General features: G+C 43.9%; 59 protein-coding genes and 1 riboswitch. Of the genes, 43 read left to right on the top strand and 16 right to left on the bottom strand.

From position 1 onward, the window contains the following. Window positions 1-482: 482 nt before the first annotated feature. Window positions 483-1,298: a ZIP family metal transporter gene (locus ACGTN9_RS18355; RefSeq protein ID WP_499595601.1), complete on the bottom strand. Its 816-nt coding sequence runs from the start codon at window positions 1,296-1,298 to the stop codon at window positions 483-485. Between the two features lie 285 nt (window positions 1,299-1,583). Between ACGTN9_RS18355 and ACGTN9_RS18360 the strand changes: the two genes are divergently transcribed. Next, on the top strand, window positions 1,584-2,432 hold the full coding sequence (locus ACGTN9_RS18360) for a DUF1206 domain-containing protein (RefSeq protein WP_499595603.1): 849 nt from the start codon (window positions 1,584-1,586) through the stop codon (window positions 2,430-2,432). Between the two features lie 82 nt (window positions 2,433-2,514). On the opposite strand, the gene ACGTN9_RS18365 is transcribed toward ACGTN9_RS18360, so the two are convergent. Further along, entirely contained in the window at window positions 2,515-2,841 is a 327-nt protein-coding gene (locus tag ACGTN9_RS18365) for a hypothetical protein (protein WP_499595606.1), read from the bottom strand. A 212-nt stretch (window positions 2,842-3,053) separates the two neighbouring features. On the opposite strand from ACGTN9_RS18365, the gene ACGTN9_RS18370 reads away from it, so the two are divergent. The 15 genes from ACGTN9_RS18370 to serC all read left to right on the top strand — a co-directional run bounded on the left by ACGTN9_RS18370 (window position 3,054) and on the right by serC (window position 14,821). Continuing rightward, window positions 3,054-4,274 carry a hemolysin family protein gene (locus ACGTN9_RS18370; RefSeq protein ID WP_499595608.1) on the top strand — a complete coding sequence of 407 codons (1,221 nt, stop codon included), beginning with the start codon at window positions 3,054-3,056 and terminating at the stop codon, window positions 4,272-4,274. Window positions 4,275-4,296: 22 nt separating this feature from the next. Beyond that, the gene (locus ACGTN9_RS18375) at window positions 4,297-4,749 is read left to right on the top strand and encodes a GNAT family N-acetyltransferase (protein ID WP_499595611.1); all 453 of its coding nucleotides are present in this window, start codon (window positions 4,297-4,299) and stop codon (window positions 4,747-4,749) included. Window positions 4,750-5,106: 357 nt separating this feature from the next. After that, window positions 5,107-5,859 (top strand): helix-turn-helix transcriptional regulator, encoded by a 753-nt coding sequence (locus ACGTN9_RS18380; RefSeq protein WP_499595614.1) that lies wholly within the window; start codon window positions 5,107-5,109, stop codon window positions 5,857-5,859. A gap of 190 nt (window positions 5,860-6,049) precedes the next feature. Further along, window positions 6,050-6,463 carry a VOC family protein gene (locus tag ACGTN9_RS18385; protein WP_499595617.1) on the top strand — a complete coding sequence of 138 codons (414 nt, stop codon included), beginning with the start codon at window positions 6,050-6,052 and terminating at the stop codon, window positions 6,461-6,463. A 22-nt stretch (window positions 6,464-6,485) separates the two neighbouring features. Then, window positions 6,486-6,983 (top strand): VOC family protein, encoded by a 498-nt coding sequence (locus ACGTN9_RS18390; protein ID WP_499595620.1) that lies wholly within the window; start codon window positions 6,486-6,488, stop codon window positions 6,981-6,983. A gap of 19 nt (window positions 6,984-7,002) precedes the next feature. Then, entirely contained in the window at window positions 7,003-7,509 is a 507-nt protein-coding gene (locus ACGTN9_RS18395) for an SRPBCC domain-containing protein (protein ID WP_499595622.1), read from the top strand. 319 nt (window positions 7,510-7,828) lie between these two features. Next, window positions 7,829-8,278 carry a DUF4362 domain-containing protein gene (locus ACGTN9_RS18400; protein ID WP_499595624.1) on the top strand — a complete coding sequence of 150 codons (450 nt, stop codon included), beginning with the start codon at window positions 7,829-7,831 and terminating at the stop codon, window positions 8,276-8,278. 65 nt (window positions 8,279-8,343) lie between these two features. Beyond that, the gene (locus ACGTN9_RS18405) at window positions 8,344-8,649 is read left to right on the top strand and encodes a monooxygenase (protein WP_499595627.1); all 306 of its coding nucleotides are present in this window, start codon (window positions 8,344-8,346) and stop codon (window positions 8,647-8,649) included. Window positions 8,650-8,863: 214 nt separating this feature from the next. Continuing rightward, window positions 8,864-9,772, top strand: a complete 909-nt coding sequence (locus ACGTN9_RS18410; RefSeq protein ID WP_499595629.1) for an aminoglycoside phosphotransferase family protein — start codon at window positions 8,864-8,866, stop codon at window positions 9,770-9,772. Between the two features lie 18 nt (window positions 9,773-9,790). Beyond that, the gene (locus ACGTN9_RS18415; RefSeq protein ID WP_499595631.1) at window positions 9,791-10,174 is read left to right on the top strand and encodes a hypothetical protein; all 384 of its coding nucleotides are present in this window, start codon (window positions 9,791-9,793) and stop codon (window positions 10,172-10,174) included. 118 nt (window positions 10,175-10,292) lie between these two features. Continuing rightward, complete coding sequence (locus ACGTN9_RS18420; RefSeq protein WP_499595633.1) at window positions 10,293-10,757, top strand: hypothetical protein; 465 nt, start codon at window positions 10,293-10,295, stop codon at window positions 10,755-10,757. 23 nt (window positions 10,758-10,780) lie between these two features. Beyond that, entirely contained in the window at window positions 10,781-11,266 is a 486-nt protein-coding gene (locus ACGTN9_RS18425) for a GNAT family N-acetyltransferase (protein ID WP_499595635.1), read from the top strand. Further along, window positions 11,259-12,092: an aminoglycoside adenylyltransferase domain-containing protein gene (locus ACGTN9_RS18430; protein ID WP_499595637.1), complete on the top strand. Its 834-nt coding sequence runs from the start codon at window positions 11,259-11,261 to the stop codon at window positions 12,090-12,092. The genes ACGTN9_RS18425 and ACGTN9_RS18430 overlap by 8 nt, the downstream gene beginning before the upstream one ends. After that, window positions 12,076-13,137 carry a DUF2332 domain-containing protein gene (locus tag ACGTN9_RS18435; protein WP_499595772.1) on the top strand — a complete coding sequence of 354 codons (1,062 nt, stop codon included), beginning with the start codon at window positions 12,076-12,078 and terminating at the stop codon, window positions 13,135-13,137. Before ACGTN9_RS18430 ends, ACGTN9_RS18435 begins: the two co-directional genes overlap by 17 nt. A 342-nt stretch (window positions 13,138-13,479) precedes the next feature. Further along, a riboswitch (glycine riboswitch) is annotated at window positions 13,480-13,560 on the top strand. 178 nt (window positions 13,561-13,738) lie between these two features. Continuing rightward, on the top strand, window positions 13,739-14,821 hold the full coding sequence (serC, locus tag ACGTN9_RS18440; RefSeq protein ID WP_499595639.1) for a 3-phosphoserine/phosphohydroxythreonine transaminase: 1,083 nt from the start codon (window positions 13,739-13,741) through the stop codon (window positions 14,819-14,821). Window positions 14,822-14,862: 41 nt separating this feature from the next. Here the strand turns inward: serC and ymzB are convergent, their stop codons facing one another. Together ymzB and ACGTN9_RS18450 are read right to left on the bottom strand one after the other, a co-directional pair. Next, window positions 14,863-15,219, bottom strand: coding sequence for a protein YmzB (ymzB, locus tag ACGTN9_RS18445; RefSeq protein ID WP_499595642.1), 357 nt, complete (start codon window positions 15,217-15,219; stop codon window positions 14,863-14,865). A gap of 144 nt (window positions 15,220-15,363) precedes the next feature. After that, entirely contained in the window at window positions 15,364-15,582 is a 219-nt protein-coding gene (locus tag ACGTN9_RS18450; RefSeq protein ID WP_499595644.1) for a hypothetical protein, read from the bottom strand. Window positions 15,583-15,808: 226 nt separating this feature from the next. Here ACGTN9_RS18450 and ACGTN9_RS18455 point away from each other — a divergent pair, with 226 nt between their 5' ends. Beyond that, on the top strand, window positions 15,809-16,417 hold the full coding sequence (locus tag ACGTN9_RS18455) for a metallophosphoesterase family protein (protein ID WP_499595646.1): 609 nt from the start codon (window positions 15,809-15,811) through the stop codon (window positions 16,415-16,417). Window positions 16,418-16,463: 46 nt separating this feature from the next. Here the strand turns inward: ACGTN9_RS18455 and guaC are convergent, their stop codons facing one another. Further along, window positions 16,464-17,447, bottom strand: a complete 984-nt coding sequence (gene guaC, locus ACGTN9_RS18460; RefSeq protein WP_499595649.1) for a GMP reductase — start codon at window positions 17,445-17,447, stop codon at window positions 16,464-16,466. Window positions 17,448-17,633: 186 nt separating this feature from the next. Here guaC and ACGTN9_RS18465 point away from each other — a divergent pair, with 186 nt between their 5' ends. The 3 genes from ACGTN9_RS18465 to ACGTN9_RS18475 all read left to right on the top strand — a co-directional run bounded on the left by ACGTN9_RS18465 (window position 17,634) and on the right by ACGTN9_RS18475 (window position 19,873). Continuing rightward, window positions 17,634-18,287: a ribonuclease H family protein gene (locus ACGTN9_RS18465; protein WP_499595651.1), complete on the top strand. Its 654-nt coding sequence runs from the start codon at window positions 17,634-17,636 to the stop codon at window positions 18,285-18,287. Between the two features lie 161 nt (window positions 18,288-18,448). Next, entirely contained in the window at window positions 18,449-18,853 is a 405-nt protein-coding gene (locus ACGTN9_RS18470) for a hypothetical protein (RefSeq protein ID WP_499595654.1), read from the top strand. Between the two features lie 240 nt (window positions 18,854-19,093). Beyond that, entirely contained in the window at window positions 19,094-19,873 is a 780-nt protein-coding gene (locus ACGTN9_RS18475; protein ID WP_499595657.1) for a metal-dependent hydrolase, read from the top strand. Window positions 19,874-20,036: 163 nt separating this feature from the next. Here the strand turns inward: ACGTN9_RS18475 and ACGTN9_RS18480 are convergent, their stop codons facing one another. Further along, on the bottom strand, window positions 20,037-21,929 hold the full coding sequence (locus ACGTN9_RS18480) for an LTA synthase family protein (RefSeq protein WP_499595659.1): 1,893 nt from the start codon (window positions 21,927-21,929) through the stop codon (window positions 20,037-20,039). Between the two features lie 306 nt (window positions 21,930-22,235). Here ACGTN9_RS18480 and ACGTN9_RS18485 point away from each other — a divergent pair, with 306 nt between their 5' ends. From ACGTN9_RS18485 to ACGTN9_RS18530, 10 genes are all read left to right on the top strand, one after another. Next, window positions 22,236-22,814: a TetR/AcrR family transcriptional regulator gene (locus ACGTN9_RS18485; RefSeq protein WP_499595661.1), complete on the top strand. Its 579-nt coding sequence runs from the start codon at window positions 22,236-22,238 to the stop codon at window positions 22,812-22,814. Window positions 22,815-22,827: 13 nt separating this feature from the next. Beyond that, entirely contained in the window at window positions 22,828-23,721 is an 894-nt protein-coding gene (locus ACGTN9_RS18490; protein ID WP_499595664.1) for an ABC transporter ATP-binding protein, read from the top strand. Next, on the top strand, window positions 23,721-25,328 hold the full coding sequence (locus tag ACGTN9_RS18495) for an ABC transporter permease (protein WP_499595667.1): 1,608 nt from the start codon (window positions 23,721-23,723) through the stop codon (window positions 25,326-25,328). The genes ACGTN9_RS18490 and ACGTN9_RS18495 overlap by 1 nt, the downstream gene beginning before the upstream one ends. Before the next feature lie 436 nt (window positions 25,329-25,764). Continuing rightward, complete coding sequence (locus tag ACGTN9_RS18500) at window positions 25,765-27,120, top strand: aspartate aminotransferase family protein (protein ID WP_499595775.1); 1,356 nt, start codon at window positions 25,765-25,767, stop codon at window positions 27,118-27,120. A 96-nt stretch (window positions 27,121-27,216) separates the two neighbouring features. Then, on the top strand, window positions 27,217-28,077 hold the full coding sequence (locus ACGTN9_RS18505) for a MurR/RpiR family transcriptional regulator (RefSeq protein WP_499595669.1): 861 nt from the start codon (window positions 27,217-27,219) through the stop codon (window positions 28,075-28,077). A 22-nt stretch (window positions 28,078-28,099) separates the two neighbouring features. Continuing rightward, window positions 28,100-28,621, top strand: coding sequence for a GrpB family protein (locus ACGTN9_RS18510; RefSeq protein ID WP_499595671.1), 522 nt, complete (start codon window positions 28,100-28,102; stop codon window positions 28,619-28,621). Window positions 28,622-28,767: 146 nt separating this feature from the next. Continuing rightward, the gene (locus ACGTN9_RS18515) at window positions 28,768-29,058 is read left to right on the top strand and encodes a hypothetical protein (protein WP_499595674.1); all 291 of its coding nucleotides are present in this window, start codon (window positions 28,768-28,770) and stop codon (window positions 29,056-29,058) included. 27 nt (window positions 29,059-29,085) lie between these two features. After that, the gene (gene yidC / locus ACGTN9_RS18520) at window positions 29,086-29,853 is read left to right on the top strand and encodes a membrane protein insertase YidC (RefSeq protein WP_499595676.1); all 768 of its coding nucleotides are present in this window, start codon (window positions 29,086-29,088) and stop codon (window positions 29,851-29,853) included. Window positions 29,854-29,918: 65 nt separating this feature from the next. Then, window positions 29,919-30,134 carry a short-chain dehydrogenase gene (locus tag ACGTN9_RS18525; protein WP_499595679.1) on the top strand — a complete coding sequence of 72 codons (216 nt, stop codon included), beginning with the start codon at window positions 29,919-29,921 and terminating at the stop codon, window positions 30,132-30,134. A gap of 2 nt (window positions 30,135-30,136) precedes the next feature. Further along, on the top strand, window positions 30,137-30,358 hold the full coding sequence (locus ACGTN9_RS18530) for a hypothetical protein (protein ID WP_499595682.1): 222 nt from the start codon (window positions 30,137-30,139) through the stop codon (window positions 30,356-30,358). A gap of 38 nt (window positions 30,359-30,396) precedes the next feature. Here ACGTN9_RS18530 and ACGTN9_RS18535 read toward each other — a convergent pair whose 3' ends face one another. Next, window positions 30,397-31,461: a DmpA family aminopeptidase gene (locus ACGTN9_RS18535; protein WP_499595685.1), complete on the bottom strand. Its 1,065-nt coding sequence runs from the start codon at window positions 31,459-31,461 to the stop codon at window positions 30,397-30,399. A gap of 82 nt (window positions 31,462-31,543) precedes the next feature. Between ACGTN9_RS18535 and ACGTN9_RS18540 the strand changes: the two genes are divergently transcribed. From ACGTN9_RS18540 to ACGTN9_RS18550, 3 genes are all read left to right on the top strand, one after another. Next, window positions 31,544-31,768, top strand: coding sequence for a hypothetical protein (locus tag ACGTN9_RS18540; RefSeq protein ID WP_499595688.1), 225 nt, complete (start codon window positions 31,544-31,546; stop codon window positions 31,766-31,768). Between the two features lie 222 nt (window positions 31,769-31,990). Next, on the top strand, window positions 31,991-33,061 hold the full coding sequence (locus tag ACGTN9_RS18545; RefSeq protein WP_499595690.1) for a branched-chain amino acid aminotransferase: 1,071 nt from the start codon (window positions 31,991-31,993) through the stop codon (window positions 33,059-33,061). Window positions 33,062-33,399: 338 nt separating this feature from the next. Further along, complete coding sequence (locus tag ACGTN9_RS18550) at window positions 33,400-35,361, top strand: phospholipase D-like domain-containing protein (protein WP_499595693.1); 1,962 nt, start codon at window positions 33,400-33,402, stop codon at window positions 35,359-35,361. Between the two features lie 68 nt (window positions 35,362-35,429). On the opposite strand, the gene scpC is transcribed toward ACGTN9_RS18550, so the two are convergent. Both scpC and ACGTN9_RS18560 read right to left on the bottom strand, forming a co-directional pair. Then, window positions 35,430-36,947 carry a succinyl-CoA:acetate CoA-transferase ScpC gene (scpC, locus tag ACGTN9_RS18555; protein ID WP_499595696.1) on the bottom strand — a complete coding sequence of 506 codons (1,518 nt, stop codon included), beginning with the start codon at window positions 36,945-36,947 and terminating at the stop codon, window positions 35,430-35,432. 127 nt (window positions 36,948-37,074) lie between these two features. Further along, entirely contained in the window at window positions 37,075-37,725 is a 651-nt protein-coding gene (locus ACGTN9_RS18560; RefSeq protein ID WP_499595699.1) for a LytTR family DNA-binding domain-containing protein, read from the bottom strand. 230 nt (window positions 37,726-37,955) lie between these two features. On the opposite strand from ACGTN9_RS18560, the gene ACGTN9_RS18565 reads away from it, so the two are divergent. From ACGTN9_RS18565 to ACGTN9_RS18585, 5 genes are all read left to right on the top strand, one after another. Further along, entirely contained in the window at window positions 37,956-39,449 is a 1,494-nt protein-coding gene (locus ACGTN9_RS18565) for a potassium/proton antiporter (protein ID WP_499595703.1), read from the top strand. A gap of 265 nt (window positions 39,450-39,714) precedes the next feature. Then, a complete protein-coding gene (locus ACGTN9_RS18570) occupies window positions 39,715-40,557 on the top strand; it encodes a deoxyribonuclease IV (protein ID WP_499595705.1) in 843 nt (280 codons plus the stop codon). A 241-nt stretch (window positions 40,558-40,798) separates the two neighbouring features. After that, window positions 40,799-42,076: an MFS transporter gene (locus ACGTN9_RS18575; protein WP_499595708.1), complete on the top strand. Its 1,278-nt coding sequence runs from the start codon at window positions 40,799-40,801 to the stop codon at window positions 42,074-42,076. Next, window positions 42,030-42,647 carry a TetR/AcrR family transcriptional regulator gene (locus tag ACGTN9_RS18580; protein ID WP_499595711.1) on the top strand — a complete coding sequence of 206 codons (618 nt, stop codon included), beginning with the start codon at window positions 42,030-42,032 and terminating at the stop codon, window positions 42,645-42,647. Before ACGTN9_RS18575 ends, ACGTN9_RS18580 begins: the two co-directional genes overlap by 47 nt. Before the next feature lie 240 nt (window positions 42,648-42,887). After that, on the top strand, window positions 42,888-43,424 hold the full coding sequence (locus ACGTN9_RS18585; protein ID WP_499595713.1) for a hemerythrin domain-containing protein: 537 nt from the start codon (window positions 42,888-42,890) through the stop codon (window positions 43,422-43,424). A gap of 132 nt (window positions 43,425-43,556) precedes the next feature. On the opposite strand, the gene ACGTN9_RS18590 is transcribed toward ACGTN9_RS18585, so the two are convergent. The 3 genes from ACGTN9_RS18590 to ACGTN9_RS18600 all read right to left on the bottom strand — a co-directional run bounded on the left by ACGTN9_RS18590 (window position 43,557) and on the right by ACGTN9_RS18600 (window position 47,001). Continuing rightward, window positions 43,557-44,561 carry an NAD-dependent epimerase gene (locus ACGTN9_RS18590; RefSeq protein WP_499595717.1) on the bottom strand — a complete coding sequence of 335 codons (1,005 nt, stop codon included), beginning with the start codon at window positions 44,559-44,561 and terminating at the stop codon, window positions 43,557-43,559. Window positions 44,562-44,633: 72 nt separating this feature from the next. Beyond that, complete coding sequence (locus ACGTN9_RS18595) at window positions 44,634-45,686, bottom strand: glucose-1-phosphate thymidylyltransferase (RefSeq protein ID WP_499595720.1); 1,053 nt, start codon at window positions 45,684-45,686, stop codon at window positions 44,634-44,636. 22 nt (window positions 45,687-45,708) lie between these two features. Then, window positions 45,709-47,001: a UDP-glucose dehydrogenase family protein gene (locus ACGTN9_RS18600; RefSeq protein ID WP_499595723.1), complete on the bottom strand. Its 1,293-nt coding sequence runs from the start codon at window positions 46,999-47,001 to the stop codon at window positions 45,709-45,711. A 209-nt stretch (window positions 47,002-47,210) separates the two neighbouring features. Between ACGTN9_RS18600 and ACGTN9_RS18605 the strand changes: the two genes are divergently transcribed. Further along, window positions 47,211-48,335 (top strand): CotS family spore coat protein, encoded by a 1,125-nt coding sequence (locus ACGTN9_RS18605; RefSeq protein WP_499595726.1) that lies wholly within the window; start codon window positions 47,211-47,213, stop codon window positions 48,333-48,335. Next, window positions 48,332-49,825 carry a glycosyltransferase family 4 protein gene (locus tag ACGTN9_RS18610; protein ID WP_499595729.1) on the top strand — a complete coding sequence of 498 codons (1,494 nt, stop codon included), beginning with the start codon at window positions 48,332-48,334 and terminating at the stop codon, window positions 49,823-49,825. The genes ACGTN9_RS18605 and ACGTN9_RS18610 overlap by 4 nt, the downstream gene beginning before the upstream one ends. A gap of 41 nt (window positions 49,826-49,866) precedes the next feature. On the opposite strand, the gene ACGTN9_RS18615 is transcribed toward ACGTN9_RS18610, so the two are convergent. The 3 genes from ACGTN9_RS18615 to ACGTN9_RS18625 all read right to left on the bottom strand — a co-directional run bounded on the left by ACGTN9_RS18615 (window position 49,867) and on the right by ACGTN9_RS18625 (window position 53,114). Next, window positions 49,867-50,817, bottom strand: a complete 951-nt coding sequence (locus tag ACGTN9_RS18615; RefSeq protein ID WP_499595731.1) for an alpha/beta hydrolase — start codon at window positions 50,815-50,817, stop codon at window positions 49,867-49,869. 726 nt (window positions 50,818-51,543) lie between these two features. Continuing rightward, window positions 51,544-51,915 carry a hypothetical protein gene (locus ACGTN9_RS18620; protein WP_499595734.1) on the bottom strand — a complete coding sequence of 124 codons (372 nt, stop codon included), beginning with the start codon at window positions 51,913-51,915 and terminating at the stop codon, window positions 51,544-51,546. 5 nt (window positions 51,916-51,920) lie between these two features. Then, window positions 51,921-53,114: a ParM/StbA family protein gene (locus ACGTN9_RS18625; protein WP_499595737.1), complete on the bottom strand. Its 1,194-nt coding sequence runs from the start codon at window positions 53,112-53,114 to the stop codon at window positions 51,921-51,923. Window positions 53,115-53,306: 192 nt separating this feature from the next. On the opposite strand from ACGTN9_RS18625, the gene ACGTN9_RS18630 reads away from it, so the two are divergent. The 3 genes from ACGTN9_RS18630 to ACGTN9_RS18640 all read left to right on the top strand — a co-directional run bounded on the left by ACGTN9_RS18630 (window position 53,307) and on the right by ACGTN9_RS18640 (window position 56,395). Further along, window positions 53,307-54,104 (top strand): CsxC family protein, encoded by a 798-nt coding sequence (locus ACGTN9_RS18630; RefSeq protein ID WP_499595740.1) that lies wholly within the window; start codon window positions 53,307-53,309, stop codon window positions 54,102-54,104. A 321-nt stretch (window positions 54,105-54,425) separates the two neighbouring features. Further along, window positions 54,426-55,145, top strand: coding sequence for a CsxC family protein (locus tag ACGTN9_RS18635; protein WP_499595743.1), 720 nt, complete (start codon window positions 54,426-54,428; stop codon window positions 55,143-55,145). A 152-nt stretch (window positions 55,146-55,297) separates the two neighbouring features. Continuing rightward, a complete protein-coding gene (locus tag ACGTN9_RS18640; RefSeq protein ID WP_499595746.1) occupies window positions 55,298-56,395 on the top strand; it encodes a hypothetical protein in 1,098 nt (365 codons plus the stop codon). 41 nt (window positions 56,396-56,436) lie between these two features. On the opposite strand, the gene ACGTN9_RS18645 is transcribed toward ACGTN9_RS18640, so the two are convergent. Then, window positions 56,437-57,261, bottom strand: coding sequence for a CsxC family protein (locus ACGTN9_RS18645; RefSeq protein WP_499595749.1), 825 nt, complete (start codon window positions 57,259-57,261; stop codon window positions 56,437-56,439). Between the last annotated feature and the right edge of the window lie 36 nt (window positions 57,262-57,297).

The following is a 57,297-nucleotide window of genomic DNA, read 5'->3' on the forward strand; positions in this document are numbered from 1 at the left end:
CCAGTGTTTTTGGATTGATGAATTTGTATAGTGAAAGTTAAGGTTATGGTTGGAAAAATATTGAAAAAGAGATCGGTCATAACTCTCTTTTCGCAACACTCATTGTTAGCTTGACGGTTATGGGGAAGGATGAGACTCCCGCGGGAGAAGGAGCTAGGCGAGATCCCACAGGGCGATAGCCCGAGGAAGCTCGTCAGTTCCCCCACAGGAAAGAAATGAATGCGTAATAGCCTTGGGAGACACGACACGCATAAGCAGAACAGCAAAAGGGAAGGGCTCTTTCTTCCCGTTGATGGACTGCTTATGCCGCGAGTGACTAGGCGATGTAGCTGGAAAGCGAATCCTTCCCCCAACGACCTAAAATCCATCAAAAGTCTCGAAATCAAGTCTTCGACTTTACGGCCTTATTATTGAATAAGGTTTTTATGAAAAATAAAAAACCATGAAGCCCGACTATGGAAAAGTCGGTCTCATGGTTTTATTTATCCCAGCGCGACATCGAGTATCATCATGACGGTGAAGCCTATCATTAATGTCATGGATGCTAAGTCCTTATTCCCTTCTTCCTGAGAACCTGGAATAACTTCCTCAGCAACTACGAAAATCATGGCACCCGCAGCGAAGCTCAAGGCATATGGCAAGAGAGGTTCAACTAACGTAACGGCTAACACCCCGATAACCGCAGAAATTGGCTCGACCATACCGGAAAATTGACCGTAAAAGAAGCTTTTTCTGCGTGAAATCCCGTCTCTTCGAAGCGGTAGGGAAACTGCCACGCCTTCCGGAAAGTTTTGAATGCCAATACCTAGACCAAGAGCAACCGCTCCAGCCAGGGAAGCTTCTGGAAAGCCGGCTGCAGCAGCGCCGAATGCGACCCCGACAGCAAGACCTTCCGGGATGTTATGCAACGTAATCGCAAGTACCAGTAACGTACTTCGACGTTTTTTATTCGGATGAATTCCCTCTGCTTCCGTTATTGAGGAGCCCGGGTGTAGGTGGGGGATGAGTTTATCGATCCCCCATAGAAAAAGCCCTCCCAGCATAAAGCCCACAGCGGCTGGTATCCATGCGGCAATATCATCTTTTTCTGCCATATCGAGAGCAGGTGCGAGGAGCGACCAGAAGCTCGCGGCAATCATCACTCCACCGGCAAAACCTAACATGCCGTCTAACAGTTTCTGATTCATCGTTTTCGTTGTAAATACAAGGGCTGCCCCCAGTGCTGTCATTCCCCAGGTGAAAAGAGTGGCGATGAGCGCCTGGGCCATGGGAGGCAGGTCAAGAAATATATCAATCATTGCTGGATTTCCTCCTATGATGTTTATTTTGTATATGGTATAAAAGTTTCCTTAGGTAAAAATTTTAAGCACTAGGAAAATGAAAGTCAATCGTTATTACTGTTTATGTTCAAATCTCTAATTTCCATAGAGAAAAACAAAGAAGATAGCAAGATAAACCAGTTCCCTTAAATTGAAAGCATCTAACATCTAATTCCAATCCACTGGCATACCCTGTTTGGTTTTTAGTTTATGTAAAATGGGAAGTTATAAGTATATTGAGTTAAAAAGAAGTGAGGGTTCAGGATGGACGCAACGGAATCAATGAAAAATAATAATGAAGTTACAAAAGAAGACATCAAACCGTGGGTCAGACGACTCGCCCGAGCGGGCTATATGGCCAAAGGGCTTGTATATGCGTTGATAGGCGTGCTGGCTTTTATGGCTGCGATTGGTGTTGGAGGGAAAACAACCGGGACTAGCGGCATGTTTCGGTCTGTCGCTCAGGTGCCTGCTGGTAATATCATCTTGTGGCTGATTGGGCTGGGTCTTATTTTGTATATCATGTGGGTCTTCATCAAAGCGTTTAAAGATCCACAAAACGAAGGTACAGATGCGAAAGGTCTGGTGACAAGAACAGGCTACTTTATCAGTGGGATCATCTACGGAACCATCGCTTTCAAAGCTTTTAAAATTGCCGTTAATGCCGGGAGCAGCAGTGGAGGGTCGCAGGATACCTTATCTGCCAAGCTGTTGTCCCAGCCATTCGGCGCGTGGATTCTGGGAGCCATTGGTGTGATCACGATCGGATATGGGTTATACGAGCTGATCAGTGGAACAAGCCAAAAGTTTTTAAAGAATTTCCGGACTATCAAAATGAGCGACCACGAAATACGAATCGCCAAAAATACTGGCACAGCAGGACTGACTTCTCGCGGGATTGTTCTGGGAATCATCGGTTTTTTCATTGTCCAGACAGCGATGACCCATGACCCTAGTAAAGCTAAAGGATTGGACGGCGCGCTGGCGGAAGTTTCACAAAAGCCATTCGGTCAGTGGCTGTTAGGAGTAGTGGCGCTGGGTCTTATTTTATACGGCATTTACCAAATCACCCGCGGTCGTTATGAACAAATGATGTTTGGCAAGATAAAGTAAGAGACTTCTTCGGGTAGAATAAAACCTTTGACCTTGTAGCTATATAAAGAAAGCGCCTGTTTTTAACCAGGCGCTTTTGTTGTTAATGCTCCATTTTATATTTTATGTAATCATAGTTGGATGTTGGCACTCTTTTGACAATATTGCCTTGTTGATCTTTGTATATTTCTATCTCCTGGTAAGTTTCAACGAGATACCCATCTACTTCCTTACTTTCTACCAGTACAGATTCTAAGCTTGAATAGGCAGTGGCCTTATTTTTCTGTGATAGGCCGCTTACTTCACTTGTTTCCTCGGCGTTTTTACTCGGTGCAAAGGTGACGCCGCTGATGTTCAGGGCTGGTGTTTCAAGGAATGCTGTAAAAAGAAGGATAACTACGACAGCAAGAAGAGCACTTGAGTTTTTCATTGCTTGTCTCCTTTTCCATGATCTTATCGTGAAAGATAACTTTTTTAGTCAATTGCAGTAGATTTATATGTGTATCCACAATGTTTTATGATGAAAATAAGCGCGGGTTTGAAGGGATAGAGGCTTCATGAAAGTGAAAATCTTTATTCTAGCATTGTGGCCCGCTTCTCGATACAATTGATGGTAAGTTATACATAAGGAGGAAATTGCTTGTGATCATTGCGATCATTTTTTTAATTTTCGTTTCCCTTTTCTTTTCGGGAAGTGAAACGGCACTCACAGCGGCAAACAAAATGAAGCTGCAGTCAAAAGCGAACAGGAATAACAGGAAGGCTGCCAGGCTGCTGGATTTAATCTCAAGGCCGAGTGAGTTCATTACGACAATTTTAATCGGTAACAATATCGCGAACATTCTGCTGCCGACGCTTGTCACGACGCTCGCCATCCAATATGGTTTCAGTATCGGGGTTGCATCTGCCATTCTGACAGTGATCATCATTATTTTCGCAGAAGTGATACCGAAGTCCGTGGCTGCTGCTTTCCCGGATCGGATTGCAATGGTCGTAGCTCCGGTTATCCGTTTTTTTGTGCTAGTATTCAAACCCATTACGATTGTGTTGAATTGGCTTACCGGATCCATTACGAAAGCCTTGTCAAAAGGTAAAACAGAAGAAGTATCGATATCGAAAGAGGAATTCCGGACGATGATCGATATCGCAGATTCAGAAGGGACGTTTAACGAAGCGGAATCCCATCGGATCAAAGGCGTATTCGATTTTTACAACTTGAACGTCAAGGACGTCCTGAAGACACCACGCGTAGATGTCATCGCTATTCCCCATACTGCTTCCTTTAAAGAGGTAAGGGATCTGGTCGTGCAGCATCCTTATACAAGATATCCGGTTTACCGAAAGGATATCGATGACATTGTCGCTGTCTTTCATTCGAAATACTTGATTTCCTGGGCGATGGAGCCTGAAAAACCGCTTGCTGACTACTGTTATAAAAATCCCCTCGTCGTCTATGAGTTTCATAAAATTGAGTGGGTGTTCCGTAAGATGACCAAAGAGAAGAAGCATATGGCCATTGTGCTCGATGAGTATGGCGGTACAGAAGGCATCCTTACCCATGAGGATGTCATTGAGGCAATGATCGGTTTGGAAATAGAGGATGAAATGGATATGGAAGGCGATGCCATCGTCGAAAAAATTTCAGATAATGAATTGATCTGTGACGGGAAAATCACGCTCCGTCGTCTGAATACAATTTTCGACACGGAAATACCAGAAGAAGAAGATGTACTGGCAGGTTATCTGCTGAAAGAGTTCAATGATTTTCCGGATGAAGGAGATACCATGGAACGTGATGGAATCAACTTTAAAATCCTTGAACTGGACGGCAGAATGATTCGTAAGGTACAGGTGGTCAAATAGCACGTAATAGGGAGAGACTGCTATGGAAATAAGGAAGCTACTTAAAAGTGAAAAGCCTCCGATCGAGCTGTTGCTGGAAGCAGATCCTTCCCGAAAACTGGTGGAGGAATATGTGCAGCGAGGAGACTGCCTGGTAGCTGAAAGTGATGGAAACACGGTCGGTGTCTATGTTCTGCTTCCCACCAGGCCTGGAACGGTGGAATTAGTAAATATAGCAATCGAAGAAAGCTACCGGGGAAAAGGGCTGGGGAAACAGTTGGTCATGGACGCTATCCGGGTCGCCAAATCACGGGGGTTCCAAACCATCGAGCTTGGCACAGGTAATTCGAGCGTCAATCAACTCGCGTTATATCAAAAGTGCGGATTTCGGATAGTCAGTGTAGATGCAGATTTTTTCATCAGACACCATGAGGAAGAAATCTACGAAAACGGTATTCAGTGCCGCGATATGATCCGACTGTCCCTCGATTTATGAGCGGGCTGTAAAAAACAGGGAAACAGGCAGTACGTAATAGACTGCCTGTTTTTTTATATTTTAATAAAGTTTAACTTTGTTAAAGGGTTAAAGTATAAGAAAAACTTAGGCTTTCGCCATAAAGACCTGGCGATAAGCCAAGTTTTTCTAATGAGTAATTGGTAGTAAATAGAGATAATAGAAAGGAATTCAGCGAAAAAGATAGAAACTAGTTGATAATACGAATCAGTAGATATACTCATGCCAGAAAAGGTCGATTCATTTTCAACTGTTCGATTAACTTAAGTCGCTGCGGGGAGAAAGGAGGGGAGAGATATCCATGACAGATATCCTGAAGTAGAAGAAGTGGTCGCTTATATGCATCAGCGAATTTACGAACCATTGTCGCTTGCAGATTTGGCCGGTCAGGCTGGCTATAGCCGGTATCATTTTACCCGTATTTTCAAAGAGCAAATGGGAGTTTCCCCGTTATATTATATTTCTGCATTACGTTTGCAGAAGGCGAAAGACCTGCTCTTGCAAACGGACTTGCGCGTGCGGGACATCGGCATGGAGATAGGCCAGCAAAGTTTAGGAACGTTCACCACTCGATTTACGGAACGGGTGGGTATGACCCCTTCTCAATTCCGGAACTTTTTGCCGCAGGCTGGTGATCATTTTCAATCGTTGAAACAACTCAGCAACTGGTCAGACCCTGGCAGCATAATGGACGACTCTCCTATTGTAAAAGGGACCATCAAAGCATCAGAGCCCTTCAACGGGGTCGTCCTGATCGGCCTGTTTCCGAAACCTATCCCGGAAGGATTTCCCTTATATGGCACACTGATGTCCACATTAGGGGAATTCTGTTTCAAAGGTGTCAAACCAGGTGTCTATTATTTATTGGCTACTTCTGTGTCCTGGGGAATGCAGGCCAGAGACTTTCTGCTACCACATAAAACACTTCGCGCCCGTTCCAACAAACCAATCATTGTTGATGCTTCCACCCAGATCCCTTACCAGGAAATAACACTCTATCCGCCACGTATTGATGATCCGCCCATCCTGATCTCACTGCCACTGCTGATGAACAATTTTTTGAAACGAGTCAAACAACATAGCAATCGATAAGAAATCCTTAGTTTTTTGCGTGCTAGACTGAAACTGTCATAAATGGGCGCCCAAGGAAGAATCATTATCGAACTTTAACGAGAAAGGAGCGTGCTGACAGCTGCCAGTTAACCATTGTTTACACCCCCGTGCCTGGTCTGTATGGCCCATGCGTTGATGAAAATTGAATAAGGAAAAGGAGAGTGAAAATATGACCACTCAGGCAAAGCAATTGTATGTCAATCTTCCGGTGAAAGACTTGAATAAGTCGATCGATTTTTTTACGGCGTTAGGTTTTGAATTCAACCCTACGTTTACGGATGAAAAAGCGGCTTGTTTAGTGATTGGTGAAAATATCTATGCCATGCTTTTAAGAGAAGATTTTTTCCGGACATTTACTAAAAAAGAACTTGCAGACCCCGCTAAACATACCGAAGCAATTGTGGCATTTTCTGTAGACAGCAAGGAAGCGGTAGATGATTTGGTCAACAAGGCATTGGAGGCCGGTGGAAAACCGTCCAATGATCCTATGGATGGCGGGTTTATGTATGGGTGGAGCTTTCAAGATATCGATGGCCATTTATGGGAAGTCCTATACACGGATGATAGCAAGATCACGGAGTAAAACCTTCAAGGAGGATAAGATGATGAGTGATAAAATACAAAAAATTACGCCGAACTTATGGTTTGAAAACCAAGCGGAAGAAGCAGCAGCTTTCTATACTTCCATATTTAAAGATTCCGGGATTGTTAGAGTTACTCGCTATATAAACGAAGGTCAGGATATTCACGGCATGTCTGAAGGGACAGTAATGACGGTGGAGTTTCAGCTGGAAGGCCAGAAGTTTGTTGCGTTAAATGGCGGCCCCCATTTTCATTTTACAGAAGCCATCTCGTTTATTGTGCATTGCGATACCCAGGAAGAAGTGGACTACTATTGGGAGAAACTTTCAGAGGGAGGAGACGAAAAAGCACAGCAGTGCGGCTGGCTGAAAGATAAATTTGGGGTCTCCTGGCAGATCATCCCTGCCCGAATTTCCGAATTACTTAGCAGCCCCGACCCGGTAAAAGCCGAAAGTGCCATGAAGGCCATGCTGCAGATGAAGAAAATTGATATGAATGTATTAAAGGAAATTCATAAATAAACCATTAGGAGGAACTGATATGCCTGAACTTAAACAGAAGGTGGAAGGACGGAATCTGATTTTGGAGCGTATGTTTGATGCCCCGAGGGAGCAGGTATTTCTGGCTTATTCTGATTCCGATCAATTGGCCAGTTGGTGGGGACCGCAAGGGTGGGAGACCGAGAATCAGAAGTTCGAGTTTAAACCAGATGGCGTTTGGCTGTATTGTATGCGTTGTAAAGATAAGAATCAGGGCGATTTTTATGGGCAGGAATCAAGAGGAAAAGGAGTTTTCCACGAAATCAAGGCACCAGAGAAAATCGTCTATACCGATGTATTTGCTGATGAACATGGCAATCCAGTCGAAGGTATGCCAGAGGCAGTTATAACGATGGAATTTGTGGAACAAGATGGCAGGACAAAGCTCATTTCCAACACGCAATTTGCATCCGAAAAAGAATTGAATTCCCTTCTTGATATGGGAGTAGTGGAAGGGGTCTCCTCTCAATACGAATGCCTCGATGAGCATTTGAGAAAGGAAAAATAAAAGGGGAAGAGGCTGCGCGCTGTCTAGTATACATGATTAATTTCTAGTAAACAGTATTGCTTGTCTAGTAAAATCCCGTTTCTGTCTAGTAAATGTTCGTTTTTGTCGAGTAAACTCATCAAATTGTCTAGTGAAACTGCTAGTTTGTCTAGTAACGCTCCCCAACTGTCTACTAATGACAAAATTATCTCGTATTTCAACTTAATCAAGTTTATCCGCCCTCATGACGTGGGGCGGATTTTTTTGTAACATTTTTCCTTTTGTGTACGTCTTAATAAATAATAGTCCGTATTCCTTAAACAATGCAGGGGGAGTTCAAATGAAGGTTTCATTTTTCTTTTCGGCAATCATTTTAATGGTAGTATTGACGGCCTGTCAGCAGGTGGATGAGCCATCTGATGCGAAAGCTCAGCTCAGTCCGGAGACAGCTATCAAAAGAGGGGATGTCGTAAATGTACATGGGGATATTTCAAATCTGGAGAGTTTTGAGAAATTTTTGGGTAATGTGGAAGCAGGCGTGAAAGATGACATACGGATTACCAGTTATACCACCGAGGGAGATCCTATTTTTTACAAATTGAAATTTGACGGTGAAAAAATTCATTACACGTTTGACAATACCATGGATGCCTACGCGGGTACGGGAAAAGGAGTCAGAGAGGCGGAATGCACGAATATTGTAACCACAAAAACAGAGGGAGAAAGGCGTTATGAGTTGAGTGGGTGTAATTCCAGTACCGGAGAATCTTTCTTGTTTACTGTCCGTTAAGGGAGGCATAATTATTGTGGGCCGTTACAGCTGACTGCTAAAGTAATAGAAAAGGAGGAATTGTCATGGCTTATATTCTACAAGTGGATTTTAACATGGAGGGACCATTCGGCAGCGAAATGGCAGAAAGCTTTTCAGACTTAGCAGAAAGTATCAATCAAGAAGAAGGATTTATATGGAAGATTTGGACGGAAGACAGCGAGGCAAAAGAGGCTGGCGGCATTTATTTATTTGAAACGAAAGAAGCTGCTCAAAAATATTTGGCGATGCATACGGAGCGGTTGAAAGGGTTCGGTATCGAACCGGTGAATGGGAAAATATTTGAAGTGAATGATCAATTGACTGCCATTAATCATGGACCGGTTAAGTAATACCCGGCTTTGACGTAATCCTGATAAGGGTTGCGTTTTTTTAGGAGGAATTTCCAGGCAGGAAAGAGAAGTAGTGGGAATGAACGGCAAATCAGTTGTCCAGGAGAATGTCCGTAAGAAATAAAGCAACCCAGCGCAGCGGTCACTTGAAAGGGTCACCAGACTACTGGCTGAACCAGATACATATGCGCTTGTGTAACGAAGGAGTATCGTGATGGAAATGCAAAAACAGTTTGTGGAATCCGTACGTATGTATTTTAAAAAAGAAGGGGAAGCCTGGCTTGAAAAGCTGCCAGACCTGATTACATATTGTGAAGAAAAGTGGGCGTTGCGGTTGAAAACGCCCTTTTTCCTGTCGATTAATTTTGTTGCTCCTGCAGTACGTGAAGACGGCACAGAGCTGGTAGTAAAAATCTCGCTTCCAGGCGAAGGGTTTCTCGATGAATGGGAAGTATTGCAATTGTTTAAAGGGAAAGGAATGGCTTCCCTCATAGATGCTGATCAGGAATATGGCATTTTATTAATGGAAAAGTTGACCCCCGGCTATACACTTGCGGAAATGGAAGAGGACGAAGAAGCTTGCCGAATTGCAGCTAATGTACTGAAAAAATTACATCGCGCTGCACCAGATAATACCCGACTTCCAACAACAAAAGCGAGAGAAGATAACCTAAAAGCAATTTTATCGAAAAATCCACATGGGCTGGGTCCAATATCAAAAGAAAGATTAGAACAAGCAAGCAGAATTTTTACATACCTGCATGAAACCAGTCAGGACCTCCGTTTGCTTCACGGTGATTTCCATCATTACAATGTGCTTGCTTCCGGAAAGGGAGAATGGACAGCCATCGATCCAAAGGGGCTTATAGGCGAAACAGAGTATGACTTGATCCAGTTTCTTTTGAATAAGCTGCCGGAGGAAGGCAAGCTGCCTGTGATAGAAAAGAGGGTCGAGATTTTCACAAAGGAATTGCAACTGAATAAAGAACGGCTGTTGCTTTGGGGGTATTGCCATACCGTGCTGGCAACCAGTTGGTCGGTCGATGACAATGGCAGTTGTGAACAAACGTTTTTTGATGCGATTGAGGTTTTTGAAAAACTAACAGTCCGCAAAGGAAGCTAAAAAGAGAGGGGGAAGCGGATGAGGTATAAGGCATTGTTATGGATAGTCCTGACAGTGATTGCATTGTCAGCCTGTTCAGGACAGAGAACCCTTCATTACAAGGGGGAAAGTGAAAACTGGGAAGTGACTTATCGAATTATTCAAACCAGTAGTGAAACGTTAAATAGTAGTGCATCTATCCAATTTATAGGAAAGGGAGAGCCGCCGGAAACGGTTGACTATCACTTTATCAGCCAGATGAGTGAATCATCGGGAGAAACTCCCCTAAGTGAATCAGGTGTGAAGGATTTTAGATTGGGTGGGTGCCAGGGGTGCTCTATTACATCGGAAAAACAGGAAATTGAAGCAACTATTGAATGGGAGGGTCTTACGGAAAAACTCCTGTTAACGAATCGTGATTAGGAACAAGCAGCCAATCAATATAGGTATCTAGTTAAGTTAAGTGTAAAAGCAGTTTACTTTCAGTAGAATAAGAGAGAAGCCAAAACAGGGAAGTCAGGACTACGAGGAGGAAGTAAACATGAAGCTGAAAATAGGATTTATTTTAATGCTGATTCTTTTTACAGCAGCGTGTTCAAGCGAACCAAACGCAATGCATACATACGATATGGCTCAGGTCAAAGATAACCTGCAAAAAGTTGAGTTTGAGTACGAACTGCCGGAGCAAATTCCTTTTGAAGTGAAAAGTATTGAAACGGATACGCTCGTACCAGACCAGCCTATTTTTTCTGTTTATTTTACCGGGACAGAAGGGGAGCAAATGATGCTCGAGGTGGTTAATGCGACCTTGAATACTGCGGGAAGCAATTTATTTGAGGAAGTAAAAATTGGCGACAGGAAGGGTTTTTTTTATGAAAATGCCCAGGGCGCCAGAATGCTTCTTTGGGAAAAAGATGAGGTACATTACCAATTGAAGACGATTGACGGCGATGCAGAAGCACTGGAAGATTCCCAGCTGATCGATACAGCGATAACATTTAAGTAATATGCTAGAAGGATTGATTTAGTATGGCTTACAGATTCTATCCAATGACCCAGCAACAAGCAGAGGAAATTGCTCACAATTGGCATTATGACGGGAAATACTCCTTTTATGATATCGAAGCGGATCAGGAGGACCTTGAGGAATTTCTCGACCCCAAGCAACGCGGGGAAAAATATTATGTCGTTACCAGTGGGGAAGAATTAATCGGTTTTTTCAGTTATCGTCCGGTTGATTCGCAAACCATTGATATTGGCCTCGGAATGAAGCCTTCGTTAACAGGAAAAGGGCGTGGGAGAGAGTTTGTCGAGGCGGGGCTTAACTTTGCGATAAAATCTTTCAATCCCAGCCGGATAACCTTATCAGTTGCTGCTTTCAACGAGCGGGCAATTAAAGTTTATGAAAAAGCAGGATTCGTCAGAGGGGAGACATTCATGCAGGATACGAATGGAAGCAGCTATGAGTTTTTGAAAATGAGCTGCAAGCTGAAAAGGAAGCAAGAAAATGAATAAAGTAATTGGGGATAAATATAAACCAACTTTCCACCTTAATGAAATAGTCAAAGAAATAGAAGCATTGCTGGGAGCGCATCTGGTCGGCTTATATTTGCACGGTTCACTTGCCATGGGTGGTTTTAATGCCAGGAACAGTGACATTGACCTCTTAGGAGTCACAAGAACACAACTCACTAATCTGGAAGCGTGTTACCTGACCGAACTGTTTTTAAAAAAATCCACCCGCCCTTTCCCAATAGAAATTACCTTTATGAATGAACAGCAATTGGTGGACTGGGAGCATCCAAGCATGTTTGACTTCCATTATAGTGAGTACTGGAGAGACGAATTCGAGCAGAAAGCAACGGGTAACACCTTCCTTAATGTGAATTGGAAGGATCCTGATTTGGCAGCTCATCTCACGGTTACCTATCATAAAGGAATTTGTTTAGCTGGAAAGCCGATTCATGAAGTAATTCCGAGGGTGCCAGAAAAAGATTTTGTTGCTTCTGTTCAAAATGATTATCACGACTGTCTGGATAATATAGTTCATGATCCTGTGTACTGTACATTGAATTTGATTCGTTTTTATCGATATTTAAAAACTGGTGACATTGTTTCGAAATTGGAGGGTGCGAAGTGGGGGATTAAGCATTTTCCTGAAAAATTCCATACTATCATCCAATCGGTACTTGCAATCTATCAGGATAACGACGGCAGCAGTGTTTTAGAAGCAGACGAGCTGTATAGGATCAAAGCGTTTTTAAAGGTGAAAATTGAAAATTTATTATTAGAGAGAAGCACTGGTAACAGCTCAAGGGGGATGCCTGATGGAGCAAAATAAGATTGCTGAAAGATTTTTGGATTTTGCTGAGCTGGAGTGTAAAGGATCAAGCGCTTTGTATCAATTTTTGTCTATTAAAATTGCTGGTAATGAAGAGCTGCTCCAATTAAGCTCGTATGCGAGAAGAGGGCAGCCGATACCAAATCTGTTATTTGGGGCAGTCCATCAGTTATTGTTATCAGGGAATACGCATGAACTCGGTAACTTTTACCCGAGTATTACAGAGAAACCAAAGCAAGTGGAAGATTCATTTTCCAGTTTCCTTGATTTTTGTCGCACCTATCGCAAAGAAATAATAGCAACTTTGCAGGAAAAACTCGTGCAAACGAACGAAGTGAGACGCTGTGCGTATCTTTATCCACTTTTTTGTTACATACATAAGAAAACAGGGCGATCTTTGTCACTGATTGAGATTGGGACAAGCGCCGGTCTTCAGCTGCTCTGGGACCAATATAGTTACTCTTACGGTGGAAATCGTTGTTATGGGAATAATGCTTCAGCGGTTCACTTATCTTCAAAAGTAAGAAAGGGAAGCATGCCGGAGCTCCTTGATAGCACTCCTCCTGTAGCTTCCCGTGTAGGCGTGGACCTACATGTCAGTGACCTGAAGGATGAAGAAAATGCGTTATGGCTGAAGGCACTTATATGGCCGGAACATCAGGAAAGGCAGGAGACTTTTGATAAAGCAGTAAAGCAGTTCAGTAAATCTCCTCCTTCCTTAATCGAAGGGGATGGCGTATCAATGCTGGAAGAACTTGCTTCCCAAGCCCCATCTGCCAGCACGCTTTGCATCTTTCATACCCATGTCGCCAACCAGATGCCCCGGAAAGTGAAAGAGGAATTGCAGCAGAAAGTGAGTGCAATTGGGCGGAAGCGGGATGTATGTCACATCTACAATAATATTTATGATAGAAAAATGCATGTGGACTTTTTTATCGATGGCGTCAGCTATAGTGAAACGATGGGAGATACCGATGGTCATGGACGCTGGTTTGACTGGCATGTGAAAGACTGTTCCATCCAGGGAAACGTGTCTAATAAATGATAATTTTGTCTAGTAAAATTTAGATATTGTCTAGTAAATCTTTGATAATGTCTAGTAAAAGACCGAGATTGTCTAGTTAACCTCACATATTGTCCAGTAAGCACCATGGACTGTCTAATAAATGCATCATGTTGTCTAGTAAATAGACGATATTCCAGTAACTTTTTCTCTAAAAGGTTGTAATCCCTTTACAGCGATAAAGTAAGCGCTATCAAAGGCGGGTGGCGCGTTTTCGCCCTCTTGATAACCTGCAGACTATGCTTTATAATCCAGGCATATCACTGATTTTTCTGAAAAGACGAATATTAGCAAGCGATGAATGTCATGGGTTGTACTATGACAGGAGCAGCTTCTGGAGAGGATGCACATCTTGTGCAGCGCCGAAGGGTTCATTATCTCAGGCAAAAGGACAGAAGAGGTACATCCGATACCTTTTATGTTGGTGAGATTGGGAAGTCCCGGTCTCTCTTTTTTATACTTTAAGGAAGTTTAATGTTAAAGGATTAAAGTGTATATGTTTCCTCCAGAAGTACCTGGCGAAAAGCCGAGTTTTTCTAATACACGCAAGTTCTACTACATACAAAGTGAGGGGTTAGACGATATGAAGAGAATTTATAATTTTTCAGCGGGTCCTTCCATGCTGCCGCTGCCAGTATTGGAAAAAGCACAAAGTGAACTGGTGAATTACAGGGACTCAGGCATGTCTGTCATGGAATTGAGTCATCGATCCGCACTGTTTACGGAAATCATTCAGGAAGCAGAGCAGCTGCTGCGTGAACTGATGGCTATACCAGAAAATTACAAAGTGCTCTTCGTACAAGGGGGGGCTTCGCAGCAATTTTCTGCGGTGCCGTTGAACCTGTTCGGTACGAACGGAAAAGCAGATTATGTGAACACTGGTTCCTGGTCGCAAAAGGCGATCAAGGAAGCGAAGAAATATGGAGATATTCGTGTGATTGCTTCATCTGAGGATGCCAATTTCAATTATATTCCAGAGGTGGACAGCTCCATGGTCGACCCGGAAGCGGATTATGTTCATATTACTACGAACAACACGATAGAAGGGACGGCTTTTACTGAGTTTCCCGATGCTGGAAATATTCCGCTTGTAGCAGATATGTCGTCCAATATCCTGTCAGAAGAAATCGATGTATCACAATTCGGGGTGATTTATGCCGGGGCCCAGAAAAACATCGGTCCGGCGGGGCTGACGGTGGTCATCGTCCGTGAAGACTTGATCGGAAAAGCACAGGAATCCTGCCCGGTTATGCTGGATTATAAGACACATAGTGATAAAGGCTCCTTATATAACACGCCACCGACCTATGCAATTTATATGGCAAAGCTTGTTTTCGAATGGCTAAAGGAACTGGGCGGCGTTAAGGAAATGGAGAAAATTAATCGGGAAAAGGCACAAATTCTTTATGATTACATTGAGGAATCCGAGCTGTTTTCTTCTCCTGTTGAAAAGAATAGCCGTTCATTGATGAATATACCGTTCGTCAGTCCTTCTGATGACTTGAATGCGGCATTTGTGAAGGAAGCAAAAGAAGCAGGCTTGGAAACATTAAAAGGGCACCGTTCGGTTGGCGGGATGCGTGCCAGCATCTACAATGCGATGCCGATTGATGGCGTCCTGTCCCTTGTCGCGTTTATGAAAAAATTTGAAAGTAAGCATAAGTAACCAATAGAGGTCTCCTCCTGTGCTAAGGAAGAGACCTCTTTTTACTTATCACCAGCTATTTCAATGGTATACAGTCCTCGTTCGGTAACCAATGTGAATGTATTTTCATCAAACTGGTACTCTGTTGTATCCTCCAGCGGAATTTCATAATAGGAGTCAGGAAGCGGCTGAAAACTATCGCCATCCGTTTCGATTTGACCCGACCCGTTCAATTGGATGGTGTGCATGGGCTCGTAACCATCAATACTTCTCGTATCTTTGGAATAGGAAATCGACTCCAGCTTCATCGATATACTGTCGTGATCCGCTAATTCCTGCTTGGCAATTGTTATGTTTTCACCGTTCCACTCCTGAAGCAGCTGGTTGAATTCTTCAATCGTTAAGTATCGCTGTGACATGTGCATCCCTCCAGTTCTTATTTTTACCTGGAGGGCTGAATTGATGCGTATAACTATCCTCTTTTTTCTTTAAGAAAAGTTGAAAAGACAATAAAAGAGACGGCCCTCAGACCGTCTCTTTGTTTATAGAATTATTTTAAATTGTCAATTTTTAACTTCGTGCTTTATGTCGTAATCAATAATTTGGATTTTTTCTAATGGAAGTTTGAAGCTGGAAGACAGCTTTTTCTTCAAGTTTTTCTCGTTTACTTCCGCATCCTCTGCGTTTACGTCCCATTCAATTTCATCCATTCTTCGAAATAACTCTGGGCGATCAAGTTCACTTTCCTTATGGAAATTAATCCATGATACATTCACTAACATTAACTCTACCCCTTTCCGGAGTCAGCTAAACCTTTTTTCAAGTTAACTGGGCAAACAAAATTTCCTTATTTAATTGTTCAGCAAGTATAACACGGTTGCTTAGTTATGTATACCCACCCTTTTCCTGCCGCGATAAGTGAGAGGAAGTTTCAAAAGGAGTAAAAAAAGGTATATGGGATAAATAGTAAATCAGCGCTGCAAGTTTACAAACAAGGAGGATATACCGATGCGGTATCTTATCGTTTCCGATATACATGGAGAGGTTGAGAAACTGGAAAGGGTGCTTGAAAAAGCATCTTATGATTCAGAAAAAGATCAGCTGATTTTGCTTGGTGATTATATAGACCGGGGGCCCCATTCGAAAGCAGTTATCGACAAAGTGAAGGAACTGGTGGAGAAAGATGGTGCAGTTGCGATCAAGGGAAACCACGATGATATGTTCATCCGTTCGCAATATGAAGGAGAAGCGATGGAGCTTTGGAAAATGAATGGCGCTTCCACAACGCTGAAAAGTTATAATGGCAAAAAGGAAGAACTGAAAGAAGACCAGCGATGGATGGAGAAAAATCTGGAGCTTTACCATGAAACAGACGACTATATCTTTGTCCACGCAGGCCTTGAACCGGAAATCCCGATAGAGAAACAGGATGAAGATACCATGTTGTGGACTCGCCATACGGACCGGATCGGACTGGGTAAAACCGTGGTCCACGGCCATACGCCGGTCAAAGATATTTTTTACTACGAAGATCAAATTGATATCGATACTGGTGCTGCATATGGTGGAAAGCTGACTCTATTAGAGCTGCCGACGCACGAAGTGTATACCGTATAGAAAGATGAGCGAGGGTATCAACCTCACTCATCTTTTTTCTGCCTCATTAATAAACTCTGTCCCCATTAAAAATGGAGTTTTTCACGACTACATAGTCGACGTGTTTGATAGCGTCAAGATTCGTGCCGCCTGCATAGGAAATAGCAGACTGGAGATCCTGTTCCATCTCCACTAACGTATCTTTTAAAGAGCCTTTATGCTCCACGTACATTTTCTTACCCTCGACGTTTTTCTTTTCGCCTTTTTGAAATTCTGATGCGGAACCGAAATATTCCTTATATAGCTTGCCGTCCTTTTCAAACGTTTCACCAGGAGATTCCTCATGACCGGCGAACAGTGAGCCGATCATGACAAGGGTTGCTCCGAAACGGATGGATTTAGCTACGTCGCCATGCGTACGGATGCCACCGTCCGCAATAATCGGTTTGCTTGCTGCTTTAGCACACCAGCGGAGCGCAGCCAGCTGCCAGCCGCCAGTTCCGAAGCCGGTCTTAATTTTGGTGATACAAACCTTTCCTGGGCCGATACCGACTTTTGTAGCGTCTGCGCCGGCATTTTCAAGCTCTCTGACAGCTTCCGGAGTACCGACGTTTCCAGCGACGACGAAACTTTCCGGAAGGTGCTCTTTAATATGGCGAATCATCTCAATGACCGCATTAGAGTGACCATGGGCAATGTCGATCGTGATGAATTCCGGTGCCAGGTTTTCTTCGGCTGCCTGCCGGACAAAGTCGTATTCTTCCGGCTTGACACCTACGCTTATGGAGGCGATCAACCCCCGTGATTTCATGTCTTTTATAAAATCAATACGCTGTTCTGGCTGGAAGCGGTGCATAATATAGAAGTAGCCGTTTTCTGCCAATGCGATAGCGATTTTTTCGTCGATGATCGTCTGCATATTGGCAGGCACAACGGGAAGCTTGAAAGAATATCCTCCCAAGTGGATCTTTGTATCACATTCTGATCGGCTATTAACGACACATTTCGCGGGAATCAGTTGAATATCTTCGTAATCAAACACATTTTCCATGGTTAACACTCCTAAAAGCGAATATTTTAATTGTTATAATATAAAACGTTCGTACATGTGGTAATTTACACCATAAAAAAGAAAATGTCAAAGGTATTCAGATATGGATCCCGATTTTGTTTAACTCCTCGTCGTTCCGGTCATAAATAAAGGAAAGCAGTCAAACGGTAAAAAGGTGGTTATAACATGAAAGTGCGTATCGAATTGACGTACCAGACCCCTAAAGGGACAAAAAGTGAATTCAGTTCAGAAGAAATGCAAGCGGCTCAGGCAATTTTAATAGCCGAAGATTTGGAAAGGACCGGACGGGTAAAAGAGTTTACCTTCATCGATAGTCAGGATCACACCTGGAGTTTGAAAGAACTGAAGGAATATATGAAGGGGATTGAAACAGAACCGCACAACATTACGGTTTATTTTGATGGTGGTTTTGATTTACAAACAAAAAAGTCAGGACTTGGCTGTGCGATATATTATGAGCAGAACGGAAAGTCATACCGGCACAGGAAGAATGCTTTAGTCGACGAACTAAACACGAATAATGAAGCAGAGTACGCGGCGCTTCATCTGGCATTACAGGAAATGGAGTTCATGGGCGTCCACCATATGCCTGTTAGCATCGTTGGCGATTCTCAGGTTGTCATCAATCAGTTAAATGGGGAGTGGCCGTGTCTGGAAGATGAATTGTCTAAATGGGCAGATCGCGTGGAAGTTAAAATGGAACAAATGGGAATCCAGCCGGAATACAAAGCAGTATCCCGAAAACGGAACCGGGAAGCAGATCGGCTGGCGACGCAGGCATTGGAAGACACGGAAATTACGAGTACGATGGAACTGTAATGCTAATCTGGAATAAACGCTCTGGGTGCAAAAGACTCAGAGCGTTTATTTTGTTTTCTATTCAACAATAAAACAATGTTTTTTGTAAAATATTGAAAATAGTATTGTGAATAATCTAATCATTTGAAATAATTGTAATAAAGTGACTGTTGAATGAGGTGATGAAATTGGGTGCTACAGAAACGCTGGTCCTGTTTTATCCCACGCTGTTTTTATTGCTTGGAATCATTGCCGGGATTGGATATAAAATTTCGAAATGCCATATTTGCCAGGTTGGGTTATTCGGGTATCTATTTGCCAATACCGCTTTCTTTTTCTTTGTGGAAGGGGGACTTCCTGGAATTGAACGGGATGCAGTTGGTCTGGGCCTGGATGTGTTCCGGGATTTGTCTTTGTCAGAGACAGCAGCACTCCTGTTTGTGCCAAGTATATACTCAATAGCTTATACATGTTTGCTTTTACTGGGTTATTTATATACCGGAGTAGCCGTTTCGATGTCTCGGAAAAATGTCAGTGCGGAGTTAAAGGAGGAGGAACATGGGGGCGCTTCTAACGTTGATTGGTGATTTTTTTGCAGCGATTGCAGGCGGTTTTTCAGAAAAAATCAGAGCAAATAAAGAGAAGAAAAAATAGATTCCACAAATGAGGAATCTATTTTTTAGGCTTGTTCAAAGAGAAGCTCTTAAAAGATACATCTCAAACAGCAGCCTTTATGTTAAAATGAAGAAAGCGTTTACACCAAGGTAATAACTCCACTTCTTAGCCATAGTCATAAATAATGACAAATGATGGAGGGATGGATGTAAGTGAAGGTATTACGACTGGGTCATGCGATGTACGTATTGACGAGTAAGAGTGGGGCGAAGATGCTGATTGATCCATTCTTCGAAATGAATCCAGGCTGTCCGGAAAAGTATCAGAGCAAGGGATTTTTGAAAACGATTGATACGGTCGTACTGACCCATGGCCACTTTGACCATACGAGCGGCGTGGACAAGATGATGGAAGCGAATCCGGATGCGATGATCATTGCCCAGTATGAGCTTGCGATGATTTTACTGCAAAAAGGATATAACAACGTCATGCCTCTGAATTTCGGTGGGCAGTTCAAGCTTCCTGATGTGGAAGTGACGATGGTGGCGGCAAGACATACAAGTTCTTATGGTGAAACGGAAGGACAGCCGATGTACGCGGGTGAGCCGTGTGGGTATATTTTCGATTTTGATGAGGATCTCACGCTCTATCATTCCGGCGACACGGCAATGATGGCTGATATGAAACTGATCCAGGAGGTCTACCAGCCGGATATGGCTATACTGTCATCAAGCGGCCATTTCACTATGAATCCGAAAGAAGCGGCATATGTAGTCAAGCATTTGCTTGATGTGAAGAGGGTTATACCAAGTCATACTTTTCCTTCGAAAGAAAAGTCGGCTTCAGAAGAAACTTATGACGGACTTGTAGAAGCATTTCCGGTAATTTCCTATATGATCGACAGGGATAAAGAACTGGAAGAACTCCTGAAAGATTATAAGCAAACGGAAGTTGACATCCTCGGGTACGGGGAAGAAAAAGAATATCATTGATTCAAACATAGCTACATCCCAGAGCCACCGGGCTCTGGGTTTCCTTTTATTCATTACCTGTCTTTAGGAGACAAGAATTGAAAATTACTAGATAAAATAGATAGTTTAAGAGCCAGCACAGAAAAGCACCACCTGGAATCCAGGAGGTGCTTTTGCTTAAAAATTATTTTTTGCCTTCAAGGTGCTGGTTATCTTTCCAAAAACGGAGCAGGTCGCCGTATACCACTTTATCCGAAAGTTCCAGCTCTTTTTCAGCTTTCTCTTTCAGTGGTGCACAGGTCTTTGTCTCGATTTCTTCTCCGGTAGCCTTCTCATAGCAGATATTTTCTTTTGCGGCATACGCATATTTATCGGTTACGACACTTCCGTCACGGAATATAGCCAAATCTTCGCGTTCTTTGGAAAAGAGATCGACTCCGAATTGTACATCATTACGTTCTTTTACTCCTAGCAGGTGAAGAATGGTAGGCTTCAAGTCTACCTGGCTGCCTACAGTTTCCATCTCTTTTCCTTCCATACCAGGAATGTGGATAATCAATGGAACTTTCTGCAGCTGCATCTCCTCAAATGGACGGATTTCTTTGCCAAGGATTTCACTCATGGCGCGGTTATGGTTATCAGAGATGCCGTAATGGTCACCATACATGACGAAAATGGTATCTTCATATTCGCCTTGCTCTTTCATCATGTTGAAGAATTTCTTGACGGCTTCATCCTGATAACGCATCGTCTGGAAGTACCGGTCGACGGTGCCGTCACCGGTTTCAGCCGGTTTAATCATTTTTTCTTCTTCTTTATCCAGAATAAATGGATAGTGATGGGTAAGTGTGATGAACTTAGCATAATACGGCTTGTCTAACTCTTTGATCATCGGCATGGATTGTTCAAAGAATGGGATATCTTTCAGACCGTAGTTGACCGAGTTTTCTTCTGTTACATCGTATTCTTCTTTCGAGAAGAAACGCTCATAACCAAGCGACTTGTACATAACATCACGGTTCCAGAATGTGTCATGGTTACCATGGAAAGTCGCGGGCGTATATCCTTCTTTTTTCAGAATTTCCGGTGTAGCATTAAATTCATTTCCAGCATTCGTTGTAAATACCGCTCCACGCGGCAATCCATACATCGAGTTGTCCAAAAGGAACTCAGAATCAGATGTTTTCCCTTGTGCAGTATTGTGATAGAAGTTTTTAAAGTAAAAACTATCATCTGCAAGGTCATTCAAAAATGGCGTGATTTCTTTTCCGTGCAGCTTGCGGTCCATGACAAAGTTCTGAGTAGATTCAAGGGAGATCAGGACGACGTTCTTTCCTGCTGCTTTTCCATAGTATTCCCCTTGAACGCCCATTTTACCTTGCTGTCCATTGACATAGTTCAGGACTTCGGACAATTCGTCACTATCTGCAAATACACGCTTCGATGACGTATTAGCTGTCATGACGCTATCATAGATGTGATAGTTATAGATTCCTAGAAGTTTGACAAGCTTCATCCGGTCAAATGTCCGTGTCAGTAACTCAGGGCGTTCTTTGTCAGCTAAATTCAGGTTTACTGCAGCAATTCCGATTACTGCTGCATATAGCATGGCAACGGTACGCTTTTTGAAACGCATGCTTGGCTTCGTCTTCTTGCTGACCATCCAGGCAATCAGGATCACAACGTCAATCCAGTAAAGAATATCCGTTGGGTGGATTAACGCCTGGGCGCTTCCTCCCAGTTCGAGAAAGTTTTTATATTGCATCAATACTGGCAGCGTGATGAAATCACTGAAAAAACGGAAATAAACGACGTTGGCAAACAGCACAAAGGTCATAAAAAAGTAGATGACCATAAATGCTTTATTGCGCAATTTTGGTGAAAAGAAAAACGATAATCCTAAGAAAAAGAGAATCGAACTGATTGGCGTAATCGCTAATATGAATTGTTGGGAATTGTTTTCAATGTCAAGTGTGAAAGCTGTTTTCAAAGCATAATAGGTTTTTGCCCACAAGAACACGATGGCTACCGTGAAGAATAGCCAGCCTTTCTTTAATAGACTCTTGTAATCATTCATCATGATGAACCTCCTGTTAATCTTTCATGACTAGCATAGTAGTTAAATTTAACAAATTTTTCTCGAAAAGTAAACATTTAAACGGCAATTAAAAACGCTCTAATTTGTTATTCCCATGTAAACCAGAGATTAATCCTATATTTTAATTTTGTAATAGAATGTAAAATTTTATTGACCAGAGTGGTCTAATAGGAATATACTAAAGTCGACCGGGGTGGTCTAAAACAGATTAGTTTTCTATATGGATAGAAGGAGGGGGTCAAACTGCCAAAGAAGTTCATCAATTTAGATGAAACGAAGCAGCGGATGATCTTAAATGCGGCATTTCGTGAATTTGCTGAAAAAGGCTTTGACCAGGCATCGACGAATGCCATTGTCAAAGAAGCCGGCATCGGAAAAGGAATGCTGTTCTATTATTTTAAAAATAAACAAGGGCTTTATGAATACTTGATTGAATACACGCTCCATGTGATCATTCACGATTATTTAGAGCAGATTGATATGGAAAGACGGGATTTCATCGAGCGTTTCAAACAGGCTTCCCGCTTAAAAATGAAAGCATTCCTGGAACATCCGGCTTTGTTCCGGTTTGCGGGGACATTCATGCTGGATGAAGCATCGATTCCTGAGAAACTCAAACCCCGGCTGGAAAAATTGCAGCAGCTTGGCTATGCCATGATGTATGAGAACATCGATACGTCTTTATTCCGGGATGATGTCGATGTTGAGAAAGCTTTCCGGTTGATCCGCTGGGCGATTGAAGGCTATCAGAATGAATTGAAGCAGCGGCTGCAAGGGGAGAATTTAGCTGCGATGGACTTTGACCCTTTATGGGAAGAGTTCTATGAATACCTGGAGGTTTTGAGAAAAAGTTTTTATTCCTAAGGGAGGGGTCAGGATGACTGTGTTAACTACCAATAATCTGACAAAGCATTTTGGTAAGGTCAAAGCGCTCAATGGGGTTGATATTGAGGTCCGTGAAGGAGAGGTGTTCGGGTTTATCGGTCCGAACGGTGCAGGTAAATCGACGACGCTCCGTATTTTGCTTGGCATGCTGCGAGCGACGGATGGGAGTGCCACGATTTTCGAAAAAGATGCCTGGAATGATGCAGTCAAGCTTCATGAGCGGATTGCTTATGTGCCGGGGGATGTGAATCTTTGGCCAAACCTCACTGGCGGCGAGGTCATCGATCTGTTCATTAAACTTCGCGGCGGCAAGCGGACAGAGCGCCGTGACGAGCTGATCCGCCGGTTTCAATTGGACCCGACGAAAAAATGCCGGGCGTATTCCAAAGGGAACCGTCAAAAAGTAGCCTTGGTCGCTGCTTTTTCCTCTGATGCAGATTTATATATATTGGATGAACCTACATCCGGGCTCGATCCTTTGATGGAACGCGTCTTTCAGGAATGTGTCAATGAAGTGAAGCAGCAAGGAAAAAGTGTGCTGCTCTCGAGTCATATTTTATCGGAAGTGGAAAAGTTATGTGACCGAGTGGCAATCATCCGGGATGGACGGATCATCGAATCCGGCTCACTTGCTGACCTGCGCCACCTGACGAGAACACAGCTGCTTGTAGAAACAAAGCAGCCGATGACAGAACTTGCCTCACAGCCAGGCGTCCACCATGTAGAAGAAAAAGGGAGCACGGTTGTTTTTCAGGTGGATTCGGAAAAGCTGGATCAGGTACTTTCTTATATCAGTACATTTGGAATCGTCAAAATAGAAAGCGCACCACCGACTCTTGAGGATTTATTCATGCGACACTATGAAGGAGTGGGAGGGGAAGGGTAATGAATAAGCGTTTGTATGCGAATACAGGAGTGCTTACCCGGCTCGTCATCCGCCAGGACCGGATTAGATTGATCATCTGGCTGGCAGCTTTCATCATAGCGAACCTGCTGGTTGCCAATGCATTTTCCACTTTATACCCTGCCCAGGCCGAACGGCAGGCAATGGCGGAAACAATGATGAACCCTGCGATTACTGCGATGGTCGGACCGGCATATGGCTTGGATAACTATACGGTTGGTGTCATGCTGGCGCATGAGATACTGCTGTTGACAGCAGTGGTGGTAGGCGTCATGAATATTCTGCTGGTAGCTCGTCACACACGGGCAGAAGAGGAAGACGGACGTGTGGAACTTATTCGTGCCTTACCGACCGGTCGGCTGTCCAATGTCGCTTCTACTTTACTTGTTTTTGTATTTACTAATATTCTGCTGGCGCTGCTGGTCGCTGGTTCTTTGATGGCTCTGGGAATTGAAAGTATTGATGTTGCGGGGTCATTGTTATATGGCGCCTCACTCGGTGTCACGGGTATCTTTTTTGCCGGACTTACAGCAGTATTCGCTCAATTGTCTGAAAGCGGGAGAGGTACGGTCGGGCTTGGGATGGCTGTACTGCTGATTGCTTATATGGTCCGTGCGATCGGAGATGTCAGCAGTGAAACGTTATCGATGTTTTCACCCTTCGGCTGGATTGTACGGACAGAAACTTATGTCAACAACTACTGGTGGCCGGTGTTCGCCACGCTCGGAGTTTCATTGCTATTAATGGGGGCAGCGTTTTACTTGAATGCCATTCGTGATATGGAAGCAGGGTTTCTTCCATCAAAAGCAGGTAAAAAACAGGCGTCTCCTATGTTGCTCAGTCCGATTGGGCTCGCTGTGCGACTACAGCGCACCGGAATCATTTCCTGGGCAATCGCAATGTTCGTGCTTGGCGCGTCGTATGGCTCGGTTCTTGGCGATTTGGAGTCGTTTTTTGCGGAAAACGAAATGATGCAGCAATTGCTGTCCCCTGCCTCAGGCGTTTCCTTGACCGAGCAGTTCATGACGATGCTGCTGGCAGTGCTGGCGATGATCAGCACCATCCCGGCGATGATGTTCCTTTTGAAATTGAAAGGGGAAGAGGGAAAAGGCCGCGCCGCTCACCTTCTCGTCCGCTCGGTTTCACGGGTCCGGCTGCTTGGCAGTTTTCTGGCTTTAGCTTTGGTGGGGGCATGGGTGATGCTGTCGCTTGCCGCGCTTGGCTTAGGAGTGGTCGGCAATGCTGTTATGGAAGAGGGCATTGCTTTAGCGACATTCTATCAATCGTCCATGGTTTATTTGCCTGCCATGTGGGTGATGCTCGGGTTTTCTGTACTGCTCCTTGGATGGGCTCCACGGACCACGGTGGTCTCGTGGTTGTACCTGGTGTATTCTTTTATCGTCGTCTATATGGGAGGATTATTCCAATTTGATGAGTGGGTGGTAAAGGTGAGCCCATTCGGTTATGTACCTGAGCTGCCGGTCGAGGAAGTTAGCTGGATGAGCCTGCTGGGATTGACCGGGATTGCAGTGCTTCTGCTTGTGGCCGGTTTTGTTGGATACCGGAAGAGGGATTTCCAGGGCGGCTAGGGATTACTTTTCTGCTTGTCGAACACGTGTTTACTGGACAATACTACTTTTTAGTAGACATTTCATACGGTTTACTAGACACATTCATAACTTTACTAGACACATTCATAACTTTACTAGACACTATTGAAGTTTTACTAGACAGAATCAGAAATTTTATAGACAAACACAATATTTACTAGAATAAAAAAGCATTTACTAGACAATAGTGCACCCTCGACCCCTTGGCTGACCGTCCAGGGGGTTTTTTATGTAAAAAATAGAGCACAAGGGTAGCAATCCAACCAATTAGGCAAAAGTCCATTACATTTTGTTGATGTAACACAAACGTAACTACATAATCATTGACTGTGAATATTATATTTCATATTATAGTTAAAAATGAAATGAATATTCCATAAGGGAGATGTTGAAAATTACTACGGATAGTAAATCAATGATATCGGAGAACACCAGGAAATCTGCTGAACTTTTCGAAAAAGCGGGAGAAGTCATCCCGGGAGGAGTCACAGCACACATCAAGCACATCGCACCTCACCCGCTGGTCATGGAAAAAGCGAAAGGTAGTAAGCTATATGATGTCGATGGTAATGCGTACATCGACTATCTGCTTTCCTACGGAGCGCTCATCCATGGACATGGACATGAGCATGTTTACCAGGCGGTCATGAACCAGATGCAAACCGATGGAACCACGATTTTCGGTACACCGCATAAACTGGAGATCACCATGGCGGAAAAATTGATCGACTTGTATCCGAGCATCGATATGGTGCGCTACACCAATTCCGGTCTGGAAGCAACCCTGCTGGCGATCCGGACGGCGATGGCCTATACCGGAAAAACGAAACTGGCTAAGTTCGAAGGTCACTATCATGGTGGATATGATCAAGTGCTCCTGAGTGTCAATCCGGACCTTGGGCAGGCCGGGGAGGAAGAAGCTCCAAAGGCAGTACCGGAATCCAGCGGGATACCAGAATATTATGTAGAAAATACAATCATGCTGCCATTCAACGATTTGGAGAACTCCGAGCGGATTTTGCGTGAACATGCGAATGAAATTTCCGGCTTGATTTTAGAGCCTGTTCAGGGAGGATTCATCCCGGCCACACAGGAATTCATGGACGGTATCCGGAAAATCACAGAAGAGCTGGGTATCGTATTAATTTTTGATGAAGTGAAAACCGGCTTCCGCCTTGGATTAGGCGGCGCGCAGGAAGTGTACGGGATCGAGCCGGACCTGACGGCGCTAGGAAAAGTGCTTGGCGGCGGATTTCCGGTCGGTGCCATTGGAGGAAAGCGGGAATTCATGATGACGACAGCAGTCGACGACAGCCGAGATATTTTGACAGCGGGGGCAGACAATACGAACAAAAAACAATCCGTTTTCCATAGCGGCACATACAACGGCCATCCAACCGTACTTGCCGCCGGATTGGCGACTATTGAAGTGTTGGAACAGCAAGGAACGATGGATGAATTATTTAATAAAACGCAGGATCTGCGCAATAAATTAGAGGCGGTTTATCAAAAACATGGGCTGACTATGCAGACAGTCGGAACAGGAAGCATCTTTAATATCATTTTGACAGATACGCCAATTTACAATTACCGAGACATGGATCAGCACGATGCCGATTTAAGAAAAGAAATCGATTATGAATTACTGAAGCTTGGCATCTATACAAAACCGATGAACCGCTATTCAATGTCGACGGTACACACCGAAGAAGATATCCAGCGTACCGTCGATGCGCATGACGAAGCGATTCGACGCGTTTTGAATAACTAAGCAGTCAGGGGCGAATCAATACATCCATTGGTTCGCCCTTTTAGCTTGCAGTTCCCATAAGATAAAATTAATCTGAACGAAGGAAGGAGTGCTGGAATGATGGAAAATGTCTATCAACAAATCGCCGGAAAAATGAGTGGGATGAGCAAGTCACACGTCCGGATTGCTACATATATTTTAGAGAACCAGACAACGGCTCCGTTTTTGACCGTCGGTAAATTGGCGAAAATGGCGGGAGTCGGCGACGCTACCGTCGTCCGGTTTGCGACCACACTTGGCTATTCCGGTTATGCGGAGATGCAGCAATTCATGCAAAGTTCCGTGCAGAAGCAGCTGACCACTACGGAGCGGCTGAAGATGTCAGAAGAAGTGTATGATAAAAAATCTTCCGGCGTCTATGAAGTTTTCCAGGATGATATCTCGAACATCCAGGCGACGATGGAGAAAATGGATGAACAAGCATTCCATCAGGCGGTGGATTCTCTGGTACGGGCCAGAAAAGTTTACATCATCGCCAATCGCAGTGCCACCTCGCTCGGGGTGTTTTTGCACTATTACCTGAACATTATCCTGAAAAATTCGGAATTGCTCCAGTCGGTGGAAGCCTCTGCTGAAAAATTGTCCGACCTGGAAGAAGAGGACGTTGTCATCGGCATCAGTTTTTCCAGGTATACGAAAAGTACGATTCAAATGTTCAGCTATGCCAGGGAAAAGAAGGCTGCCACCATTGCGATCACCGATAATTTATTATCGCCGCTTGTCCCTCATGCGGATATCCCGCTGGCTGCCTCCAGCCAGATGCCGAGTCTGATCGACTCATTTGTGGCTCCGCTCAGCCTGATTAATGCATTAATTACATTTGTCGGGAAAGAAAAGCAAGTGGACATTCATGAGCGGCTCGACGTTCTGGAAGGAATCTGGGATCATTTTGGAGTATTTGATAACTGGAACAAATAACAGAATTCTAGGGGGATGGAAAGTGAGAAAAGTAGAAGTTGTCGACTATAATAAGCGCTGGCCGGAGGAATTTAAGAAGGAAGCGGAGAGCCTGCAGGATATAATGGGAAGCATGCTCATGTATATCCATCATATTGGAAGTACATCTGTAGCAGGTCTTTCGGCAAAACCGGTGATTGATATCATGCCGGTCGTAAAAAAGATTGAGCAGGTGGATCAGTTTAACGAAGCGATGGAAGCGATTGGCTATGAGGCGAAAGGGGAGCTTGGGATTCCCGGACGTCGTTATTTTAGAAAAGGGGGAGACGATCGGACGCATCATGTCCATGTCTTTCAGGAAGGAAGTCCGGATATTGAACGGCACCTGGCCTTTCGGGATTACCTGCGGGTCCATCCTGAGGAAGCGAAAGCATATGGCCAATTAAAAACAGAGCTGGCGAGAAAATTCCCAAACGATATCGAAGCGTATATGGACGGTAAAGACCCATTCATCAAAGATAGAGAGCGTCGGGCACTTGTCTGGTATAAAAAGCAGCAGCAATAAATACAAGGAGGCGCATGAAAATCTCTGTCATGTCGTTAAAAACATACATGTAGTACGATAGCCAGGAGGGAGGAAAAAAGTTGAAACCTCTATGGCTGTTCGCCCGTACATACTAGTAAGCGTCTAACAAGGAAGGAGGAAGCAGCGTGTTTGAAATCTTATTTGATCTCCCGTTAAATTTGCATATCTATGCCTTGGTTATGGCTGCACTGCTGCCGATCTCCTTCCATGTTTTTAGCCATTATTTTGAAGGCTCTTACTTAAAAGGGTTAGCCTTTGAAACAGACACCGGCTTTGAACGGCCGATCGCCAAGGGGGACTTGTTCTGTCCTGACTTACTAAAAGATACACAAGTGGTTATCATCACAAAGTGTGTCAAACGAAAAGAAGCTCCTGATGGCGATCAGGACGACCATCCTATCCTTCTCATACCATAGATTTTAAAATTTGTGAGGAGGAGTAGCGTGAAACGTTTGGTGTTATTAGGAAGCTTATTGATGATGGTGTTAAGTGGATGTTCAGGAAGCGGGGAAGCCGGAAGGGCTTTCCTCAGGAATACTTTCGTTGATCCATTCACTTTTTTGATTGAAAACACAGCAGTTCTGTTTGACGGCAGTTTTGGCATCGCCATTGTATTGATTACGATTCTGATTCGATTGGTGCTTATGCCTTTTACGTTGAATCAATATAAAAACCAGCAGCATATGAAAGAGAAAATGAGCGTGATGCAGCCGGAGATGAAAATCATCCAGGAGAAAATAAAGGAAACAGATAAACGGGAAGAACAGCTGAAACTGCAGCAGGAAATGATGGAGCTTTATAAGAAACATGGCGTCAATCCCATGGCCATAGGCTGTCTGCCACTCCTGATTCAAATGCCGGTTCTGATGGGGTTTTATTATGCGATTCAAAGCTCTGAGGAAATTGCATCGCATTCTTTTCTCTGGTTCAGTCTGGGCGGACCGGATATTCCTTTGGCATTGATTGCCGGTGCTATTTATTATTTCCAGTTCAAAGTGCAGCAAAAAATGATGCCGGTTGATCCAGCGAATAATAATCCGTTGATGCGCTGGATGGGGTTGATTTCACCGGTAATGATTCTGGTGATTTCCTTTAATATGCCAGCCGCACTGCCATTGTACTGGTCTGTCGGAGGATTGTTCCTGATGGTGCAAACTTGGCTTGCCGGAAACATGGGCCTTCGCAGTTCTAAAGCAGCGAATCAAGAATAACCATGGTTGAAAAGAGGCACGTTCCTAACAGAACGTGCCTTTTTGGCAAAAAGGGGGTAGTACCAATGGTAAAAGGATTAATTTACACCATCAGCCTGTTCACTTTATCGGTGTTATTATTCTATATTGTCAACCAGGCCTTATATGCGGAAGCTTCAACTATCGCTTTTTTCCTGGCCATGATCGTCAGTCACTTGATTTTGGAAAAGAATCAATGGTTCATCGAGGTACTGGCAAAGGAGATCACCGCTTCAAAAACCAACGAATGGGAAGGTGAATGATTATGTGGTTGTTTTTAGGATTATTAGCCTTGTTAGCCTCGCCAATAGTTATTATGTTGATCCGCGAAAAATTCGGGTGGGACACGAACCGGTTTTACGGGGATGAACTGAAAAAGGATAAGTATACCGTAAAAGATGAGGCTTATGATAAGAGCGCGAAACAGATGAGCGGCCATGATTTCGGAGGAAGCAATCATAATCATGAGGGCGACGGCTTTCATTAAAGATTGCACCTCCGAGAACCTAAGTTTCCATAAGAAAATTATGTTAACTCAACCTTGAATTTTTCAAGCAAATCTTTAAAAGCAGGTCGTTCATTACCGTCACGTCCTGTCACGTGTTCTGCGGTCACTAAAGAATTCAATACCGCTTCTTCTGTCGCTTCTCCAATTGCACGGAAAGCTGTGTCGATATCCTCTTCGTGAATCGTAGATATGGTAAGCGGCTGAGCAGGTTTATCGTGCGGTATTTTTGTAGCTGTGGAAAAACCAAGTACGATATCACCACTGCCATGGCCGATGATCGCTCCTGTCCGGGACAGCCCGGTGACCGACCGTTTGAGTATCCGGTTGAGCTGCCGTTCTGATACCGGGAGATCCGTCGCGACAATTACCATCACCGATCCTTTGTCTTTTTGTTCCCAGGAATCGAGGAGAGCCTGCTTCAACTCCTGGCCGACGGGTTTTCCATTCACACGCAGGTCGCTCAGCATTCCGAAGTTCGTTAAAACAAGCACCCCCATCGTATATACCCCATGATCATACTCCATCAGTCGCGATGCCGAACCAATGCCGCCTTTCAGTGAATAACAAAGCATTCCCCGGCCGGCACCGACAGCTCCTTCTTCAAATTCAGCAGCAGTATGCTTAAGTGCTTCTAAGACATGTTCTTTCTGAACAGCCTGGGCATGGATATCATTCAAAAACATATCGTTGCATTCGCCGATGGCTGGATTGACCGTGCCGGTCGTTCGACCGATTTCCGGGTTCTGTTTCATCGTATCTGCAATTAACGCATCCGCAGCTATACCGACACTTGCTGTGTTGGTCAATACAATTGGCGTTTCAAGCGTCCCGAGCTCATTGATCTGGATGGTTCCAATCGTTTTTCCAAACCCGTTGATGACGTGGCTTGCAGCGATCAATTTTTCTTTGAAGATGTTGCCCTGGTGGGGGAGTATGGCGGTCACCCCTGTCTGTATAGCTTGATCGCTCAATGTCACGTGGCCTACTGTAACGCCAGCGACATCTGTAATTGCATTGAGCGATCCAGTATTCAATCGTCCGATTTTCACGCCATAATCGGCTATTCTTTTTTGCTCATACATAAAAAACACCTTGCTTTCTATTAAACAATTTCATTCATTGTATCACTATTTTTATTTATGCACCGTACGGGAGGTTAGTCAAATGATAGTAAGAAAAACGGTCGCCATTATCAATGCGATCCTCACCGGCATCGTAGTTATCTTGATTTCTACCTTTTTCGCTTCTGGTGGAATAGGAGAAAATTATACCGATCAAACGTTTGTCGCTCCAGAATTTTTTGCAATTCTTTTTATTTGGGGAATAGGAGCCTTGTTGGTTGTATGGATGTTTTTAAAAATTCGTTATACCTGTTCATTTTATCACTGATCATCACGTGGGTGTCTATCCCGGTGGGCATTAAACTGGCTCAATACCTTGCGTATATTTTTGCTTGATTCAGAATTTTTTCATCTTTTATCCCAGTAAAGCTTTAAATTATTATCGATTAGGCGTACAATGGATAATAATCTCAAACCTCCACCTGGCTGGGGGTACTTTTTTACCCAAATTACTTACTAAACTAATCTAATCGCATAAGGAGTCATGAACATGAAGAATAACAAGCTTACTATCGTAGAGAGTAAAACTAAGCAGCAAAAGCCGAATACGGACCAGATTCCATTTGGCCGGACCTTCACCGATCACATGTTTGTTATGGATTACCATGAAGAGAGAGGCTGGTATGAGCCGCGCATCGTACCATACGAGCCGTTGACGCTCGATCCTGCTGCAATGATTTTCCATTATGGGCAGACAGTTTTTGAAGGGTTAAAGGCCTATCGTTCTGGAGACCGCGTGCTTTTGTTCCGTCCGGAAAAGAACCTGGAACGGTTGAATCGATCCAGCGACCGACTGAGCATCCCCCCAATCGATGAAGAAGAAGTAATGGGGTACCTGGAAGAACTGATCAGCCTGGAAAAAGACTGGGTGCCGGACACCCCGGGCACTTCTTTATATATTCGCCCGTTCATTATCGGTACGGAGCCGAATCTATCGGTTGCTCCATCAAAAACATATAAACTGATGATCATTTTATCCCCGGTCGGATCCTATTTTTCAGGCGGTTTGACCCCTGTAAAAATCCGCGTTGAAGATAAGTTCACGCGTGCCGTTAAAGGCGGAACAGGTATGGCGAAGACAGCCGGAAACTATTCCGCTGCCTACCAGGCACAAAAGCAGGCCTATCAGGAAGGAAAAGCCGATGTACTTTGGCTCGATGGCGTCGAAAAGCGGTATATCGAGGAAGTCGGCAGTATGAACATTTTCTTTAAAATCAACGGAGAAGTCGTGACCCCTGCATTGAGCGGAAGTATCCTGCAGGGGATTACGAGAATGTCAGTTATCGAACTGTTGGAAAAGTGGGAGATTCCTGTCACGGAACGAAGAATTTCTATTGAAGAGCTCTACCAATATTACGAAGAAGGTGTACTGGAAGAAGCGTTCGGAACTGGTACCGCCGCTGTCATCTCCCCGGTTGGTGAGTTGAACTGGCTTGGCAAGGAAATGGTGATCAACAACCACGAAATCGGCGAGCTTTCGCAAAAACTATATGATACGATTACTGGCATCCAAACTGGCAAACTGGAAGATACCCCGGGTTGGACAGTTGAAGTAAAATAAATAAAAAAGCTCCTCCTTTTCAACTAGAAAGGGAGGAGCTTTTTGGGTTAGGACTGAGGCTAGCTAGACCCATCACTTCTACTATTATTCCTTTCTGGAAATCTGACGTACTCTTTAAGAAGGCTCATAAAATCTGATATACTAACGCCCGAACGAAAGTCCTTCTTTTCTGCATCATTAGATGCAGGGAGGGAGGACTTGTTTTTTGTGAAAAAACGCCATTGAGACGGCAGATATAGCCCATGAGATTTAATTTTACAATTCTATAACAAACATGCTCCTTTGTCCTTTACACTAAAAAGGTAGAATGGCCATAAATGATAAAAGGAGTGGAAGACATGAGAAGAGCTTTTCCGATTACAATTCTGATTGCGATGGTTTTATCTTTTTACGGACCTTTGTCGGAAGGAAACCAACAGGCTCATGCAGCTGTTACAGGAGATGTAGTTATTAATGAAGTGGCATGGATGGGGACAACTGCAAGTTATAATGATGAATGGATGGAGCTTTATAATCCGACCAGCCAGGACATTGACCTTACCGGATGGAGTCTGGACGCCCAGGATGGCACACCTGCTATCAATCTATCAGGTACCATTCCTGCCAATAGCTATTACATAATAGAAAGAACAGATGATTCAACTGTTTCCGGAGTAGCTGCGGACTTGATTTATTCTGGCAGTCTATCTAATACAGGGGAAGCTTTGGAGCTTCGTGATGAAACAGGCAATATTATCGATGAAGTGGATGCCTGGCATGCCGGCGATAATGATACGAAAGCTACGATGGAGCGGGATGATCCGGCCGAAAGTGGAACGGATGCAAATAACTGGGCAGATGCCACCACTGATTATACGGAAGGAATTGGTACACCAAAAGCAGCTAATTCCAGTGAAGAAACATCCGGTTGTACAGATAAGAAAGAGAATTTATCCAATGTATCAGAAGCAGAAGGCGCAATTAACGTATTCTTCAACAAATGTGCGGACAATCAATATGCCAGTGCTGGAAATGAAGCGAATGATAATGTCAATTTGGAAGAGCAATTGATCGAAAGGCTGAATAGTGCAACGACAAGCATCGACTTTGCAACTTATGAAATCAATCTTCCTCGGATTGTCGATACGTTGATTGCAAAAGCAGCAGAAGGGGTGGATGTCCGAGTCATCGCGGATGCCAAAGATGCTTCGGATCCCCATTATACAGAACGGTATAAAACGATGCGGTTGTATGTAGAAAAAATGGTTCGCGGCAAGGATGATACCATCGGGACAGCTGATGATATCCATGTATTTTCTGATTCTCCTATGATGGCAGTGGAAGATAGCGCAGCAAGGACAGAGAAGGGATTGCCTTCTGATGCAAGCGATATTCCGGAAGTGACAGTCGAAATCGGCAATAGTACACAAACCGGACGCCTGTTTGTGGAAGCGGAAGAGAAGGACAGCAATGCTTACTATTCACCAGGAAACCAGATGCATAATAAATTTGCACTGGTGGATGATCGTTGGGTATTCACAGGAAGCTGGAACTTTACGGTGACCGGACTATATGGTTCAGAAGCCAATATGGACGCAGGAATTTTGGACGGCAACCAGCAGCATGTAGTCGAAATCAACTGGCCAGAGCTTGCTGGAATCTATGAAACGGAATTCAATGAAATGTGGGGAAGTACAGGGATGACTCCCGATAAAGTGACTTCCAATTTCAGTTCCCGGAAAGTCGATAATACAGTGCATCAAGTGAACATCAATGGTGTTCCTGTTGAAATCTATTTTTCAGCAGGTGATGACGCGGTCGGAAGAATGACGGAGTTTGTGAAAAATGACGCTGATCTTAATACGTATTTTTCCATATTTGCATGGAGCGATCAGGCGCTAGTCAACGAGTTGAAATATAAATGGGAAGGGTCGTATAACGATATGCAAGGTTCGTTGACCGGTTTTGATATAAAAGGAGTATTTGACACAAGCTTCTGGAATCAGTGGTGGTCGGCAAGTGTTGATATGACAGGTCGTACTGCTTCCCAGGAAAGTACGAATAACCCGAATACACGCTGGGCTAATCCGGCTCCTGTCTATCAAGATGAAGAAGCTCGTAAGCTTCATAGTAAAACTATGTTGGTGGATGCGAAGACGGATAGTGATCCTACCGTGATTGTCGGGTCGACGAACTGGAGCAACAATGGCAATAATGTCAATGACGAAAACATGCTGTTCATTCATGATGCAGAAATAACCAATCAATTTTTACAAGAATTTCACGCCCGCTATGAGCTGGCAGGAGGCACCATGCAATAAAGCTTAAAGCTAAAAGCAGCACCCCGGGACATCCAATATCTGGAGGACCTGGGGTGTAGAGTTTATCATTAGGAATGTTGCAGAGCGGCTGCTTTCATAGTGCCGGTTTCCTTGAAGCGGGTATGCCATTCAAATGCTTTTTCCAGCACATGCGGCGTCTGGCCGCCTTTTTCCCATGCTTCTTCATAATAAGCATATAGCTGATCACGGTACATAGGGTGCGCGCAGTTTTCGATGATCACTGGCACGCGTTCCTTCGGTGCCAGGCCACGCAGGTCCGCGTAACCTTGCTCGGTCACAATGACATCGACATCGTGTTCGGTATGATCGACATGAGAAACGAATGGTACGACGCTTGAAATGTCGCCATTTTTTGCAATTGATTTCGTGACAAAAATAGCAAGCCGTGAATTCCGCGTGAAGTCACCGGATCCGCCAATGCCATTCATCATCTTGGTGCCCAGCACATGCGTAGAGTTGATGTTGCCATAAATATCGACTTCAAGCGGCGTATTGATCGAAATCAGACCTAACCTGCGGATGATTTCCGGGTGATTGGAGATTTCCTGTGGACGCAATAGCAGCAGATCACGATAGCGATCGATATTACCGTAAACTTCTTCGAGTTTGGATTCAGAAAGGGTAATCGAGCAGCCGGATGCGAACTTGATTTTTCCGGCATCAAGCAAGTCGAACACTGCATCCTGTAATACCTCGGAATAGACTTCCAGGTCTGTGAATTCAGAATCGAGCAGACCATGGAACACGGCATTGGCAACTGAGCCGATTCCGGATTGCAATGGGGCCAGATTCTCTGGAAGCCGACCGATTTCTACTTCTTTTCGTAAAAAGTCAATCAGGTGGTTTGCCATGGTTGCTGTCTCTTCATCCGGGGGCACAATTGTAGATGGGGAGTCCGGCTGATTGGTGATGACGATCCCCTTAATTTTCTCTATATCAACCTGGATGCCGATGGTGCCAATACGGTCGTCGACTTCCGTCAATGGAATCGGCTGGCGTTTGCCTTGCGCTCCTAATTCATAAATGTCATGCAAGCCCTCAAATGCATCGGACTGAGCCAGGTTCAATTCAACAATGACATTTTCTGCTTTCTCCGCAAAAATGGAAGAGTTACCGACAGAAGTGGATGGGATGATCATCCCTTCTTCTGTAATTGATACCGCTTCCACAATAGCGTAATCAATTGGATTTAATACATCCTGACGAATCGCTTCTGCGGTGTGGGACAAATGCTGGTCGACAAACAGCATGTCTCCCTGATTGATTTCGTTTCGCATTGTTTTGTCAGCCTGGAACGGCAGGCGTTTGTGTACAATCCCAGCCTCCGCCATCAGGCGGTCAATATCGGATCCGAGGGAAGCCCCGGTATATACGTTCACTTTTAAATGTTCTTCTTTCGCTTTTTCAACCAATGCAGATGGAACCGCCTTGGCATCACCGGCACGGGTGAAACCACTCAAGCCAAGTGTCATCCCGTTCTCAATCCAGGAAGCGGCTGTTTCCTCAGAAACGATGCGATCTTCCAGTCGTTTATCTCGTAATCGTAGTTCATAAGTTTGTGTCATACCAAAACCTCCATGATGTAATTTTCTTATAATTCTAACGTCTTATCGCGCTTGTCTCTTGGGTTTTGGTATGAAAGGGCTTAAATTTGTACTGAAATAGAAAATTCATGACATAACTAAGAAAAAATCAGAACGAAAGTATCCGCCGGAATTGGCTAGCATAGGTCTGGCTCACCGGAACTTTGGTGCCATCTTTCATAATCAATAGAAAAGTGGAATGAGAATCCGGCTGAATTTCAGCAATATAATTAACATTAATGATATAAGAACGGTGGCAGCGAAGGAAAATCTCCTCAGGCAAATGGAATTCCACTTCGCTCAATGTAAATTTATGAGTACCTGTGCCGCGTTCCGATTGAACCCACGTTTTCCGGTTGTGGGCTTCTAAAAACATGATTTCCTCATATGGAACCGGCATCCAGCGATCCTCCATATGAAGAGTCAGGAACTTGGACAGAAACTTCAATTGCTTCGAAGGTAAGATGGCGGTGACACAGCCCTTTGGATTACCCGAATCGATAATCGGGACCGAGGTACCGAAGTAGGGCGTTCCAAAAACCTTGCCGTTGATGTGGTCGGATGTCTTTTTCCGGACGCTCAGCGCTTTGAATGTGACGGTATTTTCATTGATTTTATCTCCGGGCTTGATTTTCAGGTCAATGTGTTTGCTTGGTTTATAATAGATGAATTGCTGTGAGTCAGAAACAGCAATTGAGGCTTCTTTTGGAAATAATTCCTTGAATGATTCTACCATGGAAGAAACGGAAAAGTAGTCCATCTGGTAACACTCCTTTAATTCGTTCTTTTTCAATTATAAAGACGATTCCACAAAATAGAAAACGTTAACAATTTGAAAATAGTGAAAATGAAGGGGAAAGAGGGCTACAGAACTGATGCAGATACTTTGATTTGAAGCATTTTTTTCGGTATTCTTAAAGTGTGAAACACTTTACATAACCCTCTATAAACCTCGCAATCTATATTCACTAAAGGAGAATCTTACCCTATATGTTTTTTGACGCATTCGGTACTGATGCATTTTTACTTCTTACAGCATTACTCTTATTCAGTGGTGTACTCGTAGCTAAATTTTCCAGCCGCTGGGGTATTCCTTCATTGATCTTATTTATTATGGTCGGGATGCTTTTTGGAAGTGACGGCTTAGGAATCATCTATTTTGACGATGCCAGCACGGCGCAGATCATCGGTGTATTTGCCCTGGTCATCATTTTGTTTGAAGGTGGTCTGCACACGAAGTGGGCGACTGTCCGCTCTGTCGCAGTGCCATCACTATCCCTGGCAACCCTTGGTGTGCTGCTTACATCGCTCATCATCGGATTTTCTGCCTACCTGATTTTCAATTTGACTATCCTTGAGGGCATGCTGCTTGGTGCAATTGTCGGTTCGACTGATGCCGCTGCCGTCTTTGCTGCCTTGAAGGAAAGGAATATCAAAGCAAAAATGGGAGCGACGCTCGAAGCAGAATCAGGAACCAACGATCCCATGGCTGTATTTCTTACTTTATCTCTGATTGAAATGCTAACCGTTCAAGACCTCTCGGTTTGGATGATGGTTCCGAAGTTCTTTATCCAAATGGGGACGGGGCTGCTGTTTGGAATTATTCTAGGAAAACTGGCTTCATTTTCCATTAACTGGATCAAGCTTGATTCGAGCGCCCTTTATCCGATTTTTTCCGTCGCATTTGCTCTCGTTACCTACAGTGTGACGGCATTCCTTGGGGGGAGCGGCTTCCTGGCGGTGTATGTCGCCGCGCTTGTAGTTGGCAATAGCGAACTCACTTACCGTTATTCCATTTTTCAATTCAATGAAGGATTCGCCTGGATGGCCCAGATTCTCATGTTCATTATTTTGGGGCTGCTTGTTTTCCCAGGACAGGTATTTACTTCAGCAATCATGCTTAACGGTTTATTGTTATCTGCCTTACTGATTCTGGTCGCCCGGCCTATTGCTGTGTTTTTGTCGCTTATAAAAATGGGTTATACCGTAAAAGAAAAATTATTTATTTCCTGGGCAGGACTTCGCGGGGCAGTTCCTATCGTGCTCGCCACATTTCCGATCGTTAACGGTGTTGAAAACAGTCAGGTGATGTTCAATATCGTGTTCTTCATCGTATTGACTTCTGCGCTGGTGCAGGGTTCGACCATTTCCCTCGTAGCGAAGAAGCTGCACCTGGTCGGTCCGAAAAAAGATGTGCCGCACCATTCCATCGAGCTGATTTCCATGGGGAAAGCTTCTGCAGAAATGATCCAGTACCAGGTGAGTCCCCAATCAGCGGTAGTTGGGCAAAAGCTTCGTGACGTCGAGTTTCCAAACCGGGCAAATATTAGTGCAATCATCCGTGACAACCAGGTAATTACCCCCTATGGGGAAACAGAAATCAAAGCCGGGGATTTCCTTTACATTCTTGTTGAGGCCAAGTATAAAGAACAACTGAAAAGCGTTTTAGAACAGCAGCGTCCAGAGCGGAAAGCTTCAGAATAGATAGGTGGCTGAAAAGTATAATATAGGGGCTTTTACTGGGACTTTGCGGAGTCAGTAATGGCAGATTACTAGACAAAAACCCTTATTTACTAGACCACCATGAGTTCTAACTAATCCTCTGACTATATGAAGCACCCATTTTTCTTATGGGTGTTTTTTATTGTCGTGCACTGTGAAAATTGGTCAGGCAAGTTTCAAATCACATGTCTGCTGCTCTTTAGGGTACCATAATAGGAAAATGCGTTTCGTCGAAGGGTGATAGATGATGAAGTTCGGCAGCCATGTTTCCATCCGGGAAGGTTATTTGGGAGCGGCAAAGCAGGCAGCGGCAATGAGTGCGGCTGCTTTTCAGTATTTCCCGAAAAACCCACGCAGTCTTTCCGTCAAAGCATTCAACCAGGAAGATGCCAGAGTCTGCAGAGAATTTTGTATAGAAAAAGGAATTGTCTCTGTATCCCACACCCCTTATCCAACCAGCCTGACTCCTGCAAATGATGAAAAGCGCAAGCAGGTGGTGGAGTCCTTGCTGAATGATCTCGAAATCACAGATGCCTGCGGGTCGGTCGGGGTTGTTGTCCATTTCGGAAAGCGTAGCGATGATGGCGACCCGCTCGTCAGTTACCAGTTAATGATTGCTGTCCTCAATGACGTTCTTTCCCAATGGGACGGAGGATGTAAAATATTGCTCGAAAATAACGCCGGAAAGCCGGGTTCCATGGGGACAACCTTGGAGGAGCTCGTCCAGGTCCGGACTCTTTGTGACCAGCCAGAAAAAATCGGGTTCTGCCTCGATACCTGTCATGCGTTTGCCAGCGGACTTTGGAACGGCGACAACTGGAATGAAGTATTAAATAAAGGACTGGAGCTTGATTATTTCAACTATCTGGAAGTCATTCATTTCAATAATTCCAAATATGATACCGGCTCAGGAAAAGACCGTCATGCTAATATTTTAGGAGAAGATGGTTACATAACAGCGGAACAGTTCGACCAACTGATTACAACACCCCTGGTGGCTGACATTCCGTTCATTTTAGAAACACCGAAAGAGACTCCGACACATGAAGCGGAACTCAAACAACTGCAGAGGAAGTGGGGAACAGAATAATAAATGGAAGCGCATGGCTTAAGTCATGCGTTTTTTGTGAGAAAAAATGAGCTTATATGCGCTACTTCCCCCTTATGAGAGACATTTCTAGAGAAGGATCGTCCCGCCCTTTATACCCTCATTATCCCCTCTAAATAGGGGATGGTAATTTTTTTCGAAAAAACAGTTGCAAAACGACACTAGTGTCGATATAATAAAATTAACTTAACCGACACTGATGTCGTTTTAAAGAGGGGCTGGGATGAGAGTGAAAAATGGATTGCTGAAAAACAGAGGGTATCTTACGTTGATGGCAGCACAGGCGATTTCGAGTATTGGTGACTGGCTTAGTATCGTTGCGGTAATTACGATGGTAGGGTTGAAATGGAATGCCTCCCCGATGCAGGTATCCCTGATCATACTGTGTCTGGCCATACCGATGGCGCTGCTTGGACCTTTAGCAGGGACGGTGGCCGACAGGTTAAGCAGGAAAACATTGATGATTGCATCCGACCTGGTACGTGCCGGTCTGATTCTTGTGCTTGCGGCAGCTGACACCATCTGGATCGTCTATGCAAGCTTGTTTACGATTGGTGTGTTTTCGGCTGTGTTCATCCCAGCTAAGAACGGTAAGTTGAAAGAGCTGGTCGAACAGGAAGATATGAAAAGTGCGATGTCGATCACATCGATGATTGATTCTATGACGAAGGTGATTGGGCCGTTGTTAAGCGGTGTGTTAGTCACCGCCTTCGGGGCAAAGATCGTATTTTTCATCGACTCCGGAACCTTCCTTGTTTCAGCCGCACTGATTATGATGCTGCCAAAAGCAGTTGTTGTAGTTATAGAGGAAGATGATGATGACAAGATGAAACCTTCTTTCAAAGAAGAATTTAAAGTGGGGATTACTTTCATCAAGTCGAACACGTATATGCTGGTGGGGATGTTTTTCTTAGGTTTCAGCCTGTTAATTCTCCAATTATCTGATTCCCAAATCATTGTGCTGCTCCGTGAGCTGACCACTGCTTCCCCTGATCTGTTTGGCTATATTGTCACGGCGTCTGGGCTCGGTATGTTTTTTGCCGGGATGCTGCTGGCGAAAAATACTGATTATCAAGCCTTCCCTTTGATGATGGCCGGTGTTTGCGGGATTGGAATAAGCTTTGGTATGATGGCTGTATTCACTTACCTGGATACAGGATTTTCGGTCGTATGGGCTCCGGTATTGGGGTTGATGGCAGGTTTCGCAGCAAGCCTGGTGTTCGTGCCATTCCAGGCGACTGTCCAGGTCGACACTCCGGTTCACATGACGGGCAGAGTGTTTGGCGTCATCAATAGTGTCACAACCACGTCCACCATCATCGGTCCGTTACTTGGCGGGTGGCTGTCCACAGTCATCGGAGTCATCCCGACATTTATCATCACCGCTTCACTATTAGTCGCGGTTTCATTTGTCGGACTGATCTTTAAAGGGAACATAGAACGGGGGAATTTAAATGTCGCCGAAAGTGAGCAAGGAACACCTAGAGCAACGACGAGCTAATATTCTTGAAGCTGCAAAAAGAGTTTTCATCAAACATGGCTACGAACGGACGACGATGAAGCATGTCATGGAAGAAGCGGAAGTCAGCAGGGGAGGGTTGTATCAGTATTTCTCCAATAAAGAAGATTTGTATGAGACGATTTTAAAAGAAAGATTATCTCAAATTACAGACGAAACGGAGGATTTGCTTACAGGTGAAATATCCTCTTACTGGGATTTGCTGCTGCTGCGGGTATTTGGAGAGGATCGGGAACCAGATGACAAGATGGATCCGATGGCCCCAAGCAACCTGGAATTTTTCATTACCGGTAGAAATGATGAGCGTCGCCGTAAGTATGGCCAGGAGCGCTATCAAAATGGGCTGAAAGTCTATGCGGATGTCATCAAAGCAGGACAGGAAAGCGGAGAATTCAGCGACAAATATGACAGTGAAATCCTGGCCCGGGCAATCATCACCTATATTGACGGGTTGGCGCTTGATCACGCTATCCTTCCCGAAAAGGACGTCCGACTGAAGGAACAGTCCGCCATGCTGCTTGAGTTTTTAAAAATGGCTTTGGCCATAGAATAGTTTTTTAAAAAGAAACTTCATACGAATGAAAAAAGGGAGCTCCAATTCGGAGCTTTTTTATTATGTCAATATGCACCTGATGAGTAGGTGAGTTCATAGCTGTGACTGTAAATCTCGACTGAATTGCCGAGAAGGTCTTGGGAAAATCATGAATTTATCATATTAGTGATGCGTATCACATACACCTTGCTTAAATTCCGGTAGGATAGGCATAGAGTCATAGAAAAAGGAGTGGCCGATATGAGTCATGAATGTGCAGGTATACAAGTAGAAAGCGGAACTGAACTTAGTGCGCCGTTACAGCATTTGAAAGATGAACATCCCATCCTGCTTGGCATGATGGATGAATTGGAAGACCTGGCCGAGCAGCTGAAGGCAGTTGGGGATGCTCACTCTAATTTATTGAGGCTTCGGGAAGAAGTAGTTTTATTCATGGAAGAGCTTCTCCCACATTCAGAAAAAGAGGAAGGATTCCTGTTTCCAATGCTCGGTAACTATATCGGAAAAGAAACAGGACCGATCGTTGTGATGGAATATGAACATGAAATGGCGAAAGAGAATTTCGATGCTTATTTAAAAGGAACATTCGACCTTGATGAAACCGTCACTATTAAAGAGGCGGAAAAGTTGTACAATCGGGTCATTGAAGGATGCAGCATTTTGATATCTCACTTCCATAAAGAAGAAAATGTCCTGTTCCCAATGGCTGAAAATATTCTAACAGATGTAGACAAAGCGGAGCTTGCGAAGCATTATAAAGTTACTTACAAACATTGATAAGGTAATCAGGCTGGCAGGAAAGCATCGCCAGCCTGTTTTTTTCTGGTACATATATCAAGGAGTAACGAACGTAACTACAGGTGATTAACCAGTATCAACGACAAGAAACCTCCTTTACGGTTAAGGAGGTTATGAGATCTCGTAATAATCTTTATACCAATCGATGAACTTGCCGACACCTTCTTCCACTGAAGTGTCCGGTTGATAACCGGTATCTTTGATCAGGTCATCGACATCTGCGTAAGTGGCAGGCACATCTCCCTTTTGCAGGGGCATCAGCTTCTTATTTGCTTGGATGCCAAGTTTATCCTCAATAGCTGAAATGAAATCGGTGAGCTTGACTGGTTTATTGTTGCCGATGTTGTAGATTTTATATGGTGCATGACTTATACCGGGTTGTAAGGAAGTTCCTATTAAATCTGGGGACGGGGTTGGTTTTTTATCAAGCAGACGGATGATGCCTTCGACGACATCATCAATATAGGTGAAGTCCCTTTGCATATTACCATGATTATATACTTCGATCGGTTTTCCTTCTAAGATCGCTTTTGTGAATCGGAACAAGGCCATATCAGGACGCCCCCACGGTCCATAGACTGTGAAGAAACGAAGTCCCGTGGTAGGCAGCCCATAAAGATGGCTGTAAGTGTGGGCCATCAGTTCATTCGCTTTTTTGGTAGCTGCATATAAGCTGACAGGATGGTCGACAGGATCTTCTACTGAAAAGGGCATTTTCCTGTTTGCACCGTAAACCGAACTGGAGGACGCATAGATCAGATGATCGATTTGGTGGTGCCTGCATGCTTCCAGTATATTGATGAAACCGACGACATTCGAGTTAATATAAGCATGGGGATTCTCCAGGCTATATCTGACGCCGGCCTGAGCGGCAAGGTCGATGACAATCGATGGTTCATATTTTACGAAAACAGCATTAATTTTTTCTTTGTCTGCCCGGTCGATTTCTTCAAAATAGAAATGATCGTCCGCTAATAACTGTAATCGGTCTTTTTTTAGCTTCACACTGTAATAGTCATTGAGGTTATCAATGCCGATGACCTTGTGTCCCATGCTGAGCAGTCGTTTTGTTAAATGAAAACCGATGAACCCTGCTGCTCCAGTAACTACTATCATTCTCTCACCTCCTCATTCCCCGCCATGATGGTAATCCCCTGGAGGTGTTACGATCCAGGGGTGGTTAGTGGGTTAATTCGATTTATCTTTATCCTTAAGCTCACTTGACAGAGTCAATTTGGATTCGTCTCCAAACACACCACGGATGGTATCTGTCATCTTGTCGTTTCCAACCAGTTCTGTCCGTTCACCAAAGATACTGCTGGTAATTTCATACGGTATATTTTCCAAACAGGATCCCCGCAGGATGATACTGTTTTTTATCATGCATTTTTTTATAGTGGTATCCGCTTCAACGGAGACATAGGGGCCAATGACGGAATCAATGATTTCACAGTTTTGCCCTATTTCTACTGGAGGGATAATGATAGAATTTGTAGAAATATAAGAATAATCCTTCTTGCTATCGGCATATTGCTTCAGCATCCATTGGTTGGCTTCAAGCCAACGATCGACGGTTCCGACATCAAATGTCGGTTTTTTCGCTTTTATAAAATGGATATCGTTACCGTGATCGATCATCCATTGGATCGCATCCGTAATTTCATATTCTCCTCTTGCAGACGGGGGAATGGCATGAATGGCTTTGAAGATTTCGCTGGAAAAAATATAAGCCCCAATAATAGCCAGATTTGATTTGGGTTCTGCCGGCTTTTCTTCCACATTTATGATTTTTTGATTTTGTATTTCAGCTATCCCGTAGTCTTGCGGGGTACTTACTTCTGCAACCATCACCGTACCTTGTGCGGATGATTGCATGAATGATTCCTGCAGCAAAGTCAGTGGATCATTGATCAGATTATCACCTAACAATAAAACGAATGAGTCCGAATCGAGAAATTCCTCAGCTTGAGCAACGGCATGAGCAATTCCTTTTTGTTCCTGTTGATAGATATAATGAAAGCGAAGGTCCTGCTTGGTGAATGGCTGCAAACTCTCCTTAAAAAAGTCCTCCTGGTCCGGCTGTATGACTAAGCCGATATCCCGTATACCGAGATGATAGAGTTGCTCTATCCCGTAGCTTATTACCGGTCGATTGCACACGGGTAATAACGGTTTTGGTTTGGTATAAGATAATGGCCTTAATCTCGTTCCATTTCCTGCAGTCAGTATTAAACCTTTCATCGTTACTCCTTTCCGAAAATCATTAAGGGTAGCCAATCCCTTCATAATGAAAATTCAATGATTGTATTTGTTCAGCTTTTAACATATTTCTGCCGTCAAAAATCAAAGGCTGACGTACGATCTCCCGTATTTTTGCCCAATCAAGTTCAGCGTATTGTGGCCAGTTTGTACAAATTACAACAGCATCAGTTCCAGCAACAGTCCGATAAGGATCTCCGTATTGCTTCACACATTTATCCAGCCAGTCTTTAGAAAGGTGGACCACCGGATCATGAACAGCTACTCCCGCCTCTTCATCGAGCAATTGACGGATAATGGGAAAAGCGACAGATTCCCGCGTGTCGTCTGTGTGAGGCTTAAATGCGAGACCAAGTACAGCTACTCGCTTTCCTTTCAGTGTTGTTAAACTGTTTTTCAATTTATCTAACAGATAGCGGGGCTGCGCATGATTGATCGACTCGACTTCCTTTAATATTCTGAGGGGATTGTGATTGGCATCGGCTGTCCACAACAGTTCCTTGACGTCTTTAGGAAAACATGACCCGCCATACCCTAAACCAGCTTCTAAAAAGTGGGGCCCAATCCGCTCATCCAATCCTATTCCTTTTGATACATCGTGAATATCAACGCCTAAGGTATCGCACAATTTCGCCATTTCATTAATGAATGATATTTTAGTAGCTAAGAAAGCATTGGAGGCATATTTGATCATTTCTGCTGCCTTTGGTGTCGTAGTTAACATGGGACAACTCCAACTCTGATAGATTTTACGGAGCGTTTCCGCCGCCTCCTCACAATGACTTCCTATGACAATACGGTCTGGATAGAGCGCATCCTGCAGCGCACTGCCTTCTCTTAAAAATTCCGGATTCATGACCACTTTCCCAGTTGAATCACCTTGATTTTCCGAAGCTATCCATTGCTTCACTTTTTCTGTCGTTCCAATAGGGACCGTACTTTTCACTACGATTAATTTTTCTTTATTCATAAAACTCCCGATCATGCGGGCTGCTTGTTTAATATAGGTCAAGTCAGCATTGCCATTATCATGGGAGGGTGTACCAACGGCTATGAAAAGGGTGTCGCTATTTTCGACAGCTTTTCTGGCATTCGTGGTAAAGCTGATGCGTCGGTTTTTGATCTGTTGTTGTAACATCTCTTCAAGTCCTGGCTCGTAAAAATATAGTTCTCCTTTACTTAATGCGTCTATCTTTTTTTTATCAATATCCAGCCCGGTGACATTATGTCCGGCGTTGGCCAGCACGACCCCCATGGTAGTTCCGACATAGCCTTGGCCAATAACTGAAATTCTCATAAAGCTATCTCCTCGTTTATTCAAGTCGTACGATTACTATATTGATAATTTCGGTATTCGGAAACGGCTAATAACCGGTCCATAGAAAGAAGGCATACCACACAGGTACGCCTTCTCTATTTTTTGGCCTATTTCAATGGTTAGTAAGTAACGTATCTATACCTATTTTATAGCTGGGAATAAGATAGCAGTATTACGGAGGTGAAATGATGAAAGCACAATTAATCGGACCATGGGTGGAAGATAAAGCAGAATTAAATGTGGAAGAGAATGCACAAGGCTCTCTGTATGTTCCAGCGTATATTGAGGAAATCGGACAGCAAGTATTGAAATATTATGACTTCCGCCAGGTTCAAAGTATGACAGTAATGGCGACGAAGCCTCTGAAAGGCGGCGCCATATGGAAAATAGAAACCGATAAGGGCCCGTTCAGTCTGAAGCTCCTGCACCGCAGGCCAACGCAAAGCAAATTCAGTTTAGGGGCCCAGGAATATCTGGTTAAGGAAAAACAGGCAAAAGTTCCAGCGATCATCAAAACAAAGAACGGGGAAAATTACGTTGAAATGGGAGGGAAGCTTTGGTTCGTAGCAGAATGGGTAGAAACGTTACGGCCGCTTCCCGACGATTTAGAGGGCACGAAAAGGCTCTGTTCAACTTTAGGGACATTTCATAAACTCTCCAAAGGCTATATCCCCCCTGAAGATGCAGAAACAGTATCGCGGCTTCACCGTTGGCCAAGGACCTATGAGCGAATTGACAAGAAAATGGACTGGTTCAGGGATATTGCCAATGTCTATAAGGAAATGCCGGCAAGCGCTACCATCTTATCTGTCCTAGACATGTTCCAGCAACAAGCCCGTGAGGCACAGACGCGGCTCGAGAACTCCTGCTATCCGGATATCCTTGCCCGGGGCACGGAAGACGCATGCCTTGTCCACCAGGACTATGGCTGGTCGAACGCTCAATTGGCTGATGATGGCATGTGGGTCATTGACCTGGATGGCGTTTCTTATGATATCGTCATTCGTGATTTGCGAAAATTGATCATCGATCGTATGCATGCGATTGGACGATGGGATATTGACTGGATCCGTGAAATGATCCGGGCTTATCATCAAGCCAACCCGATCACAGATGAAGTATTTGATATGTTGATGATCGACTTATCTCTGCCCAATCAATTTTATAAAACGATCAAATATATCGTCTATTCTCCAACGACATTCATGACAGAAGCACTGGATCAGGAATTGCAATTTTTAGTGGAACTGGATAAACAGAAATGGCCGGTATTAGACCAACTGGAGAAAGAAAGGAGGACTCTCATTAAATGAATATTTTAATCATTTGTACAGAAAAATTACCCGTACCGCCTGTCCGGGGCGGCGCCATTCAAACGTATATTGCCGGAGCGCTTCCCGCATTGAAGCAAAAGCATCAAATCACTGTGCTGGGAAGGAATGATGAGGAACTTCCTGATGACGAAATACAGGATGGTGTTCGTTATGTGCGGGTGGAAGGTGGCTTACTGGAGGTTTATCGTGAACATGTTATTCAATTTTTACAATCCTCATCTGAAAAATACGATCTGATTCATATTTTCAACCGACCGCGGTTAGTGAGTGCCGTGCGCGAACTGGCTCCAGATTCGAAAATCGTGTTGAGCATGCATAATGATATGTTCAAACCAGAAAAAATCGATCCGGAAGAAGGAGCTGCTGCTGTAAGAAAAGTCGATAAAATCATTACCATCAGCAATTATATTGGGGACACTATTAAAGGCTTCTTCCCTGAGGCAGCACCTAAACTGCAGACGATATATTCCGGGGTGGACCTGGATCGTTTCCTTCCTTCTTATTCACCAGAAGCCGGGAAGTTAAGAAACAGAATACGAAAAGAAAATAACCTTACTTCTAAAAAGGTGATATTATTTGCAGGCAGATTATCTCCTAATAAAGGAATCGATGTACTGATCCGTGCGATTCCCGATTTAGCCAAGAAGCATAAAGATATTGCCCTGGTCATCATGGGAAGCAAATGGTTCAGCGACAACTCGGTCACGGACTATATCGCTTATGTCCGGGCACTGGCGGAACGGCTCCCGATCCCGGTCATCCAGACAGGATTCGTCTCTCCCGATAAAATACATGAGTGGTTTGTCGCTTCTGATGTATTTGTATGTACATCACAATGGCAGGAACCATTGGCTCGTGTCCATTATGAAGCAATGGCAGCTGCTCTGCCGATCGTAACCACGAATCGGGGAGGAAATACAGAAGTAATCGAACCTTATAAAAATGGTATTGTGGTAGAAAATCCCACAGACACAGGAGAGTTCGTCGAACATTTATCCTATCTGCTTTCTAATCCGAAAAATAGCAGAGAGATGGGGAAATACGGACGTTCCTTAGCGGAAAAACATTATACCTGGAACAGGGTTGTGAATGACATTGCTGCTGTGTGGGATGAAATTGAAAAATTTGAGGGTCAGCCATACGAAGTTCCAACTTCCACTGAAGAAAAGACCATGGTAGAGCAAAATGAGCGGGCTGATTTGAGCGATGAAGTGAACGAGGTAAATACGGACCACAGTCTTTCTAAGGACATATCCGATAATGGATATGAGAAAGAGCGGAAGCACTTGAAAGAATGGCTGGGGGAGGAAAGGCCAGAAGTTGCCCCGGTCAAATCTCCAGTCGAGCAAAGAAGCAAAAAGAAAAAAACGAAACCAACACCTTACCATTCCTTCGATTCTTTTATGGATTATAGAGAAGAACGTCGTAGAGAAAAGAGAGAACAAAAAAAGTCTAAGCGAAAACGTTAATGTGTTCACTTGGAAAATGACACGGCCTCGAAGCAGTCGTGTCATTTTTCCTGTAAAAATTGAATGATGAAGGAAAAAGTTAATTCCCTGATAGCAGCTGCCTCGTTGAATAGCGCATGCTGGCCGTTATCAATCTGGACCATTTTGAGGCAGGGGAACTTTTTCTCCAAAAACTTCAAATTATATTTCCATTGTACAGTATCATCGCAATTCCCCTGGATGACATAGGTTTTTGTTTTTGCCGGTGGCAATTTATGGATAGTTTTATTCCAACGCAGCAAGGCTCCTATCCATTCTATAGGTATCGCGTCTGTCTGCAGCGGATCGATCTTTCGGAGGTCCAAATAATACTGATTGGAAGAATTGACACGGTACTTCCGTTTTACTTGTTGTATGAAAGGAATAATTTTGGCCATGTAATAGCCGATAATGGTGCCATACCAGTAGCTGGACCGGACGAGTGGTGCTGCCAGGATCACTTTATCAAACACATGATTTTGATGTTTTAATACATAATTGATCGCGATAGCCCCACCGGTACTGTGGCCAATCACATAAAACGGACCATTCATGTTTCTATTCGCCATTTCCATCAATTTTTCCAAGGAGTCGACGTAGTCGGAGAAATGCTGTACAGCGGCAGCTTTTCCTGCCGACAGCCCGTGACCTTCAAGGTCGTAGCTGATTACCGTATACCCATGTTTATTCAAAAATTGTATGATATGTTTCAAGTGTCCGACATGATCCAGATAGCCGTGAAGCAGAAAGACGGTTCCTTTGCTTTCTTTTGGTGCGAACATTTGCACGATTGTATTGGTTCCGTTGGTTTCCACTTTTCCGAAATGGAAAGAGACGTTAGTGATGTTCAGGCCATAGTAATTTAAATAGGTATGGATGTCCTGATTCATTTCGACCGGAGTTTCAAAGTCGAATCTTTTCTCCCACTGCGATAAGCGCTGTAATACTTCTTCTATTTTTTTGGATTCAGCCATGATCGGTACTCCTTATTATTGGTTTCTGTAAAATCTCCTTGTCGATTTTACAGTTAAGCTCCCTTCCCAGAACCCCGAGTTTCAAGTGATTGGAGTCCGTTACCATGAGAGAAATGGGATGGGCTGGGAAACGACTCGCTTTCCTGTGGGGGGGTCTGGCAAGCTTCCTCGGGCTGCGCCCTGTGGGATCTCGCCTAGTCCCTTCTCCCACGGGAGTCTCGACGTTTCCCTGCCCACCCAGCCAGTTTTGTAATAAACGGACCCTTCAAAAAAGATAGAAGGTTCAACTAAAACTTCATCTTGAAGGATCTATAAAGGAGGAGAAGTCTTCTTATTATTATCATGGGATGTTTTCCACAAATATGATTTCAAGATCTTTTTACGGCAAGGTACGGAGGGGAACGGCGAGACTCCTCAAAAATGCTACGCATTTTCTTCGTGCGTGGGTTAAGTCAGGATGAAAATTCAAAGTCCTGCGGGATGAAAATGACAGGTGAGACCCCGGAAGACGAAGTCTGAGGAGGCTCAGCGCATGCCCGCGGAAAGGGAGTCGTTCCCCTCCGTACCGTTTTTCAGATACACATCTTGGAATCGAGTGTTCAGATTTAAATGAGCTGAGTATTTTACTATGTAGGGTTTGCATAAGTGGTAGATACAAACCAGAAAAAGATGATTCCGTTTTATGACGAAATCATCTTTTATGATAGCCGATATGAAGAAAAGATGCTAACCACCGAAAGCTTCCAGTACATCATCCACTTCCCGCAGGTCCAGTTCTTTTTGGCGAGCCGACAAGACATGCTGGATGCTGCGTGGCTCTGGCTTCGTAGTGTAACCGGATTGCAGCATCGCTTTGATGCTTGCTAATTCCTTTAAGATGTCGCTGTCACCATTCTTTTTCGTTCCAGAAGAAGAAAAATAATGATCCAGCGCCGAGAAAACTAAATGCACGAGTGTGCTGTTATGCGCGTGATAGGCGAGTTGCTCCTTTATTTCTTCAGAAATGGCGTAAGAATCACCGGTTTTGATGTCGATGTATTCATCGGGAAGCGTGATCGCCACCCGATTGACATAATCGGTATAGGTTTTATCAGGCATGATCATCACCCTTCAGTGGTCACATAATCAAGTGCTTCTTCCTGGTGCTGCTTTTTCATTTCATTCATCTGTGCCAGGATGAGGAGGCCGATGACATTCAGTTTTTCCAGGTCCTCCGGAAATGACAACTCAATCGGACGTCCTTTTTCCCTCCATTTGACGGCCGCTTCAAGGATTTGCTTTTGAGCAAGTTTAGCGGCTCCGCCGACAGCAATATACCGGGCTGCTCCTTTAATTTCATTCGAGCTGTTACGAACCCGGTCGAAAAGCTCGAGGTATTTGATTGCCATCGATTTCAACTGAGGAATGACGTATTTGCTGATGTCTTTTTTTACTCCGGCGAATGGTTCGACATACCATTCCGACTGTCCTGCATAAAGCTTTTCTTCCAGTTCTGCTCTGGAATCAAATTTATACAGCTCATTTTTGCTTACCTTTTGAATAATGATATCCAGGAATGGATTGATGCCGAACGGTTCTCCTTCAATCGATGCTACGGGTTTATTATTTTTTATTCCAACGAAGTCAACCGAATCCCCGCCCAAGTCGCCAATGATGACGCCTTTTTCAGAGTCTTTGACAAGCGAATCATCTTTGATGGTCAAATCGTCGATGTGACGTGTCATTCCAAGGTAGGCACAAGCACCCTCGGCACCGACAATGACATCTTTAATGTTGATTTTTACGGCTACTTCTTTCGGTTCATCGATTCCAGGAACTTTATGGAAAATGATGGTATGGGTCCCAACCAGACATTCTCTCAGTGGCTGTTTCTTTTGCTTGAATTGGGTAGTAGGTAAAGACACGGCCAGCTGGTCGATATCATAGGTGATTTCTGTTTCTTCCGGGTTTGCCAGTAAAGCATGATAGGCAGCAATACCGAACAGAAGGATGTACGTACGATCTTCATCTACTTTCTGGTTATTGAAAGAAGTCAAGCTGACATTCCTCTGGCGCGTAGCAGCCTTTCCGGCGTAGTAGATTTCCCGCTTATTCACGATAGCCTGGCTTTTGACTTCCACGATTAAATTTTCATCGAGTATTACATCTTCTTCGTCGTATGGCAGCTCATAAAATTCTTCATCGAATAATGCAATGGCGTTCGGCATCTGATATTCACTGATGACGCCATTATCGGATGCCAGCACTTTATACCAGCTGTTACCAATATCAACCGCCAGAAAACTTTGTCTATCCATTCTATCTACCTCCTCATTCTGAATTCTATGCAACCATAGGGTGGGCGTGTGCCTGTATTAATTTATATATAAGACCAGACACACTTGTTCGGCCTGTATAAATTCCACGTATATACTGTCTCATTCATCTATGCCGCATTTCATTCTCTGCATAGAATAAAGTGTACCTTAAATATAAAGGAGGAAATATAAATGAAGAAAGACAAAAACTGTGTAGATGTAAACATGTCTGCATCAGTGGAGCAATGTACGAATACGGATGTTGATCCTGTCGTTAGTCCAGCATCTACAGGCTTAATAGCAAGACTTCCTGTTACGCTGGCAGAATTGAATATCAATACGAGCACTTCTGCCAACATTTGCTTCCCGGAACCAGTACTCGAGATCAAAGATATCAAGAAAAGAGTGAAAATCATTCAATGTAAGCTGCTTCTTCCAGGAGCAGGAGAAGAGCCATTCGAAGCTGGTGATTATCAATTATTTATCAGAGGTTTCGTTCGTAAAAATATTCAGTACGCATCACCGACGCTGGATGCCTCAGGAAACTGTGTATCCTCGAAGATGCGTTCCCACACGGTGGATTTGCCTTTTGAATGTGTAACGACTGTCGCGGCAGACAGCTTCATTACGCCACCGCAGCTTCCTGTTTATAACACACGCAACGAATTTGACTTTTTCCGTGCCCAGGATTTAGGTCCAGGTCACCCGGAAAAAGATCAGCTATTGTCCAGTGACTTGTCCCAGTACCATCAGGACAGCACGCAGTTCTACAATCAGTTCCCTTATTGTGAAATCATCTCCAGCAACATGACACAGTACGATGAAGCAATCGATCGTATGCCATTGCCTGGAAACGACGTACCATTTGAAGAAGGATACTTCCACAATATGGTCGAGAAGATGTTCTTACAATTCACGATCAAGGTTCTGCAGAATCAACAAGTCCGTATCGAGTCTTTAGGGCCAGAAACAGGCGCTGCAGGCTGCTAATCAAAGTGGAATAAGCATTATTCCCTCTCTGGGGGATAATGCTTTTTTTATTCATTTGTTTTCAGAAACCAAACAATTGCTTTTCGCATCGCCTGAATATGGAGAAATCATCGACACTCTATAGCCCTATATTCTTATAATGTAGCCTATTCCAGACCTTTGATTAGGTGCAAGTCCCTGTATGAACAATAAAATATTTTTTTTAAAAAAGGGTTGCGCCTTGCTGTCATGCCATAATTTTTTCAATCCTGAACATTTGGTCATACACATAGGCAAAACAACTACATATGATGAATCAACTTGAAACAGGGAGGCCATCCAATGTCTGAACATCATGATCATTGTGAAAAACCTAAACATCGTCACCCGGAGATTTGCATCGGTAAAATCGTCACAAAAGTACCAGTAGTGCTAGCCGAACTTAACATCCAGGTAGACATGAATGCGGAAATTACATTTCCAGAACCGGTACTTGAAATTAAAGATGTCAAGAAACGAGTGAAAATAACCCAATGCCGTCTGTTGCTGCCTAGCGATAAATTATTTATTAAAGGGTTTGTCCGTAAAAATATCCAATATGCGAGCCCAAGTCCGGAAATTGAAGAAAACACCGCTGAGTCTATTGCGTCAGACCTTCATTCTTTCACGGTAGATATTCCGTTTGAAACGGTCACCGAAATAGAGAAGTACATTACGAAACCAGTAAGGCCAAAAGTCAATAACAGAGAAGAGTTTGACTTCTTTGTTTCCCAGCCGCTGCCATCGGGTTACCCGGAAAAAGATGAGGTATTGACCAGTGATCTGTCTCAATATCACCAGGAAAGCAGCCAGTTCTATAATCAGTTGCCTTACTGTGAATTGGTTGCAAGTAAAATCATTGAATGGGATGAAGCCGTCAATCGGATGCCACTACCAAACGCTTCCCCGATTGCAGAGGGATATTTCACCGAATTAGAAGAAAAAATGGTCTTGGATATTACGATCAAGGTACTGCAGGAACAACAGTTACGGGTATCATCGACGACCAATGATGGTTGCTGATAACAGATAATTGACAGGAGGGGTTATACTGACAAACTAGTATAATCCCTTCTTTATCATCGAAGATTTGGCTTTTGAAGCCATCTATTTCTAGACTCCGATAAGATTGGAGGTGCCAGAAAGGATACAAACGAAGTATTCTTTCCTTAGTTATGAATGATTATAAACCAATAATGTGGGGATTCAGAGATCGGGATCGTCAGTTTCATTCCAAAAACGATATGAAAGAAAGCAGCAGTTTATATACAGAGGAAAAGGAATCTTCCAGTTTCCGTGCTGCCTCAGGGCCATTGATCTTTCATCCTCCCAAGGTAAAAGACCGTCAAGTCATGCAGAATGATTCGTCCGAGAAAGAACAGGAAGGTTTGATTGTGGAGCATAAAGATGAGAAAGACACAAATTGGGATGAGTTAAGGCTTGCGATTGCAGCTGAAGAATCACCGGAAGCAGCATGGGAAAGCAAAGAAGAACAGGAAAAAGAAGAAGAGGATGATATAGATGAATTCTACTTTTCCGGTGATGAATCTGAAGAGGAATGGGAAAGTAGTGAAAACATGGAAGCCTGCATGGATGACCACCTCCTGGCCTGGCTGGAACCAGTTCCTGAGGCTAAGTGTGAGCAGCAGGAATCGCTAGGGAGTTACCCTTACAGCAGGAGAGAAGAGGAGTACGAGGAAAGTGAAAAGCGGATCGTTCATTCTTTTACTCCCGGAGGTTCTTGTAGAAGACACGCTCAGACTGAAGTTAAGCTTCCGGTATGCTTAGCTACTGTAGATGTGGATTTTCAGCTTTTCCGTACGATTGACCTTCCTCTTTCGGTGATGCAATTGAATCAAGTCGAGTGGAAGATCAGTACCATCAAAGGAAAAGTGGTCCTGCCTTCCAATACCGTATTCCTTAAACTTACACTTACTGCCACCCTTGAAGTGGTCTGTGATGACCGTTTACAGCAGTTGAAAATCGATGTACCGGTTGAACGGACACTACAAGCTGATTGGAAGCATGAACCGGTCGTGCCATTCAGTGACTCAGCAGAGTATATGTTCCAGGACAGAGATGGGGATGGCATTACTCTTCACCGTGAAAGCTTCCATAAGTTTGCGGAAGAGGTACAGTTTGACCTGTATGACTTCCATTTGGTGTCCCATGATGAGATCGTATCAAAAGTGTCTGCTACTTGTTTAATGGTGAAAGGAGACGGACTTGTAACCATCGATTTATTACAGCCACAATATGTAATATTGGCTTAAAAAAAGACGCCCCCTAAGGAGACGTCTTTTATAAAGCTATATTACTTTCTGACATTATTGATGCGTTCGTTGATACGATCCATCATAGTTTGTTCTTTATGATCCATTGCTTCATTATGACTCATTTCATCACCATATGAACCAGAACTGCTGCTTGATGACTCGCAATCGTCCTTTGGATGGTAACCACGTGATGAACGTCTTTGCTGTGTTTGCAACAGTTTGAACCATAAGTTGATATCCATCTTCTCAGTGATTCTGCTGAAACGGCCAAAACGGTCGTGATCTTTATACAGATCTAATTCGAAAATATCAGCATATAATAGTTTGCATTCAATTGGCTCATTAAAGAACTCATACGTGAATGAGCCGTTTCTGCAACGGTCAGCTCCATGGTTATGCTTATCGAGATAACGGTATTCAGCCGTCAGTGAACTCTTTTGGCTCGCATATTGATCCACATGGTCGAAAACCTCGACTTCATCGCTGCAGGTAAATGGTACATCGACACTGTAATCTTTCAGGTTGCCGCTGCAAGCCTCCACATACTGGATGTTTTTATGCACGACTCCAGTTATGAAGAGTTTGACTTTACCATAATTGTAAGGACTTTTGAAAGCCTCACACTGGGTCAATGAGACATTTTTCTTGATTGCTTTGATTTCTCTTGCTGGTGTTGGTAAATGGACATCTGCCTCAACAGTAGCTTGAAGGTCTACCTCAGATAGAACTACAGGTACATCTAAATCGTAGTAAGGATAATGACCATCTGCATCACAAGCGACACTCCGAGCTTTAACCTTGTCACAAGCCATAGCTGGCGGACAATTCTGCTGGTAATTTGTGCAGTTTGTGTTCCTTTTCATCTTTTCCACTCCTTATTTGGTAATTGCCAAAAGAAG

The organism is Halobacillus sp. B23F22_5, from assembly GCF_043497085.1.
Lineage (GTDB): Bacteria > Bacillota > Bacilli > Bacillales > Halobacillaceae > Thalassobacillus.

Coding starts and splice junctions, on each gene's coding strand:
- ACGTN9_RS18355 (WP_499595601.1), bottom strand. CDS start 1,298: ATGATTGATATATTTCTTGACCTGCCTCCCATGGCCCAGGCGCTCATC.
- ACGTN9_RS18360 (WP_499595603.1), top strand. CDS start 1,584: ATGGACGCAACGGAATCAATGAAAAATAATAATGAAGTTACAAAAGAA.
- ACGTN9_RS18365 (WP_499595606.1), bottom strand. CDS start 2,841: ATGAAAAACTCAAGTGCTCTTCTTGCTGTCGTAGTTATCCTTCTTTTT.
- ACGTN9_RS18375 (WP_499595611.1), top strand. CDS start 4,297: ATGGAAATAAGGAAGCTACTTAAAAGTGAAAAGCCTCCGATCGAGCTG.
- ACGTN9_RS18380 (WP_499595614.1), top strand. CDS start 5,107: ATGCATCAGCGAATTTACGAACCATTGTCGCTTGCAGATTTGGCCGGT.
- ACGTN9_RS18385 (WP_499595617.1), top strand. CDS start 6,050: ATGACCACTCAGGCAAAGCAATTGTATGTCAATCTTCCGGTGAAAGAC.
- ACGTN9_RS18390 (WP_499595620.1), top strand. CDS start 6,486: ATGAGTGATAAAATACAAAAAATTACGCCGAACTTATGGTTTGAAAAC.
- ACGTN9_RS18395 (WP_499595622.1), top strand. CDS start 7,003: ATGCCTGAACTTAAACAGAAGGTGGAAGGACGGAATCTGATTTTGGAG.
- ACGTN9_RS18400 (WP_499595624.1), top strand. CDS start 7,829: ATGAAGGTTTCATTTTTCTTTTCGGCAATCATTTTAATGGTAGTATTG.
- ACGTN9_RS18405 (WP_499595627.1), top strand. CDS start 8,344: ATGGCTTATATTCTACAAGTGGATTTTAACATGGAGGGACCATTCGGC.
- ACGTN9_RS18410 (WP_499595629.1), top strand. CDS start 8,864: ATGGAAATGCAAAAACAGTTTGTGGAATCCGTACGTATGTATTTTAAA.
- ACGTN9_RS18415 (WP_499595631.1), top strand. CDS start 9,791: ATGAGGTATAAGGCATTGTTATGGATAGTCCTGACAGTGATTGCATTG.
- ACGTN9_RS18420 (WP_499595633.1), top strand. CDS start 10,293: ATGAAGCTGAAAATAGGATTTATTTTAATGCTGATTCTTTTTACAGCA.
- ACGTN9_RS18425 (WP_499595635.1), top strand. CDS start 10,781: ATGGCTTACAGATTCTATCCAATGACCCAGCAACAAGCAGAGGAAATT.
- ACGTN9_RS18430 (WP_499595637.1), top strand. CDS start 11,259: ATGAATAAAGTAATTGGGGATAAATATAAACCAACTTTCCACCTTAAT.
- serC (WP_499595639.1), top strand. CDS start 13,739: ATGAAGAGAATTTATAATTTTTCAGCGGGTCCTTCCATGCTGCCGCTG.
- ymzB (WP_499595642.1), bottom strand. CDS start 15,219: ATGTCACAGCGATACTTAACGATTGAAGAATTCAACCAGCTGCTTCAG.
- ACGTN9_RS18450 (WP_499595644.1), bottom strand. CDS start 15,582: ATGTTAGTGAATGTATCATGGATTAATTTCCATAAGGAAAGTGAACTT.
- ACGTN9_RS18455 (WP_499595646.1), top strand. CDS start 15,809: ATGCGGTATCTTATCGTTTCCGATATACATGGAGAGGTTGAGAAACTG.
- guaC (WP_499595649.1), bottom strand. CDS start 17,447: ATGGAAAATGTGTTTGATTACGAAGATATTCAACTGATTCCCGCGAAA.
- ACGTN9_RS18465 (WP_499595651.1), top strand. CDS start 17,634: ATGAAAGTGCGTATCGAATTGACGTACCAGACCCCTAAAGGGACAAAA.
- ACGTN9_RS18470 (WP_499595654.1), top strand. CDS start 18,449: ATGAAATTGGGTGCTACAGAAACGCTGGTCCTGTTTTATCCCACGCTG.
- ACGTN9_RS18480 (WP_499595659.1), bottom strand. CDS start 21,929: ATGAATGATTACAAGAGTCTATTAAAGAAAGGCTGGCTATTCTTCACG.
- ACGTN9_RS18485 (WP_499595661.1), top strand. CDS start 22,236: ATGATCTTAAATGCGGCATTTCGTGAATTTGCTGAAAAAGGCTTTGAC.
- ACGTN9_RS18490 (WP_499595664.1), top strand. CDS start 22,828: ATGACTGTGTTAACTACCAATAATCTGACAAAGCATTTTGGTAAGGTC.
- ACGTN9_RS18495 (WP_499595667.1), top strand. CDS start 23,721: ATGAATAAGCGTTTGTATGCGAATACAGGAGTGCTTACCCGGCTCGTC.
- ACGTN9_RS18500 (WP_499595775.1), top strand. CDS start 25,765: ATGATATCGGAGAACACCAGGAAATCTGCTGAACTTTTCGAAAAAGCG.
- ACGTN9_RS18505 (WP_499595669.1), top strand. CDS start 27,217: ATGATGGAAAATGTCTATCAACAAATCGCCGGAAAAATGAGTGGGATG.
- ACGTN9_RS18525 (WP_499595679.1), top strand. CDS start 29,919: ATGGTAAAAGGATTAATTTACACCATCAGCCTGTTCACTTTATCGGTG.
- ACGTN9_RS18530 (WP_499595682.1), top strand. CDS start 30,137: ATGTGGTTGTTTTTAGGATTATTAGCCTTGTTAGCCTCGCCAATAGTT.
- ACGTN9_RS18535 (WP_499595685.1), bottom strand. CDS start 31,461: ATGTATGAGCAAAAAAGAATAGCCGATTATGGCGTGAAAATCGGACGA.
- ACGTN9_RS18540 (WP_499595688.1), top strand. CDS start 31,544: ATGATAGTAAGAAAAACGGTCGCCATTATCAATGCGATCCTCACCGGC.
- ACGTN9_RS18545 (WP_499595690.1), top strand. CDS start 31,991: ATGAAGAATAACAAGCTTACTATCGTAGAGAGTAAAACTAAGCAGCAA.
- ACGTN9_RS18550 (WP_499595693.1), top strand. CDS start 33,400: ATGAGAAGAGCTTTTCCGATTACAATTCTGATTGCGATGGTTTTATCT.
- scpC (WP_499595696.1), bottom strand. CDS start 36,947: ATGACACAAACTTATGAACTACGATTACGAGATAAACGACTGGAAGAT.
- ACGTN9_RS18560 (WP_499595699.1), bottom strand. CDS start 37,725: ATGGACTACTTTTCCGTTTCTTCCATGGTAGAATCATTCAAGGAATTA.
- ACGTN9_RS18565 (WP_499595703.1), top strand. CDS start 37,956: ATGTTTTTTGACGCATTCGGTACTGATGCATTTTTACTTCTTACAGCA.
- ACGTN9_RS18570 (WP_499595705.1), top strand. CDS start 39,715: ATGAAGTTCGGCAGCCATGTTTCCATCCGGGAAGGTTATTTGGGAGCG.
- ACGTN9_RS18575 (WP_499595708.1), top strand. CDS start 40,799: ATGAGAGTGAAAAATGGATTGCTGAAAAACAGAGGGTATCTTACGTTG.
- ACGTN9_RS18580 (WP_499595711.1), top strand. CDS start 42,030: ATGTCGCCGAAAGTGAGCAAGGAACACCTAGAGCAACGACGAGCTAAT.
- ACGTN9_RS18585 (WP_499595713.1), top strand. CDS start 42,888: ATGAGTCATGAATGTGCAGGTATACAAGTAGAAAGCGGAACTGAACTT.
- ACGTN9_RS18590 (WP_499595717.1), bottom strand. CDS start 44,561: ATGATAGTAGTTACTGGAGCAGCAGGGTTCATCGGTTTTCATTTAACA.
- ACGTN9_RS18595 (WP_499595720.1), bottom strand. CDS start 45,686: ATGAAAGGTTTAATACTGACTGCAGGAAATGGAACGAGATTAAGGCCA.
- ACGTN9_RS18600 (WP_499595723.1), bottom strand. CDS start 47,001: ATGAGAATTTCAGTTATTGGCCAAGGCTATGTCGGAACTACCATGGGG.
- ACGTN9_RS18605 (WP_499595726.1), top strand. CDS start 47,211: ATGAAAGCACAATTAATCGGACCATGGGTGGAAGATAAAGCAGAATTA.
- ACGTN9_RS18610 (WP_499595729.1), top strand. CDS start 48,332: ATGAATATTTTAATCATTTGTACAGAAAAATTACCCGTACCGCCTGTC.
- ACGTN9_RS18615 (WP_499595731.1), bottom strand. CDS start 50,817: ATGGCTGAATCCAAAAAAATAGAAGAAGTATTACAGCGCTTATCGCAG.
- ACGTN9_RS18620 (WP_499595734.1), bottom strand. CDS start 51,915: ATGCCTGATAAAACCTATACCGATTATGTCAATCGGGTGGCGATCACG.
- ACGTN9_RS18625 (WP_499595737.1), bottom strand. CDS start 53,114: ATGGATAGACAAAGTTTTCTGGCGGTTGATATTGGTAACAGCTGGTAT.
- ACGTN9_RS18630 (WP_499595740.1), top strand. CDS start 53,307: ATGAAGAAAGACAAAAACTGTGTAGATGTAAACATGTCTGCATCAGTG.
- ACGTN9_RS18635 (WP_499595743.1), top strand. CDS start 54,426: ATGTCTGAACATCATGATCATTGTGAAAAACCTAAACATCGTCACCCG.
- ACGTN9_RS18640 (WP_499595746.1), top strand. CDS start 55,298: ATGAATGATTATAAACCAATAATGTGGGGATTCAGAGATCGGGATCGT.
- ACGTN9_RS18645 (WP_499595749.1), bottom strand. CDS start 57,261: ATGAAAAGGAACACAAACTGCACAAATTACCAGCAGAATTGTCCGCCA.